Below are 57,073 nucleotides of genomic sequence, written 5' to 3' on the forward strand. Positions count from 1 at the left end.
GTAGAGCTTGGTCAGTTTGGGGTAGGGGTCGTCGTTGAGATCGGGGGGCGGCTCCTTGAGGTCTTTGCTCAGCGATTGATGCAACTGCACCCGATCGAGCAGCAGGTCATCGCTCTGACCGGTCCTTTCATCCCACAGGGCTTCGGCGACGAATAAAAGACGTCCACCGGCCCGGGTCCAGTTAAACACCTGATCCACCTGTCGCGGCGACATGTTCGACCGATCGCCGAGCAACAACAAACTGTGCTGATGAGGCTCGAGGGTCGGCAGGATGTCGAGGTTGTTGGCGTGGCTGACGGTCAGGCCCTGTTTGCGCAAAAAATGTTCAGCAGCGAGATAGGGGTTGGCCTGGGCTTCGGGGGAAGGGCCGTGATCGATTTCTGTCTGATAGGGCGTGGCCTTGAAGTACAGGTAAATACTCAGCGCGCCCAACAGCACGGCGATGAACGCGCCGGCCGCCAGCCACATCCGCCGGCTCAACGGGACGCTCCGGGGCCGAACAGTGCGCGCCAGCCGTCACAGAGTTCCTGCTGCAAATGCGCGGGGGGCAATCGATGCCCATAGGCGATGTTCTGCCAGTGCCCGGTGAGGTTTTTACTGAAGGCCAGCAGGGCAGGTTGTTGCAGTTGTTCAACGCGCTGAAGCACTTCGCCTTCGGTGTCGGCGGGTTTGAGCGTCATGTTGAAATCGTGCAACAAGTGGCTGAGCAGGGCGCGATAGAGCAACCCGAGGGCTTCACGCGGGTGGGTCTGCCAGAGGCTCTCGGCGCTGGTTGCGATGTCGGCGGGCAGGGTTTCGCGGTCGAGGTCCAGGCCGAATGCCTGCTGCGGTAATGGCCGCGCGACGTTGCGGTTTAACACTGGCCGGCGGCTGACGAAGGCCTGCAGCCAGTCGCGGTAACGCCAGATCAACAGGCCTATGGCGCCGATCACCGCGCCCCACAGCAACACTTCGATCAGGCTGGCCAAAACGCCGAAGCGTTGGCTGTCCAGCAAGCTGAACAACGCCTTCAGCCAGGCGGGCGTTTGACCCTGGTCTGCTTCGTTGGCGGCGGGTTTGTCTTCGCCAAAACGATAGCGCGTGACCGTTTCCTTGTTCTTGAACGGTGGTTGTTCGAGGATGGCCTTGATGCTGTCGCGGGATGCCTGGCTGGTCAGTGGCTGGTCCAGCAGACGTGGAGATTCCGGTGAAATGACCGGTTCGGCGGCCCAGACGTTTTGCGCCGTCGGTACCAACAGGATTGCGGCGAGTAGCAGCGTGACGACCGCGCTGGTCAGGCGTTGGCGCAATCGGCGGAACACCAGTTCGATATCCCAGGCTTCCAGCCACGTGCGTCGGTTCAGATAAAGGCTGAAACCACAGGCTACATAGATCGGTTCCCAGACAATGAGCACCAGGGCGTAAAAGGCGTTGGTCAGGTGTTCCAGCCAGCGCCAGTCTTGTGTGGCGGCGGCAATCAAGGTCTGCCAGCCCCAGTCGAGTTCGACCTGTAGTGGCAAGAGCATATAGAACAGCACCATCAAGCCGATCCACAGCGCGGTTTCCAGATGCACGCCGATGATCGTCAGCCACTGGGCGGCACCCGAGTTGCGCTGCAGCAACACGCGCAAACGTTGTTGTCGCGCCTGACCCTCCAGGCCTTCGAGTTGCACCACTGGCATCAGAAAACTGCGGCTCAGGCTCAGGCGCCGCCAGGTCAGGCTGGCCAGCAATTGTGGCTTGAGCAGGCGCGGCCATTGGCGCAGGGCCTGTTGCAGCGTGGGCGTTTCGCCGAACATGGCTTTGGACAGGATGTACAGCGGCAGCCGATCGAACGCCGGTTTGAGCCACCAGAACAGGAACACGGCGAGGGAGGGTGAATCCCACAGCATCAGGGTGAGCAGGGCGAAGATCGGCAAGGTCACGATCGCCCAACTGGTCATCAGCAGGCGTCGATGGCGCTGGCTCAGCAGCACCCCCAGGTCCATGGCTTCCCAGCTCGTGCGCGGGCGAATCACCGCAGTGGCGTCACTCAGGCGCATGGCGGGTCCGTCCGGCAAACAGCAGATAAGTCGCCATCAACAACCAAAGCACCGCGCCGACCAGGTATTTGGTCAGCGGCGCGAGCCCGGTCCGCGACGACCAGTAGGCTTCGATGAACGCCGCAATCAGTAGAAACAGCATGACCCCGCAAATCAGCAGCACGCTCTTGCTCGCCGCCAGTCGCAAGGCCTCGGCGCGGGGCAAACGTCCCGGCGCGATCAAGGCCCAGCCCAATTGCAGGCCAGCGGCACCGGCCAGGGCAATGGCGCTCAGTTCGAAGGCACCATGGCCGATCACGAACGACCAGAAGGTTTGCCCGTAACCGATGTACGTCAGGTGCCCGGCCACCGCGCCGATCATCAAACCGTTGAAGAACAGGAAAAACGCGCTACCCAGGCCAAACAGCAAACCGCTGGCGAAGGTCTGAAAGGCGATGCCGATGTTGTGCATGATGTAGTAACCGAACATCACCCAGTCTTCGCTGGCTGCCCGATCTGCCAAGCGCCCCAGATGACCGGCGTCGGGGTCGTACATGCTTTGCATCTGGCTGACCTGATCGACCGGGATCAGGTTATAGATCAGTTCCGGGAACAGATACACCAGCAATGCAAAGCCCACCAGGCTGCCAAAAAACATCAGGCTGGCGGCGAGCACGAAACGCCATTGCTCGCGCACCAGTCGCGGGAAATCAGCGAGGATGAAACTCACCACGTTGGCACCCAGCCGACTGCGATGCCGATAAAGCTGCTGATGCCCGCGCAACGCTTGTTGCTGCAATGCGTCGATCAGGAAACTGCTGTAACCGCGATCCTGAGCCAAGGCCAGGTGTTGGCAGATCCGTCGATAATCGCCGGGAAAACTGGCGATTCGTGAGGTGTCCTTGCCTCGTTCCAGCCGTTCAAGCATGAGCGCAAATTGCGCCCATTCGGCCTTGTGGCGACTTTCGAAAAGGCTTTGCTTCATGTCGGGCCCAACAAGCCACGGGCGATGCCGTTGAGTTCGGCCACGGCCTGCGGCTTCGATACCTGCAACGGTTGCGCGAGTATCGAAGCGAGTTCCAGGGTTCGCTCCCCGGACAGTTCCCCTTGGCGTTCGGCAAACCCGAGGATGGCGCGCTGCTCGGTCAGCGTCAGCGCGAAAGCTGCCCGCCGTGGCGGTACATCAGGCAGTTGGGGGCGGGTGAGCGGTTGTTCGCGGTAGATCACCAGCGTGCCGGCGGCCAGGTCGCCGAGGCGCTTGAAGGTGGGATGTTGCAGGCAACTGATCGCCCCGAGGAAGTAACCGAACGGCAGCATGTCGACAAATCGCAGCAGGTTGCGCAGCAGCGATGGGGGCCAGCCGATCGGTGTGCCATCGTCCTGCACCACGCGTAATCCCATCCATTGCTTGCCCGGCGTGCGGCCCTGATTGAGCACCTCGAACAGCACCATGTACCACCAGCTCACCACGAACAGCAGAATCGAGCCAAGCCCTGCGCCGATTTTCCCCAGAAACGCCAACACGATAAACAGCAGGCCCAAAATCAAACCGCGCAAGCCCAGGTCGATGGCGAACGCGAGCGCACGAACCATCAACCCGGCCGGACGCAGCGGCAGGTCGATGCCTTCTGGCGTTTCGACGCGATACCGCGTGTCCAGTGGCGGGGCCAGCGTCGCTTTCCCTGGCAGTGCTGTGGTCTCGAGCATGGGCTACCTTGATGTGGCCTGGTCGGGATTCGATGTCCGTCCGATGCTAGCAGCCTCTCGGGGGAAAACGACATAACTATGTATTGCACGGTGCGTGATCAGGAATGACAAGATTACTGGTCGAGGCGACGTATGTGCGCCTAGACTTCGCCGATCTTCAGTTCAGGAACAGCCCGTGACCTCGATCTTCTGGTACGACTATGAAACCACTGGCATCAACCCCCGTTGCGACCGCCCGCTGCAAGTGGCGGGGATTCGCACCGACTTCGATCTCAATGAAATAGACGAGCCGGTCAATCTTTACTGCCAGACCAGCGACGACGTCCTGCCGCATCCGGCAGCGTGTGCGATCACCGGTATTACCCCCGGCTGTCTGGCCGAGCGCGGTTTGAGCGAAGCCGATTTCATGACCCGGGTTCACGCCCAACTCGCGGCGCCCGGCACGTGTGGGGCGGGGTACAACACCCTGCGTTTCGACGACGAGATGACCCGTTACAGTCTGTATCGAAACTTTTTCGACCCTTACGCTCGGGAGTGGCAGGGCGGCAACAGCCGCTGGGACCTGATCGATGTGGTGCGCGCGGCCTATGCCTTGCGTCCCGATGGCCTCGTCTGGCCCAAAGACGATGAAGGGCGAGTCACGCTCAAACTCGAACGTCTGACTGCCGCCAATGGCATCGATCACGGCCATGCACACGAGGCGCTGTCGGATGTTCGCGCCACCATCGCCCTGGCGCGTCTGATCCGAGAAAAGCAGCCGAAGTTGTATGACTGGCTGTTTCAGTTGCGCGGCAAACAAAAGGTGATGGATCAGATTCGACTGTTGCAGCCGATGGTGCATATTTCCGGGCGCTTTTCGGCGGCCCGCAACTATGTCGGTGTGGTGCTGCCGTTGGCCTGGCATCCACGTAATCGCAACGCGCTGATTGTCTGTGATCTGCACCTGGACCCTCAGGGACTGCTCGATCTGGATACCGAGACCTTGCGTCGGCGGCTTTATACCCGCCGCGATGACTTGGCCGAAGGCGAACTGCCGGTGCCGCTCAAGCTGATACACATTAATAAGTGCCCGGTAGTGGCGCCGTTATCGGTACTTCGTCCTGAAGATCAGCAACGCCTGGGGCTGGATATGTCGCTCTATCAGGAACGAGCGCTGCGGCTAAGTGACGCACAACAAGTTTGGAGAGACAAAGTGTCGGGCATTTACGCCAACGATGATTTCTCCCCGAGCCAGGATCCCGAGCAACAGTTATACGATGGTTTTATTGGTGATCGGGATCGGCGTCTATGCGAGCAAGTCAGAGCTGCTGATCCTGCGCATTTAGCACAAGAGCAATGGCCTTTCGATGATGAACGTTTGCCTGAATTATTGTTTCGTTATCGCGCACGCAACTTCCCCGATACGTTGAGTTTCGAAGAGCAAGAGCGCTGGCGAATATTCTGTCAGAAACGTTTGTCTGCACCGGAGTGGGGCGCGCCAAATACGCTGAATAGTTTTCTGGAGGCGGCCGCTCAATTGACGATTAGTGCTACATCGTTTCAGCGAGAGGTGCTGGATGAATGGCAGATTCATGTCCAGACATTACGCAAACGTTTGAGTCTTTGAGAACGAAAATAATTGCCGCTTGAATTCCAGGCATAAAAAAACGCCAGCATTCGCTGGCGTTCCTTTGAGTCGCGATCAGGCTGCGACCCGCTTGGGGCTTAGCCCAGCAGGGTAGCCCAGCCTTCAACCACGTCACCGCCCCACTTGGCTTTCCACTCTTTCAGAGTCTTGTGGTTGCCGCCTTTGGTTTCGATGACTTCGCCGTTGTGCGGGTTTTTGTATTGTTTAACTTTGCGAGCACGCTTGGTGCCGGTAGTTTTTACTGCGCCGCCACGTGGAGCTTTGGTTTTGGATTCTGGATCCAATAGAGCGATGATGTCGCGCAGGGATTTGGAGTATTCGCCCATCAGGGTGCGCAGTTTGCCTTCGAATTCCAGCTCGGTTTGCAGTTTGTCGTCTTGGGACAGGTTCTTCAAACGGGCTTGCAGCTCTTTGATAGCTTCTTCGGTGGCGCGGTATTCGTTGATCAAGGACATGAGGACTACCTTATGTTGGGCGCTGGATGTCAGGTGACAGTGCGACAATAATAGTCAGGGTGTTTCATCAAGTAAACATTTAACCGGAGTTTTATTTAAATTAGTTGCGATGAATACGACGCAAATTGGCGGCATAGTTAAATAGCGTCACAAATGTTCACAGTTGAGCTCTTGAAGACTGGCTACAAACCTCCATTGCACGAGCAACGTGGAGGCTTACAGGACCTGTGCCCGACCTGCGTGCAACGCCATACGTCATCAATACTGCAGTTTTGCTGCGCAATCGCTAGAATGGCGGCCTTTGCGAAGTTCTGGAGTTTCCCCCTCATGCGCACTTTTCGGCTGGTGATTGCTTGCCCGGACCGCGTCGGCATCGTTGCTAAAGTCAGTAACTTTCTGGCGTCACATAACGGTTGGATCACTGAAGCGAGCCATCACTCGGACAATCTCAGTGGCTGGTTCTTCATGCGTCACGAAATTCGTGCCGATTCGCTGCCTTTCGGTATCGAAGCCTTTCGCGAAGCGTTTGCACCGATTGCCGAAGAGTTTTCGATGGACTGGCGCATCACCGATACCGAGCAGAAGAAACGCGTGGTATTGATGGCCAGCCGTGAATCCCACTGCCTGGCCGACTTGCTGCACCGCTGGCACAGCGACGAACTGGACTGCGAAATCGCCTGTGTGATTTCCAACCATGACGATTTGCGCAGCATGGTCGAGTGGCACGGTATTCCTTACTACCATGTACCGGTCAATCCACAAAACAAGGAACCGGCCTTCGCCGAAGTCTCGCGCCTGGTCAAACAGCACGATGCCGAAGTGGTGGTGCTTGCCCGTTACATGCAGATTCTGCCGCCCGAGCTGTGTAGCGAATACGCCCACAAAGTCATCAACATTCACCACAGCTTCTTGCCGTCGTTCGTCGGTGCCAAGCCGTATCATCAGGCGTCCTTGCGTGGTGTGAAGTTGATCGGTGCCACTTGCCACTACGTGACCCAAGAGCTGGATGCCGGCCCGATCATCGAGCAGGACGTGGTGCGCGTCAGCCACAGCGACAGCATCGAAGACATGGTGCGCTTCGGCCGTGACGTCGAGAAAATGGTGCTGGCCCGTGGTCTGCGTTATCACCTGGAAGACCGGGTATTGGTGCACGGCAACAAAACCGTCGTGTTCTGATAGCCACACGGTTGAAATTCGAAGGGCCTGGGCGTTCAATCGCTTCAGGCCCTTCGCCGTTTCTGCACTGAGGACATGACCATGGCCGACCCAATGGACAAAGCGACTTCCAAGGCACCCGCCACGCTGGGGGAGGGGTGTTTGAGTCGCTATGACCCGGATGACCTGAGCCCCGAAGATGGCACGGAGTTTCCCGGTGCCGCCGAGTTGTGGGAGCAGATGAAGGACGATTCCGGCGATGAATCCGGGGGCGCCTGAAAAGATCGCAGCCTTCGGCAGCTCCTACAAGGGCTTGGCGTACACCCTGTTAGGCGCTGCCGAAGGCTGCGATCTTTCAAGCTTGATTGAACTTCATCAATTTCTTGAGCAATGGTCGCCCCAACATCAGCAAAAATACCGGGCCACCGACCACCAGATAGAAGTAATAAGTCACTGCCCGCCAGATCAGAATCGCCGCCGCCGCGGTGGATTTCCCCACCATGGGCGCCAGCAGCGCCGCCGACGTCAATTCCGCCGCTCCGGCACCGCCCGGCAACAGGCTGAACTGCCCCGCACTCAGTGACAGCATCTGGATCAGAAAGCACCAGGCCCACTGCAAATCCACGCCCAGCCCGCGCAACGCCAGATACAACACGCTATAACGCAAGACCCAATGCAGGCAGGTCAGGGCAAATACCGTGAACAGCGTCTGAAGGGGCAGCTTCAATGTGTCAGTGAATGCCGCCAGAAAGTGCAGGAGTTTTCGCGCCCAGCGCACGCGGGTGGTGCCTTTGACGTTGAGTCGGGCGAGTAACCGGCCACTCAGACGAATCAGCGAGCGGTGATAGCGAGCCATCAGCACGCAACTGAACAGCCCGCCAAACAACGAGATGGCGCTGACGGTGAGCAGCCATTCCAGGCGCTGACTGAGGTGCTGGAACACTGCATAAATCAGAATCCCGCTCAGCGCGCAGAGAAAAAACAGCAGATCGCTCAACTGGTCCATGGCGAACACGGCGCTACCCCTGGCCGGCCGCACGCCATGGCGCGCCAACAGCGCCATGATGGTCAGCGGGCCACCACTGCCGCCAGGGGTGGCGCAGTAGGCAAACTCGGCGGACATCACCACCCCGAGGCTTTTCAGGCGGCTCACCTTGTCGCGCTGATCGCCCATGAGCAGGCGCAAACGCAGGCTGTTGATGATCCAGCACAGCAGGATCATGCCGAACATGATCAGCAGCCATTTCAACGGAAAGCCCAGCAATCTTGACCAGGTCTCGTCACCACCCAGCAGCAACGGGATCAGCACCGCAGCGAGCAGCGCGACGCCTGGCAGAATTCCCCGGCTCATGCGGCGCGACCGACGAGGTCGCGTTGCAGTTTCAGCCAGTTGGCTTTGGTCATGGGTATACGGCCCTCGTCGAGCAAACGTTTGAGGGTTTGCAGCCAATACTGACGCGAGAACTCATGGCGCATGTCCACCGGGTGCAGGCCGAGACGAATGACCGGCGCTTGCCGCCAGCGTTGTTCGCGCTGATCGCTGACGATTTTCGACAAGCCGCGGCGCCAGGCACTGCGCGCGCTCCAGACCAGGCCGGGAGCATCGATCGCGGTGAAATCCGGCAAACGATACAGATGCTGCGAGTCGCTGGTATAGCTCAGCGGTAACTGGCGCAACGCCTGGCGGGTGCCTTCGCTCATCAGCCAGCCCGGGGCGACGAACCCTGCCAGTGGCCAGTTATAACGGTGAAACACTTCGATTCCGGCGCGCAGGCGGGTGAGGGCGGCTTCCAGCGACAGGTCGTAGAACTCGGCTTCATGGGTATAGATCCGGCGCATGAACCAGTCTCGGGGCGTGCTGGGGATCGGTCCTTCATCGCAATGAAAGTAACCGTGCAGTGCCAGTTCATCGCCACGAGCGACGCGTCTGGTCAGCAAGCGTCGAAACGCCGGATACGCGTCCAGATCGTTGTGTTTGTGCAAGTCCGGCACCACCAGCCAGGTGATCGGCACCTCACCCAGCGCGTCGACGGCTTCGACGAAGGCCTGGTAATCAGGCCAGGTTTGCGGCGCAACGTCGTGCAACACCAGTAACAGGCTGGGCGTGTTCATGGGCTCAACCATTGGCGGTCAGCGGCCAGTGGCTGCCCAGTACGGCGTGATAGTGGCCCAACAGGCTGTCGACCACGGTGTCCCAGGCGTAATGCCGTTCGACATGGCTGCGGGCTTGTTTGCCCAGCGCGGCGCTGCCCTGGTTGAAGAGTTCGCGTACGGCATTGGCCATCGCCACTGGATTGTTCGGTGCGCAGAGCAAGCCACATTGGTCGGTAACAATTTCCAGAAAGGCCCCGGCCGCCACGGCCACCACCGGAATACCGCTGGCCATGGCTTCGAGAATCACCAGCCCGAAGGTTTCCTGATCGCCGGCATGCACGAGCGCATCGGCGCTGGCCATCAATCGCGCGACTTGCGCCGCCGGGCAAAACTCATCAATGACGGTGACATTGCGCGGCACCAGCGCCGGCATTGACGAGCCCACCAGCAGCAGGTGATAGCGACGACCCAGGCGTTTCATGCAATTGAGCAGTACCGGCAGATTTTTTTCCTTGGAGCCACGGCCGGCGAAAATCAGCAGGTGAGTGTTTTCATCGATACCCAATTCGGCCCGCAGGCCTGGATCCCGTGCATCGGGGGTGAACGTTTGCAGGTCGACGCCCAAGGGCTGCACGAAAACATTCTTCACACCCAGCGCAATCAGTTTGTCGGCCATGACCTGGCTGGGCGCCAGCACCCGGTCGAAGTTGCCATAAAGCTTGCTGACATAGGCTTCGATATTGGGTGTAACCCAGTTGCCCATACGGTTGCTGACCAGCAGCGGCAGGTCCGAGTGATAAAAGCCGATGACCGGTACATCAAGTTGCCGCTTGGCATCCAAGGCAGCCCAAGCGGTCAGGTAAGGATCACCGACTTCGATCAGGTCGGGCTGCAAATCCTGCAGAACATTGCGCCAGGGCGCGAGACGGAGAGGAAAACGATACCCCTTGCCAAAGGGAAGGGCAGGGGCCGGAACCGTGTAAACACCGTCTTGTTCGCTGAAATAAGCCCCGGGAATCAACAGGCTGTGCCGAATGCCCGGTTTGATGCCCAGGCGACGGTGTTTGGCATCCAGATAAGTGCGCACGCCACCGCTGGCAGGGGCGTAGAACATGGTTATGTCAGCGATATGCACGGTGTACATTCCTCCAGTCCGTTGTTCTCCCTAGGTTGACCTTTATGAAGGATAGATGTTCGGTTGAGGTTTTGTGGCGGGGGGCAGCAGAGGTTTGTGGGGTTTTACAAATCGCTATCGCGAGCAGGCTCGCTCCCACATTTGATCTTTGTTGTTCACAAATAATGTGCTCACAGAAGATCCAGTGTGGGAGCGAGCCTGCTCGCGATGGGGGCCTATCAGACGCTAGATGCGGAAACTGCCTACCAGTTGCTTCAGTCGCGAAGCCTGTTGCTCAAGGTCCGAGCACGCCCGCAAGGTCGATTGCAGGTTTTCCACGCCTTCCTGGTTCAGCGTGTTGATCTCGGTGATATCCACGTTGATCGACTCAACCACAGCCGTCTGTTCCTCGGTCGCCGTGGCCACCGACTGGTTCATGCCGTCGATTTCGCCGATGCGCAGCGTCACGCTGTTCAAGCGTTCGCCCGCCAGGTTGGCGATTTCCACGCTGTCCTGACTGTGGCGCTGGCTGTCGCTCATGGTGCTGACCGATTCGCGGGCGCCGACTTGCAGCTCCTCGATCATGGTTTGCACCTGTTGCGCCGATTCCTGTGTGCGGTGCGCCAGGTTGCGCACCTCGTCAGCCACCACGGCAAAACCACGACCGGCTTCACCCGCGCGGGCCGCTTCGATGGCGGCGTTGAGCGCCAGCAGGTTGGTTTGTTGGGAAATGCTGGTGATGACTTCGAGAATCTGCCCGATGTTCACGGTTTTGCTGTTCAGCGATTCAATGTTGGTGCTTGAGGCGCTGAGCATGCTCGACAGCTGATTCATTGCGGCAATGCTGCGATCCACCACATGCTGGCCGTCTTCGGCCAGGCTGCGCGCGTCGCTGGCCTGGCTCGATGCTTGCGCTGCGTTACGGGCGATTTCCTGGGCGGCGGCACCGAGCTGGTTGATGGCCGCGGCGACGCTGCTGGTGCGCGAGGCTTGCTGGTCGGAGTTGAACATCGACGAATTCGAGGCCGCCACCACACGCAAGGCCACTTCGTTGACTTGCCCGGTGGCCGAGGACACTTCGCGGATCGATGTATGAATCCGTTCCACGAAACGGTTGAACGCCGTGCCAAGGATGCCGAATTCGTCATGGTTCTGGATGGTCAGGCGCTTGGTCAGGTCGCCTTCACCGTCGGCGATGTCTTCCATGGCGCGGGTCATGACGTGCAGCGGCTGGATCAGGATGCGGATCAGCATACCCAGCAGGGCGATGATGATGGCCACGGCAATGACTGTTGCGATGACCGCCGAGGCGCGGAATTCGCTGAGCTTGGCGAAAGCTTTGCCCTTGTCCACCGACAGACCGATGTACCAATTGACCGAGGACAGGCCTTTGATTGGGGTGAATGTGACGATGCGGGTCTTGCCATCGACGTCGATTTCACTGAGTTCGCTGCTGATGCGCGGGGTGTTTTTCGGGTACGCCTCACTCAGGGGCTTCATCACCAGGGCTTTGTCCGGGTGTACCAGGATCTTGCCGTCGGCGCTGACCAGGAACGCATAACCCATGCCGTCGAAGTCCAGCGCGTTGAGGCTGTCAGCGATCACCTGCAAGCTCAGGTCACCCCCGACCACGCCGATGTTTTGACCGTCCTTGAGCACACTGTCAACGATGGAAATGACCAGTTGGCCAGTCGCCAGATCGATATACGGTTCGGTCAGCGCCGAACCGCTGGTGCTTTGGGCGCTCTTGTACCAAGGGCGAACGCGAGGGTCATAGCCATCAGGCATTTTGCTGTCAGGGCGGATGATGAAAGTGCCATCCTTGTTGCCCAGATAGGTGCCCATGAAGGTCGCCGTCAGCGCCTTCTGCTCAAGGACCTTGGAGACATTGCCGGGATCGGTGTTCAGTGCGACGTTCTGTGACAGGTTTTCGACCAGCAGGCTGCGTCCGGTCAGCCAGGTCTGGATATTGTTGGCCGTCACACTGCCCATTTCTTGTAGATAGTTTTTTAGATCACTGCGTATCGCGTTGCGCTGCAGATAGTCGTTGTACAGCGTGAACGAGGCAAAGGCAGCAATAACGATAAGGGCGGCGGCAAGCAGGATTTTATGGCTGAAGCGCAGATTTTTGTTCATGGCTTGGGGTTCCGCTAAGGTCTTAATGTCCTGGGCGTGCTGTTAAAAAGGCGCGCAAAATGGGCAGTGTTGAAAGTAAGCTGATATTTCCGTCTCTCCTTAGGGAATTACCGACGCTATTTTCAGTCTGGTCTCTGGTTTGTTATCGGCCATGAAGGATCAAAGATTAACCATGGGTGACAAAATGCCTGACTCATTGCAACTCGTTATCGGCGCCGACCTTGCGGGCCAATCAGTCACCCAGGCCATGCGCCTGGCCAACCGTCACGGCCTGGTAGCGGGCGCTACCGGGACCGGTAAAACCGTCACCTTGCAGCGCCTGGCCGAAGCCTTCAGCGATGCTGGCGTGGCGGTGTTCGCGGCGGACATCAAGGGCGACCTGTGCGGCCTGGGCGCCGCCGGCAATCCCCAAGGCAAAGTCGCCGAGCGGATCGCCGGCATGCCCTGGCTGAACCATAAGCCTCAGGCATATCCGGTGACCCTGTGGGACATTCACGGTCAGTCCGGTCATCCATTGCGCACCACCTTGAGTGAAATGGGGCCGTTGCTGCTCGGCAGCCTGTTGGAACTGACCGACAGTCAGCAATCGGCGTTGTATGCCGCATTCAAAGTGGCTGACCGCGAAGGGTTGTTGCTGCTGGACTTGAAGGACTTGAAGGCGCTGCTCAATCACCTGCGCGACAACCCCGAATTGCTGGGTGATGACGCCGCGTTGATGACCACCGGCTCCAGTCAGGCTCTGTTGCGCCGTCTGGCGACGCTGGAACAGCAGGGCGCCGAAGCGTTGTTCGGCGAACCGGCGCTGCAACTGGAAGACATGTTGCAACCGGCCGTGGATGGTCGCGGACGCATTCACTTGCTCGACGCCAGTCGTCTGGTGCATGAAGCGCCAAAGGTCTATGCGACGTTCCTGTTGTGGTTGCTGGCCGAACTGTTCGAGCAATTGCCGGAGCGCGGCGATGCCGAGAAACCGCTGCTGGCGCTGTTTTTCGACGAAGCGCATTTGTTGTTCGCCGGCACGCCCAAGGCGTTGCAGGAGCGTCTGGAACAAGTGGTGCGACTGATTCGCTCGAAAGGCGTGGGGGTGTATTTCGTCACCCAATCGCCGGGCGACTTGCCGGATGATGTGCTGGCTCAGTTGGGCCTGCGTATTCAGCATGGTTTGCGTGCGTTCACCGCCAAAGAGCAGAAATCCCTGCGGGCGGTGGCCGACGGTTTCCGGCCGAACCCGGCGTTCGATGCCTTGTCGGTGTTGACTGAGTTGGGGATTGGCGAAGCGCTGGTTGGCACCTTGCAGGACAAGGGCACACCGGGGATGGTCCAGCGGGTATTGGTCGCGCCGCCGCAATCGCGGATCGGGCCGCTGACCGAGACTGAGCGCACGGTGCTGATCGCCGGTTCGCCGTTCAAGGGCCGTTACGACAAACCGATCGACCGTGAATCGGCTTATGAAGTGCTGATGGGGCGCAAAGGACTGGCGCCGGAGCCTGAAGCAGCGCCGGGCAAACCTGCACCTGAAGAGCCGAGTTTCACCGAACAGGCCGGGGAATTCCTCGGCACGGCGGCAGGCCAGGCGTTGAAATCAGCGATGCGACAGGCGGCGAATCAATTGGGCCGACAATTGGTACGTGGGTTGATGGGGTCTTTGCTGGGGGGCAGCAAACGCCGCTGAAAATCTTTGATGGAACACAACCCCTGTAGGAGCGAGGCTTGCCCGCGAAGCTTTTGGCGGCCTCAAGGGCCTCTTCGCGGGCAAGCCTCGCTCCTACAGGGTATGTGTCAATTTCAGGTTTTGGGTTTGGCGTGCGCCGCCAACCGCTCCAGCGCCGCCCTTAGGTTCGGGTCGGTAATGCCATCAGCCGTCGCCTGAATGGTCGCCGCCGCATCCGTCGACAAATCCATCGTATGCCCCGCCGCCCCTTGCTGAACGGTAGGCGGCTGAACCTTGAACAGAATGCGCGTCAGGCTGGCGAACTCGTCGAACAGCTGTAACTGCCGTTGCAGACGCTTTTGCTGATAACGCAGGCGGGTGGCCCAGTGACCGTCGGTGACTATCAGCAATAAACTGCCTTCGCGCCACGACGCTACATGGCAGTGCTCGCGGGCAGCCGGCTGCAACTGACTTTCCACCAGACGTTGTAAATGACCCAGGCGTTGAGCGTGGCCGAAGATGGCTTTCAGCGGTTTGGCTTCGCGAAGCAGAACGGCGGGTGCTCTGGCCGTGAGAGGGCGAAATGCCATGATCAGACACCTGAAGTAACAGAGCGGCTATGGTAACAGAAAGCCCCCGTTGCCCCCGACCCATTGCTTTGTGAACGTTTTACTCATTAAATCAACGGATAACTTGTGCCCGGAACGGGTTGAAGTTCAGTAAAACGCCCTTATTTTAGGTGAGCCCCGTCACAGCGCAGTGCATGCATCGTGGAATAACGCCACTTTCCTCACCATCGTTTCCGGGTAGAATGCTCGTTCGCATGCGGCCATAGGGCTGCACGGGCGACTCACGGGGCCGCCCTCCATCCCTTTAGTGTGGAAGATCCTGCCGATATGTTTGCGCCTTTGTTAAAGAAACTTTTTGGAAGCAAGAACGAGCGTGAAGTCAAACGCATGCTCAAGACGGTGCAGCTCGTCAATGCCTTCGAAGAGCAAATGGTGGCCCTTTCGGACGATCAATTGCGTGCCAAGACAGACGAGTTCAAGGCCCGCCTCGCCAAAGGGGAAACCCTCGACAAACTGCTGCCAGAAGCCTTTGCGGTCGCCCGCGAAGCCGGTAAGCGCATCATGGGTATGCGCCACTTTGATGTCCAGCTGATCGGCGGCATGACCTTGCATGAAGGCATGATCGCGGAAATGCGTACCGGTGAAGGCAAGACCCTGGTGGCAACACTGGGCGTTTACCTCAACGCGCTGTCCGGCAAGGGCGTGCACGTTGTGACGGTGAACGACTACCTGGCCCGCCGTGACGCCAACTGGATGCGTCCGCTCTACGAATTCCTCGGCATGACGGTGGGCGTGGTCACGCCATTCCAGCCGCCGGAAGAGAAGCGCGCCGCTTACGCCGCCGACATCACTTACGGCACCAACAACGAATTTGGTTTCGACTACCTGCGCGACAACATGGCGTTCAGCATGGAAGAAAAATTCCAGCGCGAACTCAATTTTGCCGTGATCGACGAAGTCGACTCCATCCTCATCGACGAAGCCCGTACCCCGCTGATCATCTCCGGTCAGGCCGAGGACAGCTCCAAGCTGTACATCGAGATCAACAAACTGATCCCGCAGCTGCAATTGCACATCGAAGAAGTCGAAGGCGAAGTCACCAAGGCTGGCCACTACACCGTGGACGAGAAGACCCGTCAGGTCGAACTCAACGAAGCCGGTCACCAGTTCATCGAAGACATGCTGACCCGCGTTGGCCTGCTGGCTGAAGGCGAGAGCCTGTATTCGGCGCACAACCTCGGTCTGCTGACCCACGTTTATGCCGGCCTGCGCGCGCACAAACTGTTCAACCGCAACGTTGAATACATCGTGCAGGACGGTCAGGTGGTACTGGTCGACGAACACACCGGCCGTACCATGCCGGGTCGCCGTTTGTCCGAAGGCCTGCACCAGGCCATCGAAGCCAAGGAAAACCTGAACATCCAGGCCGAGAGCCAGACCCTGGCATCGACCACCTTCCAGAACTACTTCCGTCTGTACAACAAGCTGTCCGGCATGACCGGTACCGCGGACACCGAAGCGTTCGAGTTCCATCAGATCTATGGCCTGCAGGTCATGGTGATTCCGCCGAACAAGCCATTGGCGCGTAAAGACTACAACGACCTGGTGTTCCTGACCGCCGAAGAGAAATACGCGGCGATCATCAATGACATCAAGGAATGCATGACCCAGGGCCGTCCGGTGCTGGTGGGTACTGCTACCATCGAAACGTCCGAGCACATGTCCAGCCTGCTCGTGAAGGAAGGCATCGAACACAAGGTTCTGAACGCCAAGTTCCACGAAAAAGAAGCCGAAATCATCGCTCAGGCCGGTCGTCCGGGCGCGCTGACCATCGCCACCAACATGGCCGGTCGTGGTACCGACATTCTGTTGGGCGGCAACTGGGAAGTGGAAGTGGCTTCGCTGGAAGACCCGACCCCTGAGCAGATTGCCCAGATCAAGGCCGACTGGCAGAAACGTCACCAGCAAGTGCTGGAGTCGGGCGGTTTGCAGGTGATCGCTTCCGAGCGTCACGAGTCGCGCCGTATCGACAACCAGCTGCGTGGTCGCGCCGGTCGTCAGGGCGACGCCGGTTCCAGCCGTTTCTACCTGTCGCTGGAAGACAGCCTGATGCGTATCTTTGCCTCTGACCGGGTGAAGAACTTCATGAAGGCACTGGGCATGCAGTCCGGTGAAGCGATCGAGCACCGCATGGTGACCAACGCCATCGAGAAGGCTCAGCGCAAGGTTGAAGGTCGCAACTTCGACATCCGTAAACAACTGCTCGAGTTCGACGACGTCAACAACGAACAACGTAAAGTGATCTATCACATGCGTAACAGTTTGTTGGCCGCCGACAACATTGGCGAAACCATCGCCGATTTCCGTCAGGACGTGCTCAACGCCACTGTCAGCGCGCACATTCCACCGCAATCGCTGCCTGAGCAGTGGGACGTGGCCGGTCTGGAAGCGGCATTGCAGAGCGACTTCGGTGTGGCGCTGCCGATCCAGCAATGGCTCGACGAAGACGATCACCTGTATGAAGAAACCCTGCGCGAGAAACTGCTCAGCGAACTGATCGCGGCGTACAACGAGAAAGAAGACCAGGCCGGTGCCGAAGCACTGCGCTCCTTCGAGAAGCAAATCGTTCTGCGTGTACTGGACGACCTGTGGAAGGACCACCTGTCGACCATGGATCACCTGCGTCACGGCATCCACCTGCGTGGCTACGCCCAGAAGAACCCGAAGCAGGAATACAAGCGCGAGTCCTTCACCTTGTTCTCCGAGTTGCTGGATTCGATCAAGCGCGATTCGATTCGTGTGCTGTCGCACGTTCAGGTTCGCCGCGAAGATCCGATCGAAGAAGAAGCACGCCTGCGCCAGGAAGCCGAAGCACTGGCTGCGCGCATGCAGTTCCAGCACGACGAAGCGCCTGGTCTCGAGCAGCCGGAAGTGTTGGGTGAAGAGGTCGATGTAGCCCTCGCCACCGCGCCGGTACGCAACGAGCAGAAGCTGGGTCGTAACGAGCTGTGCTACTGCGGTTCGGGCAAGAAGTACAAGCATTGCCACGGGCAGATCCAGTAAACCCCGTTTCATACGCTGAAATACCCGCGCCGCGACCGGCTTATGCCGTCGCGGCGTTTTGCCATTTAAACCACCGTCTATCGCAATGACGGTGCAGACACTACTTTTTAAGGAGCGCATTCATGGCTGTTGGTCTTGGTCCTTTGCCAACGTTGCACCCGGTTGCCGGTTTTGAACTCGGTATCGCCTCGGCCGGTATCAAGCGCCCGGGGCGCAAGGATGTCGTGGTCATGCGCTGTGCCGAAGGCTCCACGGTGGCGGGCGTGTTCACCCTGAACGCCTTTTGCGCCGCCCCTGTGATTCTGGCCAAGCAACGCGTGCAAGGCCCGGTGCGTTACCTGCTGACCAACACCGGCAATGCCAACGCCGGCACCGGCGAACCAGGCCTGGCTGCCGCCGAGCGCACCTGCGCCAAACTGGCTGAGCTGACTGGCGTCGATGCCAGCCTGGTGCTGCCGTACTCCACCGGTGTGATCGGCGAGCCATTGCCGGTCGAGAAAATCGAAGGCGCGCTGCAAGCGGCCCTCGATGATCTGTCGGTCAACAACTGGGAAGCCGCTGCCACCGGCATCATGACCACCGACACCCTGCCCAAGGGGGCCAGCCGCCAGTTCCAGCATGATGGCGTGACCATCACCGTCACCGGTATCAGCAAAGGCGCAGGCATGATCCGCCCGAACATGGCGACCATGCTCGGCTACATCGCCACCGACGCCAAAGTCTCCCGCGACGTGCTGCAAAACCTGCTGCTGGACGGCGCCAACAAGTCGTTCAACCGCATCACCATCGACGGCGATACCTCGACCAACGACTGCTGCATGCTGATCGCCACCGGTCAGGCGGCGTTGCCGGAAATCACCGAAGCGAGCGGTCCGCTGTTTGCCAAACTGAAACAAGCGGTGTTCGAAGTCTGCATGGACGTGGCCCAGGCGATCGTGCGTGACGGCGAAGGCGCGACCAAGTTCGTTACCGTTGAAGTCAACGGCGGCGGCAATCACCAGGAGTGCCTGGACGTCGGTTACACCGTGGCTCACTCGCCGCTGATCAAGACCGCGCTGTTCGCCTCCGACCCGAACTGGGGCCGCATTCTGGCCGCCGTGGGCCGTGCCGGCGTACCGAACCTGGACGTGAGCAAGATCGACGTGTTCCTCGGCGACGTGTGCATCGCCAGCCGTGGCGCTCGCTCCGCCACCTACACCGAAGCCCAGGGCGCTGCGGTGATGCAGCAGGAAGAGATCACCATCCGCATCGAGCTGGGTCGCGGCGATTGCAGCGAAACCATCTGGACGACCGACCTGTCCCACGAATACGTGAAGATCAACGCTGAGTATCGTACGTAAACCCATTGGGATCGTGTCGCGCCCATCGCGAGCAGGCTCGCTCCCACAGGAGATCTTCAGTGAACACAATAGGTGTGAACTGCAGGATCAAATGTGGGAGCGAGCCTGCTCGCGATGACGGTCTGTCAGTCACCACATAGACTGGTCTGTATTTCCTTCATAAAGGTCCCGAACATGAGCCTGCACCTGATCATCGGCGACAAACTGCATTCCTCCTGGTCCCTGCGCGCCGCACTGGCCCTCGACCTGACTGGCGCTTCCTACACCGAAGAATTGATCAAGCTGAACCAGCCGGACACCCGCGAGCGTCTGCTCAAGCATTCGCCGACCGGGAAAGTCCCGTTGCTGAAAACCGAGCACGGCACCATCGCCGATTCCCTGGCAATTGCCGAGTACCTGGCCGAACAATTCCCCGGTGCCGGCCTCTGGCCCAAAGACACCGCCGCCCGTGCCCAGGCGCGTTCGGCGTGCGCGCAGATGCACAGCGGTTTTTTCGCCATGCGCGGCAACATGCCGTTCGACCTGAGCCACAATGCGCCGTTGTCGCCGACCTCGCCTGAGGTTCAGGCTGAAATCGAGCGCATGCTGGCGTTGTGGGCTGAGTGTCGTGCTGTCGCGACTGAAACCGGCCCGTTCCTGTTTGGGGGCGCGACCCTGGCCGATGCGTTTTTTGCACCGATCGCCGTACGCCTGCGCACCTATCAGGTGAAGTTACCCGAGGTCGACGCGGCCTATGTCGAAACCATCTACCAATGGCCAGCCTTCAAGGGCTGGCAGAAGGCGGGTCTGGAGGAAATAGAGCGGTGAAACGAGTCCATGTAGCAGCTGCGGTTATCCGCGATAACAACGGCAAAATCCTCATCGCGCGCCGTGCCGATACCCAGCATCAGGGCGGCTTGTGGGAGTTCCCCGGCGGCAAGGTCGAGGATGACGAATCCGTCGAAACCGCCCTGGCCCGCGAGCTTCACGAAGAGTTGGGTATTGTGGTCAGCGCGGCGCGCCCACTGATCAAGGTCCGCCACGATTACCCGGACAAACAGGTGTTGCTGGATGTCTGGGAGGTCTCGGCGTTTACCGGCGAACCCCACGGCGCCGAAGGTCAGCCTTTGGCCTGGGTGACCGCGCGGGAGCTGGTGGACTATGAGTTCCCGGCCGCCAACCAGCCGATCGTCGCCGCTGCGCGCTTGCCCGGCGACTACCTGATCACCCCGGACGGCCTGGAAACCCCGGCCTTGCTGCGCGGTATTCAGAAGGCCATCGCTGGCGGCATCAAGTTGATTCAGTTGCGCGCGCCCAACGGCTACGACCCGCAATACCGCGATCTGGCGGTGGACGCGGCAGGGCTGTGTGCCGGCAAGGCGCAGTTGATGATCAAGGGGCCGTTTGAATGGCTAGGGGATTTCCCGTCCGCCGGTTGGCACATCACGTCGGCGCAGTTGCGCAAGTATGCGGCCGCGGGTCGCCCGCTGCCGGCGTCGCGCTGGTTGGCGGCGTCCTGCCACAACGCTGAAGAGCTGGCACTGGCCGAGCAGATGGGCGTGGACTTTGTGACGCTGTCGCCGGTGCAACCGACCCAGACGCACCCGGATGCTCAGCCATTGGGCTGGGAGCAGGCGTCGAGCTTGATCGAGGGCTTCAGCAAACCGGTGTTCTTGCTGGGTGGGGTTGGCCCGGCGGAGCGGCAGAAAGCCTGGGAAGCGGGCGCGCAGGGCGTGGCGGGGATTCGGGCGTTCTGGCCCGAGGTTTGATTCTGCTGTGTAGCCACTGGCCTCATCGCGAGCAGGCTCGCTCCCACATTGGATTTGTGTACACCTCGATCCACTGTGGGAGCGAGCCTGCTCGCGATGGCATCTTCGGACGCGCCGACTAAACCTCAGGTTTCGCCGCCGGCTGCCACAAAATCTCTGCAACCCCCTGACGCTTGGCAATCAACCGTGCCGCCACAAACAACAAATCCGACAACCGATTGATATACGCCAGGCCAACCCCGGCCAGCGGCTCGATCGCATTCAACTGCTGACAGCGCCGCTCGGCACTGCGCGCCAGGCAGCGGCATACGTGAGCCTGGGCAATCAATGCCGAACCGCCGGGCAGAATGAAGTTCTCCAGCGGTCCCAATTCTTCATTCCACACATCAATCGCCGCTTCCAGCCGTTCGATTTCTGCCGTGTTGAGGGCCTGATACACCGGCATCGCCAGCTCGCCACCCAGGTCGAACAACCGATGTTGGCAAGGCGCCAACACCTCGATCACTTCGTTCAACCCCGGATAGGCATTACTTTCCGTCGCCAAACCGGCCAGCAGCACCCCCACCTGGCTGTTCAGCGTATCGACTTCGCCAATGGCCTCGATGCGCGGATGGTCCTTGGGCACCCGGCGGCCATCACCGAGCCCGGTTTCGCCTTTGTCGCCAGTGCGGGTGTAAATCTTCGACAAGCGAAAGCCCATGGTTACCTCGACAGCTGATTGAGTTCTTGAGAGACCACCGGAGTGCCCGCCAACGGCAGGCGCAAGGTGAAACAGGTGCCTTGGCCCGGCGTCGATTGCACTTCCATCTGGCCCTTGTGATTGTTGGTGATGATGAAATACGAGACTGAAAGCCCAAGGCCGGTGCCCTGGCCGATTTCCTTGGTGGTGAAGAACGGTTCGAACGTGCGTTTGCGCACGCTCTCGCTCATGCCGATGCCGTTGTCTTCAACCTGAATTTCCGCCCAGGGCGGGTTCAGTTTTGTGCGCAGAATGATCCGCCCCGGTTCGCGGTCGTCGGTTCGTTGATGAATGGCTTGGGCGGCGTTTTTCAGCAGGTTGAGCAGCACCTGTTCCAGTTCGTTGGCGGTGCCGGGTACCGGGCCCAGCGCCGGATCGAACTGCCGAATGATCGCCTGGCCCTTGAAGTCGAAGCCGATGGCCAGGTCGAAGTCGTTGCCGGCGATTTCCACCGCTTGATCGATCAGCGCCGGCAAGTCGCACGGGGCCATTTGCCGGGTACTGCGGCGGCTGAAACTGAGCATGTGCGTCACGATTTTTGCTGCCCGGGCGCCGGCTTGTTGAATGCCATCGAGCAGCTTCGGCACTTCACGAGCTTGCAGGTACTGGTTGACCGTTTCCAGCTTGATGCCAAGTTGTTCGGCCTGTTCGAGGTTTTTCGGCAGCTCGGGTGACAGGCGTCGACGAATGTTCTGCACGTTGTGCAGGATCGCGCCCAGCGGATTGTTGATCTCGTGAGCCATACCGGCAGCGAGGCCGCCGACCGAGAGCATTTTTTCCGACTGCACCATCATTTCTTCCAGGGACAGACGCTGGGTGATGTCGTCGATCCGGATCACCACGCCGCGCCCGGCACCGCCCATTAACGGGTAGAACGTCAGGGCGTAATGTTTGGGTTCATCGTCCTTGAGCCAGGTAACGCGTTCGATCTTGGCCACCGTGTGCTGCTCGACGGTTTGTCTGAGCTGCGGCAGGAACGGTTTGAGCGGTTCGAAGGCAAGGAAGATCGGCTGGTTCAAGGCTTCGTCGAGGCGCGTGCCGGACAGGGCGCTGGCCTCCTGATTCCACTGAGTCACGTAGAGTTGCTCGTCGAGGGCGATCAGTGCCGACGGCATGGAGTCGATGATGCTGTTGAGGTAGTTCTGGAAACCGGTGAGTTTTTTCTCGATCTTGCTGCGCACCTGAACTTCCAGTTCCAGCTTGCGGTTGGTGTGACGGGTTTCTTCGGCCAGCCCCTGGGCCTGATCGTAAGCGGCCTGGGAATCGTCGCGGGCGCGCTTGAGTTGCTGTTCCCGGGCCTCGATGCGCGAGAGCATGGTGTTGAAGGCTTCGGCGAGGCTGCCGATTTCGTCATGGTTGCCGCGAGAGGCGCGCAGGGCGTAGTTCTCTTCCCGGGTGACTTGCCGGGACAGCTCTTCGAGCTGATGGATGGGCCGGGTAATCAGCCGTTTGATCTGCCGGGCAATCACCAGCCACAAGAGCACGCTGAAGATCAGAATCCCCAGGCTGGCGGTCAGGGTCCCGGTGTAGAACGCCATCGGCAATTCGCTGCTGGCCACCAGCAGCAAATGCCCTGGCGCGGTGCCGGGGCGGGGCAGGGTGATCACTTGATTGCTGCGAAATTCCGTGGCTTGCCAGGCGTCAAGGTGCCGGAATTGCTCCGGCAGGTTCAGTTTGTCGCCATGCTGCAACTGCGCCAGACGCACACCCTTGCCGTCATAGAGGGCCGCCGCACGCAGCGGCGTATAGCTGTTGAGTTCGTTGAGCAGGCGTTCGGCGGTTTGCGGCGACTTCAGGGCTTCGGAGACCAGGCTCGGGTTGGACACCAGTCGGCCGATGGTCTGCAGCGCTTGGGGCGCCATGCTTTCCTGGGAGATGTAATAGGCGGCGCTGATAAAGGTCAGGTTGGCGACCAGCAAAACGGTGGTCAACAGCACCAGCAGGGCGGCCAGCAATTTCTGGCCGACTGGAAGGTTTTCAAGGCGCTGGCGCAATGGCATCAGGTTCATCGCTGAAAAGGAACAAGTGGCCAGCGTAGCCGCTGCTCAGTCGCTGGGCAATCCAAGGCTGCGCAGATGGGCGATCAAGCGCTGCTGCAATTGAATGAGATGGGGCAGGTGCAACTGATGCCGCGACGCGACTTTACAGGCATGGCCCAACAGGTAACTGATTTCGGTGCGGCGTTGATTCGCGACGTCCTGGTACATCGAGGAGAAGTTGGCCGCGGTGGCCTGGATCACCCGCTCGACTTCCTCCCGGAGGTTTTCCGCCGCTGCGGGCTGGCCGCAACGCTCCAGCAGGTCGGTGAGCTCGGCGCACAGGGTGGCGACTTCGCAATGATGCTGCTGCAAACCGCCGTTGCGGCATTGGTGCAGCACGGTCAGCGGGTTGATCGCACAATTGAGCGCCAGCTTTCGCCACAACCTCGTGAGGATATCGGTGCTCCACTCATGGGGAATTGCGGCGGCGCTCAAGTCCTCCAGCCAGATCGGCGCCACCGGGTGGCCAGCATCCCCCAGCCAGGTGTAGCCATGGCCGGCGAACACCACACGCCAGTCGCCATCGCGAAACGCGCCTTCGGTGCTGGAAGCGAAGATGCAGCGCGCCTGAGGCACCAGCGCAGCAACCGCGTCCTGGCTGCCAAGGCCATTCTGCAAAAGAATCAGTTCGGCGTCAGGTGTCAGACGATGGGCGATCCGGGCCACGGCCGTTTCGGCGTCGTAGGCTTTGCAGGCCACCAGCAGGCGGCGGATCGGCTCATCGCAGTCGGCGGTTTCGCCGGGCACCGGATATCGCTGCGCTTCGCCGTGTTCGACCAGCGTCAACCCGCCCGCCGCCTGATAGGCCTGCAAGCGCACAGCATCGCGCAGGATCAGCCTGACCGGCACATCGGCCCGCGCCAGACGTGTGGCCCAAAGAGTGCCGAGGCTCCCGGCGCCCAAGACATGCCAAGGGGTGGACATCAGCTTTTTGCTCGGTTTGACGCAGGCATGTGAGGCTCGCAGTGTCGGTTGGAAAAGACCCGTTATAATGAGCCCGATTTTAACCGCAAGCCAAGCGCGCTCCATCGTTATCGAGCGTGCCTTTTTATTGGAGAGATTACATGCCGTCGTTCGACGTGGTATCCGAACTGGACAAACACGAAGTCACCAACGCGGTCGAGAACGCCGTCAAGGAACTCGATCGTCGTTATGACCTGAAAGGCAAAGGCACCTTCGAGTTCAAGGAAAAGGACTTGACCGTCAACCTGACCGCCGAAGCCGATTTCCAGCTCGAAGCGATGATCGAGATCCTCAAGCTGGCCCTGGTCAAGCGCAAGATCGACGTGCAGTGCCTTGAAGTCAAGGATGCCTACGCGTCGGGCAAGTTGATGAAGCAGGAAGCGGTCCTCAAGGAAGGCATCGACAAAGAGCTGGCGAAGAAAATCGTCGCTCACGTCAAAGACGCCAAGCTCAAGGTCCAGGCCGCCATCCAGGGCGAGCAGGTGCGTATCACCGGCAAAAAACGTGATGACTTGCAAGAAGCGATTGCTGCCCTGCGCGCCAAGACGTTCGACATGCCGCTGCAGTTCAACAACTTCCGCGACTGACTTTTCTAGCGGGAACCTCTCGGCGTTTTCGACGTCCGAGCCCCAAGCAACGGCAGAAATGATTGAACCTTATGGGTTCGGTCTTTCTGCCGCTCATTTTTCGCGTGCCGGGTAGCCGGAAATCAGGAGAAAGAAGATGGATTTGAATGCTGAAGTGGACAACCTGGTCAAGGCATCCCAAGCCTGGGTTCCGATGATCATGGAATACGGCAGCCGCGTGCTACTGGCGGTGATTACCCTGGCCATCGGTTGGTGGCTGATCAGCAAGGTCGCGCAAAAACTTGGCGGCCTGCTGGCATTGCGTAATGCCGACCTTGCGCTGCAAGGTTTCATCAGCAGTCTGGCCAACATCATTCTCAAGGTTTTGCTGATCGTCAGCGTAGCGTCGATGATCGGTGTGGAAACCACCTCCTTCGTCGCGGCCATCGGTGCCGCCGGCCTGGCGATCGGTTTGGCTTTGCAGGGCAGCCTGGCGAACTTCGCCGGCGGCGTGCTGATTCTGTTGTTCCGCCCGTTCCGTATTGGTGACTGGATCGAAGCCCAAGGTGTCGCCGGCACTGTCGACAGCATTCAGATCTTCCACACCGTGCTGCGTACCGGCGATAACAAAACCATCATCGTGCCCAACGGTAACTTGTCGAACGGCATCATCACCAATACCAACCGTCAACCCACCCGCAAAGTAGTGTTCGATGTGGGTGTGGATTACGAAGCGGACTTGCAGAAGGCTCGTGAAGTGTTGTTGGAACTGGCCAAAGATTCGCGCGTATTGGCAGATCCGGCACCTCAGGCAGTGGTTTCTATGCTGGGTGACAGTTCGATCACTCTTTCGCTTCGGGTCTGGGTAAAGACGGCGGATTACTGGGATGTGATGTTCATGTTTAACGAACAGTCCCGTGATCGTTTGAAGACTGCCGGCATCGATATTCCGTTTCCGCAGCGGGTTATCCGAGTGGTTCAGGAATCTGCGGTGCAGTGATTGTTTTTTGATCATGTCTGACTCTTTGGTCAGGCATGTTTCTCACGGATTTGATCGCTTTAACGCATTGTTCGTAGCCAACGAAAAAGGCCCATCCGAAGATGGGCCTTTTTTTATTACCGCGAACTAACTTTCTGCAATTACAGAATGTTGAGCGGGTAGTCGGTGATCAGGCGGAACTCAGAGATATCGCCTTCGCCTTCGTCAGCATTGGCGGTGTGCCATGCCTGACGGATGCGGAACGACAGATCTTTAGCCGGGCCGGATTGAACTACGTATTTAACTTCCACGTTGGTTTCGTGGTGTTTGCCGTCTGCACCGTACAGACCAGCGTAAGGGCTGCCTGCTGGAGTGTTGGTGCCATCGATGTCCCAACCTTTCACGTAACGGGTCATGAAGCTCAGACCAGGTACGCCGTATTCGGCCATTTTCAGGTCATAACGGGCTTGTACCGATTTCTCGCCAGGGGCGTTGAAGTCGGAGTACTGGATGGAGTTGGCGAGGAAGATCGAGTCGCCACCGCGGTTGTTTTTACCCACACCGATGTAGTCGAACGGGGTATCGCCGTTCACTTTCTGGAAGCCCAGGGTGAAGGTGTGCGCTTTCAGGAACGAGAAAGCAGCGGCCAGGGAGTAGGCGGTGTTGCTGATTTCGCCTGCTTTAGCGTTACCGGTGTCCTTGGTGTTGTAGATGTTACCGTCGAAGTTGATCGACTGATCGCCGCCCAGTGCGAGGGTGTAGTTCGCGTTGGCGTAGTACTGGTTCCAGACGTCTTCGAGCTTGGCACCGTAGAGCGAAACGCTCAGGTCTGGGGTAATGCCATACTTGCCGCCGAAGTAGTCGATGGAGTTGGCTTTCACGCCAGCGTAAGTAGCCCACAGGTCGCCGTCACGGGCGTTGCTGTCCTGGCTGGTTGCCGAGTAGAAGTGACCGCCTTCGAGGTCAAGGTCTTTGACTTCGCTGCTCTGCAGTTGGATACCGCTGGCAGTTTGGTGAAGGATACGGGAACCGCCAACAGCGAACACCGGAGAGGTGCTTGGCTGCATGTCGCCGATTTTCAGCTCGGTCTTGGAGATGCGGAACTTGGCGGCAGCGCCGGCTTTGCCCTGGCTATTGTTGACTTCGCCATCATTATCCACGGACATGTTACCGGTGCCGGCATATTTGTCGGAACCGTCCAGCTTAATGGCCAGTTGGCCCCAAGCTTCAACGCCAACACCGATCAGACCTTGGGTGTAGCCAGAGCTGAACATGCCCTGGATGCCCTGGGTCCAGTCTTTGTCGTCGGTTGCACCGTTTTTCTTGTTACGGTTGTAGTAGTAGTTGCGAACCAGCAAGTCGAGCTTGCTGTCTTCAACAAAACCTTTGGCTTCTGCCTGGTCACTTACGAAAGGTGCGGCTACTGCCAACTGAGTACTGGCTGCTGCTGCAACTGCCAGTGCGATCATGCTCCACTTCATCACGCGCATCGTGATTTGCTCCTTTGGTTTTAGAAGAGTACTGCCGTCCCACCTGTTTTATTATCTGGGCGGCTCTTTCTTTTTGTGTCGGCGCAAACTTATATCACGCCGACCCTATTGGCGATACTTGCGCATCTAACCTTTCAGCTTCTTTACGACCCTGTCGCAAATGGCTGGGTAGATGTCGCAAATTCACAGTCCCAATGCAACCGGATTGACAACTTCGGCGCTGTTTTCCAGGGCTTGAGCATCGGAAAAAAGAGTCCCTGGTGAAACGTTTGAATCTCCATTGGGCAACCCTGCCACTGTTTTTATTGGCCTTAAGGCTTCCACTTCCAGCGGACGCCTTATAGACGATGTGAGTGTGAATGCAACAAGCGTGCACAAACCAGAATTCTGTTGCTGTTTTTTTCTGTGGGCCTGCCTGTCGCTGTAAAAACCTCATGAAACCGGGGGGTTCAACCTCGTTTTGTTAAGACTTGACGCCACGTCTGGCATCGTGGTTATCACATCGAACCAGCGGGACGACAACCCAAAACGTTACCGGTTCACCCTGCAAGTGAGTAGTTAGCGGATGCTGACGCACTCAGCGTAGACGCGTTGTGCGGTTTTGGTGCAAAAAATTTTATTTGCTGTACCGAATTCACACAATGTCGTTCTGTAGCGGCTTCGAGCAGCGCGTTGTTTGTGGGTGGTTTCAGCATTTTTTGTGGGTCGTCGATACCAATTGGTGCGTCCTGGATCAAAATGTCCCATGCAGGGGCGCGGCCAAGAGGGCGGAGCCTGCGGTTCGCCGTGAAGCGCGTGGCGTTCGCAGGTATGCTGCCGTCCTGTCGCTTGGCGCTCCATCTTTGCGGATGAGCGCTAAGCTGAAAATGATGACCAGGCGGGAGTGCGCGCAGTGTTCGTTTTAGATTCACGACTTCAACAAGACACGTTACCGATCGGCGATTTCCCGCTCTGTCGGTTGCTGTTATCCAATGATTCGAACTACCCGTGGTTCATCCTTGTGCCACGCCGCGAGGATATCAGTGAGATATTTCAGTTGGATGTCCCAGATCAACAGCAGCTGTGGCAGGAAACGACCGCGCTGGCGGAAATGCTCAAGGACTCGTTCGACGCAGACAAATTGAACGTTGCGGCCCTGGGCAATGTCGTCAGTCAGTTGCACATGCATGTGATTGTGCGCAAGCGTGAGGACGCTGCCTGGCCAGCCCCGGTCTGGGGCAAATGTCCGGCCAAGCCATACAGCCCGGAGCAGATCGCGACGATTCGCGAACGGTTGCGTCTGGTATTGACCGATGATTTCACGTTTCTGGAGGGTTGAGTCATGAGCCTGGAAGAGCGGGTTACCGATCTGGAAAGTCAGTTGGCGTTTCAGGATGACACCATCCAGGCATTGAGTGATGTGCTGGCGACGCAGCAGCGCGCAGTGGAGCGCCTGCAACTGCAAATGGCGGCGCTGCTCAAGCGTCAGGAGGAAATGGTCGGCCAGTTCGAATCTTTCGAAGAGGAAGCGCCACCGCCGCATTACTGAGCCACATTAGTGAAGAGCAGGCCATAAAAAAACCGCGAGCAGCCTGGGCTGTTCGCGGTTTTTTTATGGCCTTGGAATCAGCGACGCGGCAGCGCGGCGATCACATCCTCGGCTTGCAGGCCCTTGTCACGATTCATGACAGAGAATTCCACACGCTGGCCTTCGACCAGAACACGGTGGCCTTCGCCGCGAATCGCCCGGAAGTGCACGAAAATATCATCACCGGAATCACGGGAAATAAAGCCGAAGCCTTTGGAAGTGTTGAACCACTTGACGGTGCCGGTATCGCGGTTGCTCATGTCATAGCTTGGCGAGGCGGCGGCCGGTGAAGATTTGTAGAAGCTGATGGCCAGGTGCAAAAGAACGGCGATCAGGGCAGCGACCAGACTGAACAGAACGGCAGGTTGACCGGCGATGACAGGCATCGGCGCGATCAGCGTCAGGGTTTGCAGGACGACAGCCAGAACCAGCAACGCGCTGACCAGGTTCTGCAGTTGATGACGCGGGCCTTTGTTCCAGTAAGGGATAACAGGAGCGAGGGTGAGGTTGAGCAGGCCGAAAAAGGCCAGGTACAGCGCATCGGGTTGTTGCAGGTAAGGTGCCGCTTCGGATCGCAGGCTAGGGATGAAGGACAGCAGCAAAGCTGCTGCGCCCATTAGCAGGTGGACGATTTTCAACATTTTGATTAACTCACGTTAAGACGGATCACAAGGAAGAGCTGATGGAGCACGGTTCGCTTCAGAACAATAAGAGGCGTTGGACACGTACCTGCTATCAGCCTATGCGCGGCCCCCGGAAAATAGGCGGCAGCGACACACTGCCTATTTAACAGCAAAGCCTGCGCCTACTCAAATCAGGCAGTCCGGCGGTGCTTCCTCCGACAGGTAGACGGATGACGCTTTGCTGAGTGTTGTTCGCGAGCTGTGTTTCTCGGATCTTTTGACTTCTCATTGAGGGACGCTGCATCAGTGTGCGTAGGAAAACGTCCGGTCTAGGACGTGCTCCATGATCGCTCCTCCGTTGTTGGCTTATCCTACGTTGATGGTCATAAAGTCATCTGGATATGCCGATGCGCCTGCGGTTTTATAAGGAAACGGAATATGACTCTTATAAGCAGCAAGGATGGCAAAGGAGTGTCAACGGTATGGTTCATGAAGACAGGAGAGGCGAGGGGAGGGTCGACCCACTCAAGGAGGTAAGGATTGATTCATTTGTCAGCGAATTCGATATGGGCCTGGCCCAACCCTTATCCCGATCAGTACGCTTGAATGGTTTTTCGACCTGTTTGCGGCTCGAGCAAATCTACTGGGATATTTTGGGTGACATGGCCAAGGTCAATTGCTGCTCGGTCAGTGCGCTGTTGTCCCATGTGGATCGCGAAGTGCATTTGCGTCATGGCGGGGTGAAGAACTTCACCGGGCTGGTGCGGGTTGTCTGCGTCGTGCACAGCCTGAAGGAGGGGAACTGCCTCGTCATGACTTAGCGATGGCGATGGATCGGGTAGCGTGTCGGTCTGTGCAGTCTTACGGCTGCACAGGCTGCATTTAATGGATATAATCCCGCTCTTTGCCGCAAAGCCCAGCATGCGCGGTAGCAATCTGATCGCCGAGACAACCCCCATGCCGATGTACGACTATCAATGTGCTTCCTGTGGTCATCAGTTGGAAGCCATTCAAAAGATCAGCGCAGCACCGCTGGTCGACTGCCCTGCCTGCCAGGCGCCAGAGCTTAAAAAGATGCTGTCCATGCCGGGTTTTCGCCTCAGCGGCACCGGTTGGTACGAAACCGACTTCAAGACCGGTTCCAAGAAAAATCTGGCCGGTGGCGACAAAGCTGACTAGGGCCTGGCGCCCGTATTGAACGACACGCGCGAGCTCTTGCATCATCTGACGCCTTTTAAGTGCGGTGGTGCGGCAAGGCCTCCAACCGAATTTCGAATTACGAGAAGTGAAACCACTACCATGATGCGCAGCCATTATTGCGGCCAACTGAACGAAAGCCTGGAAGGTCAGGAAGTTACCCTTTGCGGATGGGTCCACCGTCGCCGCGACCATGGCGGGGTGATTTTCCTCGATATCCGTGATCGTGATGGTCTGGCCCAGGTGGTGTTCGACCCGGACCGCGCTGAATCCTTCGCCGCCGCCGATCGCGTGCGCAGCGAATACGTGGTCAAGATCACCGGCAAGGTTCGCCTGCGTCCGGCCGGTGCCACCAACGCCAACATGGCGTCGGGCATGATCGAAGTGCTGGGCTACGAGCTTGAAGTGCTGAACGAAGCGGAAACCCCGCCGTTCCCGCTCAACGAGTTCTCCGACGTCGGCGAAGAAACCCGCCTGCGTTATCGCTTCCTCGACCTGCGTCGCCCTGAAATGCTCGAGAAGCTGCGTCTGCGTTCGCGCATGACCACCAGCATCCGTCGCTTCCTGGACGAGAACGGCTTCCTCGATGTCGAGACGCCGATTCTGACCCGCGCCACGCCAGAAGGCGCTCGCGACTACCTGGTGCCGAGCCGTACTCACGCCGGTAGCTTCTTCGCCTTGCCGCAATCGCCACAGCTGTTCAAGCAGCTGCTGATGGTTGCCGGCTTCGACCGTTACTACCAGATCGCCAAGTGCTTCCGCGACGAAGATCTTCGCGCTGACCGTCAGCCGGAATTCACCCAGATCGACATCGAGACCAGCTTCCTCGATGAAAAAGAGATCATGGGCATCACCGAACAAATGATCCGCAACCTGTTCAAGGAAGTGCTGGACCTGGAGTTCGGCGACTTCCCGCACATGACCTTCGAAGAGGCCATGCGTCGTTACGGTTCCGACAAGCCGGACCTGCGTAACCCGCTGGAACTGGTTGACGTTGCCGATCAGCTGAAAGAAGTCGATTTCAAGGTGTTCAGCGGCCCGGCCAACGACCCGAAATGCCGCGTTGCAGCTCTGCGCGTTCCAGGTGCGGCAAGCATGCCGCGCAAGCAGATCGACGACTACACCAAGTTCGTCGGCATCTACGGTGCCAAGGGCCTGGCGTACATCAAGGTCAACGAGCGCGCCAAAGGCGTCGAAGGCCTGCAGTCGCCAATCGTCAAGAACATCCCTGAAGCCAACCTCAACGTGATCCTCGATCGCGTCGGCGCTGTTGATGGTGACATCGTGTTCTTCGGTGCCGACAAAGCCAAGATCGTCAGCGAAGCCCTGGGCGCGCTGCGGATCAAGGTCGGTCACGATCTGAACCTGCTGACTTGCGAGTGGGCCCCGATGTGGGTCGTCGACTTCCCGATGTTCGAAGAGAACGACGACGGCAGCTTCACCGCGTTGCACCACCCGTTCACCGCGCCGAAGTGCACCCCGCAAGAACTGGAAGCCAACCCGGCGACCGCGCTGTCCCGTGCCTACGACATGGTATTGAACGGTACCGAGCTGGGTGGCGGTTCGATCCGTATCCACCGCAAGGAAATGCAACAGTCGGTGTTCCGTCTGCTGGGTATCAGCGAAGCGGAACAGGAAGAGAAATTCGGCTTCCTGCTCGACGCCCTGAAATACGGCGCGCCGCCGCACGGTGGCCTGGCCTTCGGTCTGGACCGTCTGGTGATGCTGATGACCGGCGCCCAGTCGATCCGTGAAGTGATCGCTTTCCCGAAAACCCAGAGCGCTGCCTGCGTCATGACTCAGGCACCGGGGCTGGTGGATGCCAAGGCATTGCGCGAACTGCACATTCGTCTGCGCGAAACGCCTAAAGCTGAGTAAGGCTGACCTTGCGGGCGCATCTTCGGATGCGCCCTTTCTTTATAGACAGGGTCGAGTTTTTTATTTGCCGGCTGGCGCATCATGGCGTAGCGGGCAATGTGTCAAAGATAATTCGGAGCGAGTTATGGCGGGTCATTCCAAGTGGGCGAACATCAAGCACCGCAAAGAACGTCAGGATGCCAAGAAGGGCAAGATTTTCACCAAGTGGATTCGTGAACTCACGGTTGCTGCCCGTCAGGGTGGCGGTGATCCAGGCTCCAACCCGCGTTTGCGTCTGGCGCTGGATAAAGCGCTGGGTGCGAACATGAGCCGCGACATCATCGACCGCGCAGTTGCCCGTGGTGCCGGTGCCGCGGACACCGACGACATGGTCGAGCTGACCTACGAAGGTTACGGCCCGGGCGGTGTGGCGGTGATGGTCGAATGCATGACCGACAACCGCAACCGCACCGCAGCGGCGGTTCGCCATGCGTTCAGCAAGTGCGGCGGCAACCTTGGTACCGACGGTTCGGTGGCCTACCTGTTCGAACGCAAGGGGCAGATTTCCTTTGCGCCAGGCATTGATGAAGATGCATTGATGGAGGCGGCCATGGAAGCCGACGCCGATGACGTGGTGACCCACGAAGACGGCTCCATCGACGTGTTCACTTCGTTCGCCGGCTTCTATTCCGTACGCAACGCTTTGGAGGCAGCAGGCTTCAAGGGCGATGACGCGGAAATCGTCATGCTGCCGACCACCAGTGCCGAACTGGACCTGGAAGGCGCCGAGAAGGTTCTGAAGTTGATCGACATGCTCGAAGACCTGGACGATGTGCAGAACGTGTATTCCAACGCCGACATTCCAGAGGCGGTGGCCGCACAGCTCGGTTGATGCATTGATAAAGATCGCAGCCTTTACCTGGCCCCTGTAGGAGCTGGCGAAGCCTGCGATCTTTTGATTTTGGCTTTTTATTTAAAAGATCGCAGCCTTCGGCAGCTCCTACACAGTTATCCTCAAGCCACCGCGATCTCTTTCTGCAGGCGTTATGACTTTAATTCTTGGTATCGACCCCGGTTCGCGTATCACCGGTTATGGCGTGGTACGTGATACCGGGCGTGGCTGCGTGTACGTGGCGTCGGGCTGCATTCGCACGGGCTCCGGCGAGCTGCATGAGCGCCTGCAAATCGTCTATCGGGGCGTGCGTGAAGTGATCCAGACCTACGGCCCGGTGACCATGGGCATCGAAAAAGTCTTCATGGCCCGCAATGCCGACTCCGCCCTCAAACTTGGTCAGGCCCGCGGCGCAGCCATCGTTGCCGGGGCGGAAGAAAGCCTGGAAATCGCCGAATACACCGCAACCCAGGTCAAGCAGGCGGTGACCGGGACCGGCGCGGCGAATAAAGAACAGGTGCAAATGATGGTCATGCACATGCTGAAATTGACCAGCAAGCCGCAAATCGATGCCTCGGACGCCCTCGCCATCGCGATTTGCCACGCTCACACCCGTTCCAGCCTGTTGCCTCATGGTCTGGGCACGGCACGCAGTCGTGGCGGGCGCCTGCGTCTCTGATAGCATCAGCAATCATTTTTTATGGAATGAGGGTTTTGCGCCTGTGTTGTCGGCGCAACACCCTTGTTCTGTCAGTCGCCAGCACTGATCTGGCCAAGGCTCAAGGATCTGAAACGTGATTGGACGCTTGCGCGGCACACTGGCTGAGAAACAGCCGCCGCACCTGATTCTGGATGTAAACGGTCTGGGGTATGAGCTGGAAGTGCCCATGACCACGCTTTATCGCTTGCCGTCGGTCGGTGAACCGCTGACCTTGCACACCCATTTGGTCGTACGCGAAGACGCCCAGTTACTCTATGGCTTCTTCGGCAAGCGTGAGCGAGACTTTTTTCGCGAGCTGATCCGTCTCAATGGGGTAGGGCCGAAACTGGCGCTGGCCTTGATGTCGAGTCTGGAGGTCGACGAGCTGGTTCGTTGCGTGCAGTCTCAGGACACTTCGGCGCTGACCAAGGTGCCGGGCGTGGGCAAGAAGACGGCCGAGCGTTTGCTGGTGGAACTCAAGGATCGCTTCAAGGCCTGGGAAACTGTGCCGGCGATGTTCGCGTTGGTGCCAAACCAGCCGGGTGGGCCAGATGCGCCAGCTCCGGTGGCCACCGCCGAAAATGACGCGGTCAGCGCGCTGATTTCCCTGGGCTACAAGCCGCAGGAAGCCAGCAAGGCGATTTCCGCGATCAAGGAGAAAGGTTTGAGCAGTGAAGACATGATTCGTCGTGCCCTGAAGGGAATGATCTAAGTGATTGAAGCTGATCGTCTGATCGCTGCCACGGGTGGTCCCCGTGATCGCGAGGAAGTCCAGGACCGGGCGATTCGTCCCGTCAGCCTGGCCGAATACATTGGCCAGCCGACCGTTCGCGAGCAAATGGAGTTGTTCATCCAGGCCGCGCGCGGACGCAATGAATCTCTGGATCACACCCTGATTTTCGGCCCGCCGGGCCTGGGTAAAACCACCCTCGCCAACATCATTGCCCAGGAAATGGGCGTGTCGATCAAAAGCACCTCGGGGCCGGTCCTTGAGCGTCCGGGTGATCTGGCCGCGCTGTTGACCAATCTTGAGCCTCACGATGTGCTGTTCATCGACGAAATCCATCGGTTGTCGCCGATCGTCGAAGAAGTGCTGTACCCGGCCATGGAAGATTTCCAGCTCGACATCATGATCGGCGAAGGGCCGGCCGCGCGCTCGATCAAACTCGACCTGCCGCCATTTACCCTGGTCGGCGCAACCACCCGGGCCGGCATGCTGACCAACCCGTTACGCGACCGTTTCGGGATTGTCCAGCGCCTGGAGTTCTACAGCACCGCCGATCTGGCGACGATCGTCAGCCGTTCGGCGAACATTCTCGGTTTGCCGCTGGACCCGGAAGGCGCCTTTGAAATCGCCCGCCGTGCCCGTGGCACGCCGCGAATCGCCAACCGCTTGCTGCGCCGGGTCCGGGATTTTGCCGAGGTTCGTGCCAAGGGCCACATCACCAAACCGATCGCCGACCTGGCCTTGAACCTGCTGGATGTCGACGAGCGTGGTTTCGACCATCAGGACCGACGCTTGCTGTTGACCATGATCGAGAAGTTCGATGGTGGGCCGGTGGGGGTGGACAGTTTGGCGGCCGCCATCAGCGAAGAGCGTCACACCATTGAAGACGTGCTGGAGCCGTACCTGATCCAGCAGGGCTACATCATGCGCACTCCGCGGGGGCGGGTGGTCACTCGGCATGCGTATCTGCATTTCGGTTTAAACATCCCGTCACGATTGGGTGATATGCCCGTGGTAGACGAGTTCCTCGATGCCGTGGACGATTAATCAACTTTTGCGTGCTGATTTATTTGGGGTTTGTGCTGTCCCAGGACCGTACTTTCGCCAGAAAGCCGCGAATCAATGAAAAACAGTTGCCTGGCCGGATTGGCAACCTGAGGAGTAAGCACTAGAGTATGCGCGCGCAAAACGGGCTTGAGCCGTTCGCACATCGTTGTCGCGTTTATTACGAGGACACCGATGCGGGCGGCATCGTGTATTACGTCAATTACCTCAAGTTTATGGAACGGGCTCGAACCGAGCGGCTCCGGGAGCTGGGCTTTGCCCAGTCGGCGCTGGCAGGGGAGGACCTGTTGTTCGTCGTGCATTCCAGCGAAGCGCGTTACCACGCGCCGGCGCGACTGGACGACGAACTGCTGGTAAGCGCTGAAGTAATTGAATTGAACCGGGTCAGCCTGCGCTTCAAACAGCAGGTCAGGCGGGCTACGGATAATGTGCTGCTCTGCGAAGGGCAGTTTCTGGTGGCCTGTGTGCGCACTAACAGTTTGAAACCCCGGGCCATTCCCGAAACTCTACGTGCGGCCTTTGCCGACGTGAGCGGCGCGGGTACACACTCAAAGCAGGAGATAAAGCGTGGAAGCTAACGTCGTCGACCATTCCTCCATGTGGAGCCTGGTCAGCAATGCCAGTATCGTGGTGCAACTGGTAATGCTGATCCTGGTAGCCGCATCGGTGACCTCATGGATCATGATCTTTCAGCGCAGCAACTTGCTGCGCGCCGGTCGACGTGCCCTGGAGAGCTTTGAAGAGCGCTTCTGGTCCGGTATCGACCTGTCCAAACTCTACCGTCAGGCCGGCAGCAACCCTGATCCGGATTCGGGTGTCGAGCAGATCTTCCGTGCCGGTTTCAAGGAATTCTCCCGTCTGCGTCAGCAGCCAGGCGTTGACCCGGAAGCGGTCATGGAAGGCGTGGCCCGTGCCATGCGCGTCGCCATTTCCCGTGAAGAAGAAAAGCTCGAGCAGAGCCTGCCGTTCCTCGCCACCGTCGGTTCCGTCAGCCCGTACATCGGTCTGTTCGGTACGGTCTGGGGCATCATGAACTCCTTCCGTGGTCTGGCAACTGCCCAGCAAGCGACCCTGGCCACTGTGGCTCCCGGCATCGCCGAAGCACTGATTGCTACCGCAATCGGTCTGTTCGCCGCCATCCCGGCCGTTATCGCTTACAACCGTTTTGCTGCTCGCAGCGAAACCCTGCTGGGCCGTTACTACACCTTCGCCGACGAATTCCAGGCGATCCTGCACCGCAAAGTGCACACCAGCGAAGAATAAGCAGGTAATTTCCAATGGCTTTAATCGCTCGAGCTCGCAAAAAGCGCAAGCCGGTTGCCGAGATGAACGTGGTGCCTTACATCGACGTGATGCTGGTACTGCTGGTCATCTTCATGGTGACCGCGCCAATGCTCAATCAGGGCGTGAAAGTTGATCTGCCCAAGGTTTCCAGCGAAGCCTTGCCGCAGGACAACAACACCCAGGTCCTGACCATTTCGATCAAGGCTGACAAGACCTATTACTGGAACCTTGGCAGCGAAGTCGACACCGAAAAGCAGCAGGACAAGGCCATGACCTTGCCGCAGATGACTGACGCGGTGACCAAGATCATTCGCGCCGGTACTGAAGGCGGCAAGCGTACCCAGGTGTTCATCCGTGGCGACAAGACTGTCGATTACGGCTCCGTCATGGGCGCCATGGGCGGGTTGCAGAAAGCCGGGGTCGGTAATGTTGGCTTGATTACCGAGGCACCCTGATGCAGCCAATGCGAGAGCCGTCCGCCTCGGAAAGCTACTTCTGGCCTAGTGTCTGGGCGATTGTCTTGCACGTGCTGGTGTTCGGCATGCTGTTTGTCAGTTTCGCCTTCACACCGGAACTGCCGCCGGCCAAGCCGATCGTCCAGGCGACCCTGTACCAGTTGAAATCGAAAAGTCGGGCGACCACCCAGACCAATCAGAAGATTGCGGGTGAGGCGCAGAAATCCGCTGCGCGCCAGACCGAAGTCGAACAGATGGAACAGAAAAAGATCGAGCAGGAAGCGATCAAGGCCGCGGAACAAAAGAAGGAAGATGCGGCTCAAAAAGCCGAAGAATCCAAGAAGGCCGACGAGACGAAGAAAGCGGAAGAGGCAAAAAAGGCTGATGAAGCCAAGAAAGCCGATGAAGCCAAGAAGACCGCCGAAGCCAAAAAGGCCGAAGAGAAACAATTGGCTGATATAGCCAAGAAGAAAGCTGAAGAAGAAGCCAAAAAAGCTGCTGAAGAAGAGGCCAAGAAAGCGGCCGCTGAAGAAGCGAAGAAAAAAATCGTCGAAGACGCGAAGAAGAAAGCCGCGGAAGACGCCAAGAAGAAATCTGAAGCTGAAGAGGCGAAGAAGAAAGTCGCCGAAGATGCGAAGAAGAAAGCTGCTGCCGATGCCGCGAAGAAAAAATCGCAGGAAGCGGCACGTAAATCCGTCGAAGACAAAAAGGCCCAGGCCTTGGCAGATTTGCTTTCCGACAAGCCGCAGCGTCAGCAGGCCTTGGCCGATGAGCAGGGTGACGAAGTCGCCGGCAACTTCGATGATCTGATTCGCTCGCGTGCTTCTGAAGGTTGGGCGCAGCCACCGTCGGCCCGCAAGGGCATGAAAGTGATCCTGCAAATCAACATGCTGCCTGACGGAACGATCTCCGGCGTATCGGTTGCCCGTTCCAGTGGTGATGTGCCGTTCGACAGTTCAGCGGTAGCAGCGGTAAAAAATATTGGTCGTTTGACCGAAATGCAGGGTTTGAAGCCAGCTGATTTCGCACCCTATCGTTCATTCAAGATGACATTCACACCTGAGGATCTAGCCTTGTGAGAAACCTTCTTCGAGGACTGCTTGTAGTCATGTTCTGCTTTGCAGGACTGGCCACGGCAGATGAAAAAAATATCCTGGTCAGCAGTGGTAGCTCCCAGGCAACTCCTATTGCCGTAGTGCCATTCGGTTTCCAGGGTGGCACCGTGCTGCCGGATGACATGGCCGAAATCATCGGTAACGACCTGCGTAACTCGGGTTACTACGCCCCGATTCCAAAGCAGAACATGATCAGCCAGCCAAGCCAGGCGAGCGAAATCATTTTCCGTGACTGGAAGGCTGTTGGCGCCCAGTACATTATGGTCGGCAGTATCGTTCCAGCGGGCGGTCGCCTGCAGGTGCAATACGCACTGTTCAACGTTGCGACCGAGCAGCAAGTGCTGACCGGCAGCGTGTCGGGCAGCGTCGATCAACTGCGCGACATGGCGCACTACATCTCGGACCAGTCGTTCGAAAAACTTACCGGTATCAAAGGTGCGTTCTCGACTCGCCTGCTGTACGTAACGGCTGAGCGTTTCTCCGAGAACAACACTCGCTATACGCTGCAACGTTCGGACTATGACGGTGCCCGCGCCGTGACTCTGCTGCAATCGCGCGAGCCAATCCTGTCGCCGCGTTTTGCACCCGATGGCAAGCGCATTGCCTATGTGTCGTTCGAGCAGAAGCGTCCGCGTATTTTCATGCAGAACATCGACACCGGTCGCCGTGAGCAGATCACCAACTTCGAAGGCCTGAACGGCGCGCCAGCATGGTCGCCGGATGGCAGTCGTCTGGCGTTCGTGCTGTCCAAGGACGGTAACCCGGATATCTACGTGATGAATCTGGGGTCGCGTCAGATCACCCGTGTCACCAACGGCCCAGGCATCAACACCGAACCGTTCTGGGGTAAGGATGGTTCGACCATCTACTTCACCTCCGACCGTGGCGGCAAGCCTCAGATCTACAAAACCAGCGTAGGCGGTGGTGGTGCGGAGCGTGTGACCTTCATCGGTAACTACAACGCCAACCCTAAACTGTCGGCCGATGAAAAGACCCTGGTGATGATTCACCGCCAGGATGGCTTCACTAATTTCAAGGTGGCGGCCCAGGATTTGCAGCGAGGTAGTGTAAAGATCCTCACTGATAGCACTCTGGACGAGTCACCTACTGTTGCGCCCAACGGCACCATGGTAATCTACGCCACCCGCCAGCAGGGCCGGGGAGTCTTGATGCTCGTGTCCATTAATGGACGCGTAAGGCTCCCGCTTCCTACCGCACAAGGCGAAGTCAGAGAACCTTCCTGGTCCCCTTACCTGAACTGACGCGGCGCTACACGTTTTACTTAACACACTGGGGTTCATTAGGAGTTTCACGATGGAAATGCTGAAGTTTGGTAAATTTGCTGCGCTGGCTCTGGCCATGGCTGTAGCTGTAGGTTGCTCGTCCAAAGGCGGCGACAATGCCGGTGAAGGCGCTGTCGATCCAAACGCTGGTTACGGCGCTAACACTGGTGCTGTTGACGGTTCCCTGAGCGAAGAAGCTGCTCTGCGCGCAATCACCACCTTCTACTTCGAATACGACAGCTCGGACCTGAAGCCAGAAGCCATGCGCGCTCTGGACGTTCACGCCAAAGACCTGAAATCGAACGGCGCTCGCGTTGTTCTGGAAGGCAACACCGACGAACGTGGTACTCGTGAGTACAACATGGCACTGGGCGAGCGTCGTGCGAAAGCCGTTCAGCGCTACCTGGTACTGCAAGGTGTTTCCCCAGCTCAGCTGGAACTGGTTTCCTACGGCGAAGAGCGTCCAGTTGCTACCGGCAACGACGAGCAGTCCTGGGCTCAAAACCGTCGCGTCGAACTGCGTAAGTAATTCGTCATGCGAACGTGCCGTCGTGCTGTAACTGTTTTGGCTCTCAGCCTCGCACCGCTTGCGGTGTGGGCTGCGGTTCCTGTGGTCGAGGACAACTCCGGCTATAACAATAGCGGGAGTAGTTATCCGCCTGCGGGTTACGGTACGAACGGCGCCTATGCCGGGGGAGGGGTTTCGGCCCCTGTCTCGGCACAGGGCGAGCTGTTCAACCAACTGCAATCCATGCAGGAGCAGATCTCACGCCAACAAGGTGTGATCGAAGTTCTGCAAAATGATGTAGCGCGCATGAAGCAAGAGAACCTGGAGCGATATCAGGATCTTGATCGGCGTATAGGAACCGGCGTTGCACCAGCCGCGACTCCTGATAATTCTTCCACCGGTGGCAATTTGAATGCCCCCGGTGCAGCAGCCGGCGCAGGTGCGGGAGCCGCAGCCGCAGCCGCAGCCGCAGCCGCTCAAGCCCCTGCCGCGGGGAGCGAACCGGCTGATCCGGCGAAGGAAAAACTGTATTACGATGCAGCCTTCGACCTGATCAAGGCCAAGGATTTCGACAAGGCCAGCCAGGCTTTTGCCGCATTCCTGCGCAAATACCCGAACAGTCAATACGCGGGCAACGCCCAGTATTGGTTGGGTGAAGTGAACCTGGCCAAAGGCGATCTGCAAGGTGCGGGTCAGGCATTCGCCAAGGTTTCGCAGCTGTACCCCAAGCACCCGAAAGTGCCTGATTCGCTGTACAAGCTCGCTGACGTAGAACGCCGCCTCGGTCATACCGACAGGGTCAAAGGTATTCTGCAGCAGGTTGTGTCCCAATATCCGGGCACTTCCGCCGCTCAGCTGGCGCAACGTGACCTGCAGCGCATGTAAGCCTGTAGAAATAGCTCCGTTTTGAAGAAACCCGCGCCTATCGCGGGTTTTTTCGTTAGAATTCACGCCCTTTTTATGAAACACGCTTTTTGGGATCTGCGCGTTGGCGGGGTTCCTTGAAGTGCCTGACGGAGGCGGACAGCCTGTTTAGCTGTTATGCCCGTGGCGACTATGCAAGACACATTGAGAATCACCGAAGTTTTCTACTCGTTGCAGGGTGAAACGCGGACTGCCGGGCTGCCCACTGTTTTTGTGCGCCTGACCGGTTGCCCATTGCGTTGCCAATACTGCGACAGCGCCTACGCGTTCACTGGCGGCACCCTTCGCACGCTCGACGACATCCTCGAGCAAGTGGCCGGTTTTCGCCCGCGTTATGTTTGTGTCACGGGCGGCGAGCCCCTGGCGCAACCGAATGCCATTCCCTTGCTCAAGCAGTTATGTGACGCCGGCTACGAAGTGTCGCTGGAAACCAGTGGCGCGCTGGATATCTCGGCGGTCGATCCACGGGTCAGTCGCGTCGTCGATCTGAAAACCCCGGGTTCGAAAGAAGCACATCGCAACCGCTACGAGAACATCGAACTGCTCACGCCTAACGATCAGGTGAAGTTTGTCATCTGCTCGCGGGAAGACTACGACTGGGCCGTGTCCAAGCTGATTCAGTACGGTCTGGATCAGCGTGCCGGCGAAGTCCTGTTCTCGCCGAGTCACCATGACCTGAATGCGCGTGATCTGGCGGACTGGGTGGTGGCGGACAATCTGCCTGTGCGCCTGCAATTGCAGCTGCATAAATATCTTTGGAATGACGAGCCGGGGCGCTGAAATGACTGAACAACTGAACACAGCTGAAAAACGTGCGGTGATCCTGCTGTCCGGCGGCCTCGACTCGGCGACGGTCGTGGCCATGGCTCGGGCCGAAGGCTACAGCTGCTACACCATGAGCTTCGATTACGGTCAGCGCCACCGTGCCGAACTGCATGCCGCCGAGCGTGTTGCCCGTGACCTGGGCGTGATCGAGCACAAAGTGATCGGCCTGAACCTGAATGGCATCGGCGGCTCGGCCCTGACCGACAGTTCCATCGACGTGCCGGAAACACCGAGTGAAGGCATCCCGGTGACTTACGTACCGGCGCGCAACACCGTGTTTCTGTCCCTGGCACTGGGGTGGGCCGAAGTGCTGGGCGCGCGTGACATCTTTATCGGTGTCAACGCGGTGGATTATTCCGGTTACCCGGATTGCCGTCCCGAGTTCATCGAAGCCTTCGAACGCATGGCCAATCTGGCGACCAAGGCCGGAGTAGAAGGGCAGGGCTTTCGTATTCAGGCGCCACTGCAGAACCTGAGCAAGGCGCAGATCGTTCAGGCTGGCGTGAAGCTTGGCGTCGATTACGGGCTGACCGTTTCCTGCTATCAAGCGGACGATAACGGCCGTGCCTGCGGTAAATGCGACAGCTGCCGTCTGCGTGCAGAAGGCTTCGCGGCGGCCGGCGTGACCGACCCAACACCTTATTTTTGATTTATTTCAAATTAGGTGTTGAATAACCGTTAAAAATCAGTATTATACGCGCCACCACACAGCGGGTCGTTAGCTCAGTTGGTAGAGCAGTTGGCTTTTAACCAATTGGTCGTAGGTTCGAATCCCACACGACCCACCATTTTTGTAGCAGTTTTAAAAGTCTGGAAGGCCCACGCAAGTGAGGATTTCCGGATTTTTTTTTGCCCGCGATTTGACGTTGTCTCCGTCCGGGATCGCACTGCGTGACGCAGGTCAGAATCATCTTTTGCATCCACGGGATATTCTGTAGCCTTGCGCAGCTTCAACGCTGTCCATGCCTGATGAATACTCACTCTCCCGGCGGTACCCTGAAGGGTCCGGAGCCGGGTGTATACTCGACTTTCGCGCGAAAGCGCCTGCAGGTCTTGCGAACATGACGCAGATTTCCGAACGCCTTCTGGTTCAAGCTCACCTCGACGCCAAGCAGCCCAAGCCGCTGACCGCCGATGAAGAGGCTTATTACCGCGCTGCCATCGCTGCCGAGCTCAAGGCTCAGGACGCGGTGCTGGTTGCCCACTTCTATTGCGATCCCGTCATTCAGGCTCTGGCCGAAGAAACGGGCGGCTGCGTCTCCGACTCTCTGGAGATGGCCCGCTTCGGCAATGCTCACCCGGCCAAGACCGTGGTGGTCGCCGGTGTGAAGTTCATGGGTGAAACCGCGAAAATCCTCAACCCTGAAAAACGTGTGCTGATGCCAACCCTGGAAGCGACTTGCTCGCTGGACCTGGGTTGCCCGGTGGACGAGTTCTCGGCGTTCTGCGATCAGCACCCGGAACGCACGGTGGTGGTGTATGCCAATACTTCGGCGGCGGTCAAAGCCCGGGCGGATTGGGTGGTGACTTCCAGTTGTGCGCTGGAAATCGTCGAAAGCCTGATGGATAACGGCGAAACCATTATCTGGGGCCCGGACAAGCACCTGGGCACTTACATCCAGCGCCAGACCGGCGCCGACATGCTGCTATGGGACGGTGCCTGCATCGTTCACGAAGAGTTCAAGGCCAAGCAGCTCGAAGACATGAAAGCGCTGTACCCGGATGCGGCCATTCTGGTGCACCCGGAGTCGCCGACCGCAGTGATCGAATTGGCCGATGCGGTGGGTTCCACCAGTCAGCTGATCGCGGCGGCGCAAAGTCTGCCGAACAAGACCCTGATCGTCGCGACCGACCGCGGCATCTTCTACAAGATGCAGCAGCTGTGCCCGGACAAGGTCTTCATTGAGGCGCCAACGGCCGGTAACGGCGCAGCGTGCCGCAGTTGCGCACATTGCCCATGGATGGCGATGAATACCCTTGAGCGCACGCTGAAGAGCTTGCGTGAAGGCACCAACGAGATCTTCGTCGACCCGGCGTTGATTCCGCAGGCGATTCGGCCGTTGAAGCGGATGCTTGATTTCACTCAGGCGGCGCGGATGAAGTTGGCGGGGAACGCTTAAGGGAAGAATCGAAGGGCAAGATCAAAAGATCGCAGCCTTCGGCAGCTCCTACGCGCCTGTGGGCGCTGCCGAAGGCTGCGATCTTTTTTATGGGCGCTACTTTTGTTTCTTTGGAATGCGTACGAGCTGGGTGTTGGAATACATGTCATGCCAGCTGCGCTTCTGCTTGTCGAACAGCGACCAGAAGAACCCCAGCCCGATACATAGCCAAGACGCGATCGACACCACAAAGCGCAGCAGCGCCTGCCACAGGCTGATGGATGATCCGTCGGCGTTTTGCACGCGGATGCCCCAGACCTGCATCCCCAGAGTCTGCCCCGACCAGGTCCAGAACTTGGCGAAGAAGCCGAACAGCACAAACAGCAGCACCGTCGACAGCAATGGATCACCATCCAGCGCGCCGGCTTCGGTCAGGGTGCGCATTTTTTCTTCGCCGATGATCGCCATCTGGATCATCTTGTAAATGCCGCTGGTGACGATCAGCAGAGCGGTGCACAGCAGAAAGTCATAGAACATCGCTGCCATGCGACGCCCCAGGCCGACGGCGGGAAAGTCGCCCTGTGGGTTGAGCAGGTGTTTCGACATGGCAGCCTCTGAACGGAAAAAGAAGCCATTTTACGGATTTACGCGCACAAAAAAGCCCCTGATATCAGTATCAGGGGCTTTTTCGTTACAGAAGATCAGGCTTCTGCTTGTACTTCGTCAGCCTGCATGCCTTTCTGGCCTTGCACAGCAACGAAAGTCACTTTCTGGCCTTCTTTCAGGCTCTTGAAGCCGTTGCCCTGAATAGCGCGGAAATGTACGAACAGATCCGGACCGCTTTCTGGAGTGATAAAACCAAAACCTTTCTCGTCGTTAAACCACTTGACGGTACCGCTCTGACGTTGGGACATTTCTTATTTCCTTTGACGCAAAAATGAATGACAGTCTCCTTCTCGTGAAAGAGTACTGGGGCTGGTTGCAGGAGAGTAAGAAGACGTCGAACGGGATGTAGCTAACTTGTAGGCTACTGCCCAGGTCACGATTCCAAGCGACCCATGCAAACACAGTGAACAAACTCTACGCCAACTACGTGAGAAAAAACAAGCCCTGCGAAGGCCCGGATTTCCTCAGGTTGGTGGCAGTCTGGGGGCCACTAGTGCAGGCTTATTCGATAACATGGTTCAATTGTTTTCGATCGTTATAAGTAACGTTCATAAACGAAACGTACGCACTGTTTTATGGCGGCTGCGTTACAGATTAGTGCACTGTTAACGCAGCCGCGTTACTTATAGAAACAGTCAATCAACCGCGATAGTAGCGTTGTGCAACAAATGGCATTTTGCTTACAAGCAAAGGCACCTTTTTCCCACGAACAATTGCCCAAACCGGCGTATCCAGTCCGATGTAAGCGCTGTCGAGGTAACCCATGGCCAAAGGACCGCCAAGGGTCGGACCGAAGCCGCCGCTGCACACGCTGCCGATGATTTCGCCGGCTTCGTTGACGATTTCCGCACCTTCACGCACTGGCGTACGTTCCTGCGGCAGCAGCCCAACGCGCTTGCGGCTGACACCCGCTTGCTGCTGGGCGAACACGGTTTCCGCGCCTGGGAAGCCGCCGGCTCGCGCGCCATCGGCACGACGAGGCTTGGAGATGGCCCACAACAGGCTCGCTTCGATCGGCGTGGTGTCGGTGTTCATGTCGTGGCCATAGAGGCACAGGCCGGCTTCCAGGCGCAGGGAGTCGCGAGCGCCGAGGCCGATAGCCTCAACTTCCGGTTCGGCCAGCAGGGCGCGAGCCAGGGTTTCGGCATTGGCGGCCGGTACGGAGATTTCGAAACCGTCTTCACCGGTGTAGCCCGAACGGCTGACAAAGCAGTCCACACCCAACAGCTTCACGCGGGTGAATTGCATGAAGGTCATCTTCGCAACTTCAGGCGCCAGGCGTGCGAGCACGGTGACGGCGGCCGGACCTTGCAACGCCAGCAGCGCGCGTTCTTCGAACAGCGGCTCGATGGTGCACTGGTCGCCGATGTGCTTGCGCAAGTGCGCCAGGTCCTGATCCTTGCAGGCGGCGTTGACCACCAGGAACAGCTCATCATTACCCAGATTGGCGACCATCAGGTCGTCGAGGATGCCGCCAGTCTCGTTGGTGAACATCGCGTAGCGCTGCATACCCACTGGCAGGTCGATGATGTCCACCGGCACCAGGGTTTCCAGGGCTTTGGCCGCGTTGGCACCGGTCAGGCGGATCTGGCCCATGTGCGAGACATCGAACAGCCCGGCCTGATCACGGGTGTGCTGGTGTTCTTTCATTACGCCCAGCGGGTATTGCACCGGCATGTCGTAGCCGGCAAAGGGCACCATGCGGGCGCCGAGTTCCAGGTGCAGTGCGTGCAACGGGGTTTTCAACAGTTGTTCGGTGGACATATCCAGCTCCTGAAAATGGTGCAGATGCGCGCATCAGCACTCGATAATGTTGACCGCCAAACCGCCACGGGCGGTTTCCTTGTATTTGCTTTTCATGTCGGCGCCGGTCTGGCGCATGGTGCGGATGACCTTGTCGAGGGAGACGAAGTGTTGACCGTCGCCGCGCAGGGCCATGCGCACCGCATTGATGGCCTTGACCGAACCCATGGCATTGCGCTCAATGCAAGGCACTTGCACCAGCCCGCCAATCGGGTCGCAGGTCAGGCCGAGGTTGTGTTCCATGCCGATTTCGGCTGCGTTTTCCACCTGTTGCACCGTGCCGCCCAGCACTTCGCACAAGGCGCCGGCCGCCATGGAACAAGCGACGCCGACCTCGCCCTGACAGCCGACTTCGGCGCCGGAGATCGAGGCGTTTTCCTTGTACAGAATGCCGATTGCAGCGGCCGTCAGTAGAAACCGTACGACGCCGTCTTCGTTGGCGCCGGGAATGAAGCGCATGTAGTAATGCAGCACCGCCGGGATGATTCCGGCTGCACCATTGGTGGGCGCCGTGACCACGCGTCCGCCGTTTGCGTTTTCTTCGTTGACCGCCAAGGCGTACAGGTTGACCCAGTCCAGCACCGACAGCGGATCGCGTAGCGACGATTCCGGGTTGTTGCACAGTTGTCGATGCAGCGCCGCAGCCCGACGTTTGACCTTCAGCCCACCGGGCAGGATGCCTTCGTTGCGGCAACCGGCGGCGACGCAGTCTTGCATCACTTGCCAGATCTTCAACAAACCGGCACGAGTCTCCGCTTCCGCACGCCAGGCACTTTCATTGGTCAGCATCACTTGGCTGATGGACAAGCCATAGGTGGTGCAATGACCGAGCAGGTCCTTGGCGCTTTTGAACGGGAAGGTCAGCGGCGTGGCGTCTTCTACGATGCGGTCGGCGCCGGCAGCATCTTCATCGACCACGAACCCGCCACCGACCGAGTAATACTCGCGGCTGCGCACTTGCAGGCCCGCCGCGTCGAACGCGCGAAAGATCATGCCATTGGGGTGATAGGCCAATGGTTTGCGGATCATCGCCAGGTGTTCTTTCTCGTTGAACGCAATGCTGTGTTCGCCGAGCAGGTTCAGGCGACCATTGCCGCGAATCTCTTGCAGGCGAGCGGCGATGGTTTCGGTGTCCACGGTGTCCGGGTGTTCGCCTTCCAGGCCCAGCAACACAGCCTTGTCGCTGCCGTGGCCTTTGCCGGTGGCGCCGAGTGAGCCGTAGAGCTCGACTTTGACGCAGGTGGTTGCTGCCAGCAGCCCTTCACGGCGCAGACCTTCGGCGAAACGCGCAGCAGCACGCATCGGGCCGACGGTGTGGGAACTGGAGGGGCCGATGCCAATCTTGAACAGGTCGAACACGCTTAACGACATGGTTGTTCTCCGGTTTCTTGTTATAGGCGTAAATATCACGAGGCATGCACCCTGTAGGAGCTGCCGCAGGCTGCGATCTTTTGATCTTGCTCTTGATACTCAAGCGCACTCGAGAAAGATCAAAAGATCGCAGCCTGCGGCAGCTCCTACAGGGGAATGTGGTGTTCTTGAAAATGGGGCGAGCGAACTCGCCCCTATAGATCAAGCGTAGCTTTCGATCGACGGGCAGGCGCAGACCAGGTTGCGATCGCCGAAGACGTTGTCGACGCGACCGACCGGTGGCCAGTACTTGCCTTCGATCAGCGACGCTACCGGGTAAACCGCTTGCTCACGGCTATACGGATGCGTCCACTCGCCAACGATTTCCGCGGCGGTGTGCGGCGCGTTTTTCAGCGGGTTGTCGTCCTTGTCCAGCGTGCCGTTTTCCACCGCGCGGATTTCTTCGCGGATGCGGATCATGGCGTCGCAGAAGCGGTCCAGTTCTTCCTTGGATTCGCTTTCGGTCGGTTCGATCATCAACGTGCCGGCCACCGGGAACGACATGGTCGGGGCGTGGAAGCCGAAGTCGATCAGGCGCTTGGCGACGTCATCGACGCTGATGCCGCTGCTGTCTTTCAACGGACGCAGGTCGAGGATGCATTCGTGCGCCACCAGGCCGTTGCTGCCGGTGTACAGCACGGGGTAGTGCTCTTCGAGGCGACGGGAAATGTAGTTGGCATTGAGGATCGCCAGTTGCGAAGCACGCTTGAGGCCCGCGCCACCCATCATCCGAATGTACATCCAGGTGATCGGCAGAATGCTCGCGCTGCCGAACGGTGCGGCACAGACCGCGCCTTGCTTGCGTTCCATCTGGGCGTGGCCCGGCAGGAACGGCGTCAGGTGCGACTTGACGCCAATCGGGCCGACGCCCGGGCCGCCACCGCCGTGGGGAATGCAGAAGGTTTTGTGCAGGTTCAGGTGCGAAACGTCGCCGCCGAACTTGCCCGGCGCGCAGAGGCCGACCATCGCGTTCATGTTGGCGCCGTCGATGTACACCTGGCCGCCGTTGTCGTGAATGATGCCGCAGATTTCGCGGATGCCTTCTTCGAACACGCCGTGGGTCGACGGGTAGGTGATCATCAGCGCGGCGAGGTGTTCGCGGTGCTCGATGGCCTTGGCGCGCAGGTCTTCGATGTCGACGTTGCCGCGGGCATCGCACGCGGTCACGACCACACGCATGCCGGCCATGTTGGCGGTGGCCGGGTTGGTGCCGTGGGCGGACGAGGGGATCAGGCAGATGTCGCGACGGTCTTCGCCACGGCTCTGGTGGTACGCGCGAATCGCCAGCAGGCCAGCGTATTCACCCTGGGAACCGGCGTTCGGTTGCAGGGAGATCGCGTCGTAACCGGTGGCGGCGCAGAGCATCGCTTCCAGTTCATCGGTCAGCTGCTGATAGCCGGCGCTTTGCTCGGCCGGGGCGAACGGGTGCAGGGCACCGAATTCAGCCCAGGTCACCGGGATCATTTCGCTGGCGGCGTTGAGTTTCATGGTGCACGAACCCAGCGGGATCATGGTGCGATCCAGGGCCAGGTCCTTGTCGGCGAGCTTGCGCAGGTAGCGCATCAGCTCGGTTTCCGAATGATAACGGTTGAACACCGGGTGGCTGAGGATCGGCGATTGACGCACCAGCGCGGCCGGGAGAGTGCTGTCGACCGAGGCGGCGAGGGCGGCGAAGTCCGGCAGTGCCTTGCCTTCAGCCAGCACGCGCCACAGGGTTTCAACGTCGGCCTGGCTGGTGGTTTCGTCGAGGGACAGGCCCAGACGCTCGCCATCGACGACACGCAGGTTGATGCGCTGGGCGCGCGCCTGATCGTGCAGCTTAGCGGTGTTGCCGCCGGTTTTAATTGTCAGCGTATCGAAGAAGCTGGCTTGCTCGACAGTCAGACCGAGTGCGCTCAAGCCTTGGGCCAGGATCGCGGTCAGGTGATGAATGCGCTGGGCGATCTGCCTCAGGCCTTTCGGGCCGTGGTACACGGCGTACATGCTGGCGATGTTGGCCAGCAGCACCTGGGCGGTGCAGATGTTGCTGGTGGCTTTCTCGCGACGGATATGTTGCTCGCGGGTCTGCATGGCCAGGCGCAAGGCCGGCTTGCCGAAACGGTCCACGGACACGCCGACCAGACGGCCCGGCATGTCGCGCTTGAACGCATCCTTGGTGGAGAAGTAGGCCGCGTGTGGGCCACCGAAGCCCAGCGGCACGCCGAAGCGTTGCGCGCTGCCGATGGCCACGTCGGCACCGAATTCGCCCGGTGGCGTCAGGATGGTCAGGGCCAGCAGGTCCGCGGCCACCGCGACCAGCGCGTTGGCGGCGTGGAACCGTTCGGTCAGTTCACGGTAGTCGAACACGTCACCGTTGCTGGCCGGGTATTGCAGCAGGGCGCCGAAGAATGGCGTCACGTCGCTCAGTTCGCGCTCGTCGCCGACCACCACGTCGATGCCCAACGGCTCGGCACGGGTGCGCAGCACGTCAAGGGTTTGCGGGTGGCAATGAACCGAGGCGAAAAAGGCGTGGCTGCCTTTGTTCTTGCTCAGGCGTTTGCAGAAGGTCATGGCTTCGGCGGCGGCGGTGGCTTCGTCGAGCAGCGAGGCGTTGGCGATCGGCAGGCCGGTCAGGTCGCTGATCAGGGTCTGGAAGTTCAGCAGCGCTTCGAGACGGCCCTGGGAAATTTCTGGCTGGTACGGGGTGTAAGCGGTGTACCAGGCCGGGTTTTCCAGCAGGTTTCGCAGGATCGGCGACGGGGTATGGCAGTTGTAGTAGCCCTGGCCGATGTAGGTCTTGAACAGTTGGTTCTTGCCGGCAATGGCCTTGATCGACGCCAGGGCGTCGGCTTCGCTCAGGCCGTCTTCCAGGCCGAGGACGCTGGTGCCCTTGATGCTGTCGGGGATGACGCTGGCGCTCAGGGCTTCCAGGGAGTCAAAGCCCAGGCTGTTGAGCATGGCTTGCTCATCGCCGGTACGCGGGCCGATGTGGCGTGCGATGAATTCGTTGGCGGTCGTCAAATTGACTTGAGTCATGTCGGCGCTCCTCAGGCTTGGGCTTTGAGCAGACGGTCGTAAGCGTCTTGATCCAGCAGTTGGTCGACAGCCGAGGCGTCGGTTGGTTGGAAGCGGAAGAACCAGCCTTCGCCCAGCGGATCTTCGTTGACCAGTTCAGGGCTGCTATCGAGGGCCGGGTTGGTCTCGACCACTTCACCGTCCAAAGGCATGTAAACGCCGCTGGCAGCTTTTACCGATTCCACGGTGGCGGCTTCTGCGCCTTTGTCGTAGGACTGCAGCTCAGGCAGTTGTACGAAAACCACGTCGCCCAATGCATTCTGCGCGAAAGCGGTGATGCCGACTGTGACGGTACCGTCAGCTTCGGTGCGCAGCCATTCGTGATCTTCAGTAAAACGCAACTCGCTCATGGAAACTCCTAAGGGGGCCAGACTCGTCTGGTGGACGCATTGAATGCTCGGGCAAAAGCCCTGCTTTATGGGTGGTTACTAAGCAAAAACGCGGCCAATGTTGTTTATCCCTTATAAATCAACTAGTTACTGGTTTATGTGGATAACTGGAATGGATTGGCTGTAGCGAAATCGCTACAGCAGGGACTGAAGAAAAAAGCTGAGGTGGATCAAAGCCTTGCACAGAGGCGATCAGAAGAGGGTGTAGCGATATCGTTCCACTGTAGCGCTTTCAGTACAGATGGAGGTCGTTTTTGAGGAGATTTTCAGGCCGCGCACAAACCTGTGGGAGCGAGCCTGCTCGCGAAGAGGGTATGTCAGTCGACATCCATAGTGAATGTCAGTCCCCCTTCGCGAGCAGGCTCGCTCCCACAGTGGTTTTGTGTCGGTAACGAGATCGTATTCTCAGCCTTACGGCTTGTTGGGAATCCCGTACTTACGCAATCGATGGGCGATCGCGGTGTGGGAGGTTTGCAGGCGGCTGGCCAGTTGGCGGGTCGAGGGGTAGCTGACGTAGAGCTTTTCCAGCAGGGTTTTCTCGAACTCTTCCATGGCCTGCTCGAGGCTGTCGACCTCGCTGTCGCTTTGGCGTGCTACCGATGTGCCCGCAATATCGAGGTCGCCGATGTCCACCAGGCTGCTTTCGCAAATCGCCGCGGCGCGGAAGATCACGTTTTGCAATTGCCGCACGTTGCCCGGCCAGCGGTTGCCCAGCAGCGCCGGGTAAGTGCCCGGCGCCAGGCGACAGACCGGGCGCTGGATCTGCGCGCAGGCCTGCTGCATGAAATAACGGGCCAGCAGCAGAATGTCCTGGCCGCGCTCGCGCAACGGCGGGACTTCGACATTCAGCACGTTGAGGCGATAGAACAGGTCTTCGCGGAAGGTGCCTTCGCTGACCATTTTTTCCAGATCGCGGTGGGTCGCGCTGAGGATCCGCACGTTGACCTTCACTTCGCGATCGCCACCGACCCGACGAAAGCTGCCGTCGTTGAGAAAACGCAGCAATTTCGCCTGCAAGTACGGCGACATTTCACCGATCTCGTCGAGAAATACCGTGCCCTGGTTGGCCAGTTCCATCAGCCCCGGTTTACCGCCCCGTTGTGCGCCGGTGAAGGCGCCGGGGGCGTAGCCGAACAGTTCGCTCTCAGCGAGGTTTTCCGGCAGTGCCGCGCAGTTCAAGGCCAGGAACGGCGAACTGTGACGGGCGCTGATCGCGTGGCAGGCGCGAGCCACCAGTTCTTTGCCAGTGCCGGTTTCACCCTGGATCAGCAACGGTGCATCGAGGGCCGCGACTCGCTGGGCGCGTGCCTTGAGCGTACGAATGGCCGGGGATTCGCCGAGCAAGGCATCGAAACCTTCAGCGTGGTCGTGGTGCAGCGCCGAGAGACGTTCACCGATGCGGTTCGGTTGATACAGGGTCAGCAGGGCGCCGGCATCGGTGATCGGCGTGGCGTCCAGCAGCAAAGTCTGACCGTTGACGGTGATTTCGCGCAGCGGCAGGCGGAAGCCGTTTTCCAGCAAGGCATCGAGCAGCGCCGGGTCGGCAAACAGCTCGCTGATGCTTTCACCCGCCGGTTCGCGACCGTACAGGGCTATCAGTGCCGGGTTGGCCAGCAGTACTTTGCCGGCACTGTCCAGAGCCAGCACCGGGTCGGTCATGGCGGCGAGTAATGCATCGAGCTGCAAGTGACGGCGCTGGCCGGGAAGAATGTCGACCACCGTCACCGCTTGCACTCCGTGTACGCTGAACAGCGCGTCACGCAGCTCTTCAAGCACTTGCGGGCTCAAGGTCGGGGCGTCGATGTAGACGTTCGGCGGCACCATTTCCACCGCATCCAGATTGAGATTGCGCCCACCGAGCAGGGCCAGGACTTCCTGGGTAATACCGACGCGGTCGATGAAACTGACGTGGATGCGCATGGGGCAGCTTGGTTCTGGAGTGCGGAGGGTGGCAAGTATGCCTTGGGGCGGGGTAATGGTGAAATCCTGCGCAGGACTTCACGTCACCACGGAACCAAAAGTGGGAGCGGGCTTGCCCGCGATAGCGGTGTGTCAGACAACATAGACGTTGAATGTTAAACCGCAATCGCGGGCAAGCCCGCTCCCACAGGTTCAGCGTTTACCAAGGGAACGGGTTATGCCAGGTGTTCGGGTTTGACCGGGTCGCCAGACTTCATGTCCAGTTGCACCCGCACATCTTCGAACATCAAATCGTAGTCCTTGTGGATCGAGCCGATGCTGCTGTACGCCTTGGGAATCCCGTACTTCTCGGCAATTTTCGTCACGTTGCTGGCGAAGTTGTAGGCCTGATCCTTGGGCAGGAAGAATGTTTCTTTCAGCTCCTTGCCCTGAATGCTGCCATGCATCGTGAACTGCATCCCTTTTTCCCCTTTGGGATCCTTGCTGACTTCATAGTCGATGCACACGTTATAGCTGACATCGTCCTTGTTCAGCGCGTGGCGCTCGATATGCAGGTGACCGGGTTCGAACGTGGCCATTGACGTCTCTCCTTATAAATAAGTAATACCAGGCGTCGCCGTACTGATGCGGGTGCCGGCCTTGCCCTGGACGATCGCTTCGATGTCCGAGAGTGAACCGATCACCGCGGTTTTTCCAGTATGGCGGGCGAACTCGCAGGCCGCCTGGACCTTGGGTCCCATGGAGCCAGCGGCGAAGCCGAGTTTTTCCATTTCATCCGGGTGCGCCTGGGCGATGGCTTTCTGGGTGGGTTTGCCGAAATCGATGAACGCCGCGCTGACGTCGGTGGCGATCACTAATAAATCGCTTTCAAGCTGTTCGGCCAGCAGCGCCGAGCACAGGTCTTTGTCGATCACGGCTTCCACGCCTTGCAATTTGCCGCTGGCGTCGTACATCGTCGGGATGCCGCCACCGCCGGCGCAAATCACGATGCTGCCTTTTTCCAGCAACCACTTGATCGGGCGGATTTCGAAGATGCGTTTGGGTTTCGGGCTGGCGACCACACGACGAAACTTGTCGCCGTCCGGGGCGATGGCCCAGCCTTTTTCGGCGGCGAGTTTCTCCGCTTCAGCCTTGGTATAGACCGGGCCGATGGGTTTGCTGGGCTTCTGGAACGCCGGGTCGTTGGGGTCGACTTCGACTTGGGTCAGCAGGGTGGCGAACGGGACTTCGAAGTCCAGCAGGTTGCCCAGTTCCTGTTCAATGATGTAGCCGATCATGCCTTCGGTTTCAGCGCCCAGCACGTCCAGCGGATAAGGGCTGACTGAGGTGTAGGCCGCCGCTTGCAGCGACAGCAGGCCGACCTGCGGACCATTGCCGTGAGCGATCACCAGTTGGTTGCCGGGATGGACCTTGGCGATCTGTTCGGTGGCGGTCCGGATGTTGGTGCGCTGGTTGTCCGCGGTCATGGGTTCACCCCGGCGGAGCAGGGCGTTACCGCCCAAAGCGACGACGATACGCATAATGCAGTCCTTTCAAAGTTCGTTGATCCCCGTAGGAGCTGCCGAAGGCTGCGATCTTTTGATCTTGGTCCTTTGATCTTGATCTTGCCTGATCATTGAAGATCAACATCAAGATCAAAAGATCGCAGCCTTCGGCAGCTCCTATGGGGTCAGGTCATGAACAAATGTTCAGCCTCAGAGATCCGCCAGCGCCGACACCAGAATCGCCTTGATGGTGTGCATGCGGTTTTCCGCTTGCTCGAAGGCGATGTTGGCCGGCGATTCGAAGACTTCTTCAGTCACTTCAACCCCGTTGGCCAGATGCGGATACCGCGCGGCGATGTCCTTTCCGACCTTGGTTTCACTGTTATGGAACGCCGGCAAACAGTGCATGAATTTCACGCGCGGGTTGCCCGAGGCCTTCATCATGTCGGCGTTGACCTGGTACGGCAGCAGTTGCTCGATGCGCTCGTCCCACGCTTCCACCGGCTCGCCCATCGACACCCAGATGTCGGTATGGATGAAGTCCACGCCCTTGACCGCCTCGACAGGGTCTTCGGTGATGGTGATGCGTGCGCCACTCTCTTCGGCGAAGGCTTTGCACTGGGCAATGAAGTCGGCATGTGGCCACAGCGCTTTCGGTGCGCCAATGCGCACGTCCATGCCGAGTTTGGCGCCAATCATCAGCAGCGAATTGCCCATGTTGTAGCGGGCATCGCCGAGGTAGGCGTAGCTGATTTCATGGATCGGTTTGTCGCTGTGTTCACGCATGGTCAGCACGTCGGCGATCATTTGCGTCGGGTGGAATTCGGCGGTCAGACCGTTGAACACCGGCACGCCGGCGAACTTGGCCAGCTCTTCGACGATTTCCTGTTCGAAGCCGCGGTACTCGATGGCGTCGAACATCCGCCCCAGCACGCGAGCGGTGTCTTTCATGCTTTCCTTGTGGCCGATCTGCGATGACACCGGGTCGATGTAGGTAACGTGGGCACCCTGGTCATGGGCCGCGACTTCGAAGGCGCAACGGGTGCGGGTCGAGGTTTTTTCGAAGATCAGCGCGATGTTGTTGCCTTTGAGGTGCTGTTGCTCGGTGCCGGTGTATTTGGCGCGCTTGAGGTCGCGGGACAGGTCCAGCAGGTAGTGCAGCTCGCGAGTGGTGTGGTGCATCAAGCTCAGCAGGCTGCGGTTACGCATATTAAAAGCCATGGTTGGATCTCCTTGGGTATCGGTTATCCCCCGGGCCGCGCTGGATAAGCGGCGGCCAGGGTTTGAAATTAATAGTCGATGGGGTCGCGAATGATCGGGCAGGTCATGCAGTGGCCGCCGCCACGCCCGCGACCGAGTTCGCCGGCACTGATGGTGATGACCTCCACGCCGGCCTTGCGCAGCAAGGTGTTGGTGTAGGTGTTGCGGTCGTAACCGATCACCACGCCCGGCTCCACGGCCACCACGTTGTTGCCGTCGTCCCATTGCTCGCGCTCGGCGGCGAAGCTGTTGCCGCCGGTTTCCACCACACGCAACGCTTTCAGGTTGAGGGCTTTGGCCACGGTGTCGAGGAAGTTGGTTTCTTCGCGACGGACGTCGATGCCGCCTGGTTTGCTGTCGTCAGGGCGCAGGCTGAAGGCGACGATCTGTTTCACCACTTCGGGGAAGATCGTGACCAGGTCGCGGTCGCAGAAACTGAACACGGTGTCCAGGTGCATCGCCGCGCGGGATTTCGGCATGCCGGCGACGATCACACGTTCCACCGCTTTGTTCTTGAACAGGTTGACCGCT

At 59.0% G+C, this 57,073-nt stretch carries 55 protein-coding genes and 1 tRNA gene (2 of these 56 only partly in view); 30 read left to right on the top strand and 26 right to left on the bottom strand.

What is annotated here, in order from left to right; genetic code table 11:
* The 4 genes in view from KGB14_RS27685 to KGB14_RS27700 are tightly spaced (each overlapping or abutting the next) and all read right to left on the bottom strand, a layout consistent with a single transcriptional unit that may run on beyond the window.
* Positions 1-480: the start of a DUF4350 domain-containing protein gene (locus KGB14_RS27685; RefSeq protein ID WP_223490715.1), read on the bottom strand. It extends 684 nt beyond the left edge of the window; the window shows 480 of its 1,164 coding nt (coding positions 1-480); it begins with the start codon at positions 478-480; the stop codon falls past the left edge of the window.
* Positions 477-2,021 carry a DUF4129 domain-containing protein gene (locus KGB14_RS27690; RefSeq protein WP_223490718.1) on the bottom strand — a complete coding sequence of 515 codons (1,545 nt, stop codon included), beginning with the start codon at positions 2,019-2,021 and terminating at the stop codon, positions 477-479. The genes KGB14_RS27685 and KGB14_RS27690 overlap by 4 nt, the downstream gene beginning before the upstream one ends.
* Positions 2,008-2,985 carry a stage II sporulation protein M gene (locus tag KGB14_RS27695; protein WP_223490720.1) on the bottom strand — a complete coding sequence of 326 codons (978 nt, stop codon included), beginning with the start codon at positions 2,983-2,985 and terminating at the stop codon, positions 2,008-2,010. The genes KGB14_RS27690 and KGB14_RS27695 overlap by 14 nt, the downstream gene beginning before the upstream one ends.
* Positions 2,982-3,707: an RDD family protein gene (locus KGB14_RS27700; protein WP_223490722.1), complete on the bottom strand. Its 726-nt coding sequence runs from the start codon at positions 3,705-3,707 to the stop codon at positions 2,982-2,984. The genes KGB14_RS27695 and KGB14_RS27700 overlap by 4 nt, the downstream gene beginning before the upstream one ends.
* 175 nt (positions 3,708-3,882) lie before the next feature.
* Here KGB14_RS27700 and sbcB point away from each other — a divergent pair, with 175 nt between their 5' ends.
* Positions 3,883-5,313, top strand: coding sequence for an exodeoxyribonuclease I (sbcB, locus tag KGB14_RS27705; RefSeq protein ID WP_223490724.1), 1,431 nt, complete (start codon positions 3,883-3,885; stop codon positions 5,311-5,313).
* 98 nt (positions 5,314-5,411) lie between these two features.
* Here the strand turns inward: sbcB and mvaT are convergent, their stop codons facing one another.
* Positions 5,412-5,789 (bottom strand): histone-like nucleoid-structuring protein MvaT, encoded by a 378-nt coding sequence (mvaT, locus tag KGB14_RS27710; RefSeq protein WP_007933316.1) that lies wholly within the window; start codon positions 5,787-5,789, stop codon positions 5,412-5,414.
* Between the two features lie 327 nt (positions 5,790-6,116).
* Here mvaT and purU point away from each other — a divergent pair, with 327 nt between their 5' ends.
* Positions 6,117-6,965: a formyltetrahydrofolate deformylase gene (gene purU / locus KGB14_RS27715; RefSeq protein WP_223490727.1), complete on the top strand. Its 849-nt coding sequence runs from the start codon at positions 6,117-6,119 to the stop codon at positions 6,963-6,965.
* Between the two features lie 81 nt (positions 6,966-7,046).
* Entirely contained in the window at positions 7,047-7,223 is a 177-nt protein-coding gene (locus KGB14_RS27720; protein WP_223490729.1) for a hypothetical protein, read from the top strand.
* Positions 7,224-7,299: 76 nt separating this feature from the next.
* Here KGB14_RS27720 and KGB14_RS27725 read toward each other — a convergent pair whose 3' ends face one another.
* The 4 genes from KGB14_RS27725 to KGB14_RS27740 form a co-directional block, all read right to left on the bottom strand.
* The gene (locus KGB14_RS27725) at positions 7,300-8,295 is read right to left on the bottom strand and encodes a YbhN family protein (RefSeq protein WP_223490732.1); all 996 of its coding nucleotides are present in this window, start codon (positions 8,293-8,295) and stop codon (positions 7,300-7,302) included.
* Entirely contained in the window at positions 8,292-9,068 is a 777-nt protein-coding gene (locus KGB14_RS27730; RefSeq protein ID WP_223490734.1) for a DUF2334 domain-containing protein, read from the bottom strand. Before KGB14_RS27730 ends, KGB14_RS27725 begins: the two co-directional genes overlap by 4 nt.
* A complete protein-coding gene (locus tag KGB14_RS27735) occupies positions 9,061-10,182 on the bottom strand; it encodes a glycosyltransferase family 4 protein (protein ID WP_223490736.1) in 1,122 nt (373 codons plus the stop codon). Before KGB14_RS27735 ends, KGB14_RS27730 begins: the two co-directional genes overlap by 8 nt.
* Before the next feature lie 216 nt (positions 10,183-10,398).
* On the bottom strand, positions 10,399-12,288 hold the full coding sequence (locus KGB14_RS27740) for a methyl-accepting chemotaxis protein (RefSeq protein WP_223490738.1): 1,890 nt from the start codon (positions 12,286-12,288) through the stop codon (positions 10,399-10,401).
* Between the two features lie 184 nt (positions 12,289-12,472).
* Here KGB14_RS27740 and KGB14_RS27745 point away from each other — a divergent pair, with 184 nt between their 5' ends.
* A complete protein-coding gene (locus KGB14_RS27745; protein ID WP_223490740.1) occupies positions 12,473-13,960 on the top strand; it encodes a helicase HerA-like domain-containing protein in 1,488 nt (495 codons plus the stop codon).
* A gap of 113 nt (positions 13,961-14,073) precedes the next feature.
* Here KGB14_RS27745 and KGB14_RS27750 read toward each other — a convergent pair whose 3' ends face one another.
* Positions 14,074-14,529 carry a DUF721 domain-containing protein gene (locus KGB14_RS27750; protein ID WP_223490742.1) on the bottom strand — a complete coding sequence of 152 codons (456 nt, stop codon included), beginning with the start codon at positions 14,527-14,529 and terminating at the stop codon, positions 14,074-14,076.
* Positions 14,530-14,835: 306 nt separating this feature from the next.
* Here KGB14_RS27750 and secA point away from each other — a divergent pair, with 306 nt between their 5' ends.
* The 4 genes from secA to KGB14_RS27770 all read left to right on the top strand — a co-directional run bounded on the left by secA (position 14,836) and on the right by KGB14_RS27770 (position 20,659).
* Positions 14,836-17,571, top strand: a complete 2,736-nt coding sequence (gene secA, locus KGB14_RS27755) for a preprotein translocase subunit SecA (protein ID WP_223490753.1) — start codon at positions 14,836-14,838, stop codon at positions 17,569-17,571.
* Between the two features lie 122 nt (positions 17,572-17,693).
* Positions 17,694-18,911 (top strand): bifunctional glutamate N-acetyltransferase/amino-acid acetyltransferase ArgJ, encoded by a 1,218-nt coding sequence (gene argJ, locus KGB14_RS27760; RefSeq protein WP_223490755.1) that lies wholly within the window; start codon positions 17,694-17,696, stop codon positions 18,909-18,911.
* Between the two features lie 174 nt (positions 18,912-19,085).
* A complete protein-coding gene (locus tag KGB14_RS27765) occupies positions 19,086-19,718 on the top strand; it encodes a glutathione S-transferase family protein (protein ID WP_223490757.1) in 633 nt (210 codons plus the stop codon).
* Positions 19,715-20,659 carry a Nudix family hydrolase gene (locus tag KGB14_RS27770; protein WP_223490759.1) on the top strand — a complete coding sequence of 315 codons (945 nt, stop codon included), beginning with the start codon at positions 19,715-19,717 and terminating at the stop codon, positions 20,657-20,659. Before KGB14_RS27765 ends, KGB14_RS27770 begins: the two co-directional genes overlap by 4 nt.
* A gap of 118 nt (positions 20,660-20,777) precedes the next feature.
* On the opposite strand, the gene KGB14_RS27775 is transcribed toward KGB14_RS27770, so the two are convergent.
* The 3 genes from KGB14_RS27775 to KGB14_RS27785 are packed head-to-tail and all read right to left on the bottom strand — an operon-like array spanning position 20,778 to position 24,361.
* Entirely contained in the window at positions 20,778-21,359 is a 582-nt protein-coding gene (locus KGB14_RS27775; protein WP_223490770.1) for a cob(I)yrinic acid a,c-diamide adenosyltransferase, read from the bottom strand.
* Between the two features lie 2 nt (positions 21,360-21,361).
* Complete coding sequence (locus KGB14_RS27780) at positions 21,362-23,398, bottom strand: HAMP domain-containing sensor histidine kinase (RefSeq protein ID WP_223490778.1); 2,037 nt, start codon at positions 23,396-23,398, stop codon at positions 21,362-21,364.
* Between the two features lie 45 nt (positions 23,399-23,443).
* Entirely contained in the window at positions 23,444-24,361 is a 918-nt protein-coding gene (locus KGB14_RS27785) for a putative 2-dehydropantoate 2-reductase (RefSeq protein ID WP_223490779.1), read from the bottom strand.
* A 140-nt stretch (positions 24,362-24,501) separates the two neighbouring features.
* Between KGB14_RS27785 and KGB14_RS27790 the strand changes: the two genes are divergently transcribed.
* Both KGB14_RS27790 and KGB14_RS27795 read left to right on the top strand, forming a co-directional pair.
* Positions 24,502-24,987 (top strand): YajQ family cyclic di-GMP-binding protein, encoded by a 486-nt coding sequence (locus KGB14_RS27790; protein ID WP_007906601.1) that lies wholly within the window; start codon positions 24,502-24,504, stop codon positions 24,985-24,987.
* 136 nt (positions 24,988-25,123) lie between these two features.
* On the top strand, positions 25,124-25,966 hold the full coding sequence (locus KGB14_RS27795) for a mechanosensitive ion channel family protein (RefSeq protein ID WP_223490780.1): 843 nt from the start codon (positions 25,124-25,126) through the stop codon (positions 25,964-25,966).
* 140 nt (positions 25,967-26,106) lie between these two features.
* On the opposite strand, the gene KGB14_RS27800 is transcribed toward KGB14_RS27795, so the two are convergent.
* Positions 26,107-27,435 (bottom strand): OprD family porin, encoded by a 1,329-nt coding sequence (locus tag KGB14_RS27800; protein WP_223490781.1) that lies wholly within the window; start codon positions 27,433-27,435, stop codon positions 26,107-26,109.
* Between the two features lie 892 nt (positions 27,436-28,327).
* Here KGB14_RS27800 and KGB14_RS27805 point away from each other — a divergent pair.
* A complete protein-coding gene (locus KGB14_RS27805; RefSeq protein WP_223490782.1) occupies positions 28,328-28,753 on the top strand; it encodes an HIT domain-containing protein in 426 nt (141 codons plus the stop codon).
* 3 nt (positions 28,754-28,756) lie between these two features.
* Positions 28,757-28,963 carry a SlyX family protein gene (locus tag KGB14_RS27810; protein WP_007897047.1) on the top strand — a complete coding sequence of 69 codons (207 nt, stop codon included), beginning with the start codon at positions 28,757-28,759 and terminating at the stop codon, positions 28,961-28,963.
* A 77-nt stretch (positions 28,964-29,040) separates the two neighbouring features.
* Here the strand turns inward: KGB14_RS27810 and KGB14_RS28585 are convergent, their stop codons facing one another.
* Positions 29,041-29,643, bottom strand: a complete 603-nt coding sequence (locus KGB14_RS28585; RefSeq protein ID WP_317851058.1) for a cold-shock protein — start codon at positions 29,641-29,643, stop codon at positions 29,041-29,043.
* 464 nt (positions 29,644-30,107) lie between these two features.
* On the opposite strand from KGB14_RS28585, the gene KGB14_RS27820 reads away from it, so the two are divergent.
* The 18 genes from KGB14_RS27820 (at position 30,108) to nadA (ending at position 44,577) form a co-directional block, all read left to right on the top strand.
* Positions 30,108-30,446 carry a ribbon-helix-helix domain-containing protein gene (locus tag KGB14_RS27820; protein WP_223491070.1) on the top strand — a complete coding sequence of 113 codons (339 nt, stop codon included), beginning with the start codon at positions 30,108-30,110 and terminating at the stop codon, positions 30,444-30,446.
* 136 nt (positions 30,447-30,582) lie between these two features.
* Positions 30,583-30,804 carry an FmdB family zinc ribbon protein gene (locus KGB14_RS27825; protein ID WP_010457489.1) on the top strand — a complete coding sequence of 74 codons (222 nt, stop codon included), beginning with the start codon at positions 30,583-30,585 and terminating at the stop codon, positions 30,802-30,804.
* Positions 30,805-30,924: 120 nt separating this feature from the next.
* On the top strand, positions 30,925-32,700 hold the full coding sequence (gene aspS, locus KGB14_RS27830) for an aspartate--tRNA ligase (protein ID WP_223490783.1): 1,776 nt from the start codon (positions 30,925-30,927) through the stop codon (positions 32,698-32,700).
* 124 nt (positions 32,701-32,824) lie between these two features.
* On the top strand, positions 32,825-33,571 hold the full coding sequence (locus KGB14_RS27835; RefSeq protein ID WP_223490784.1) for a YebC/PmpR family DNA-binding transcriptional regulator: 747 nt from the start codon (positions 32,825-32,827) through the stop codon (positions 33,569-33,571).
* Between the two features lie 154 nt (positions 33,572-33,725).
* Positions 33,726-34,250 carry a crossover junction endodeoxyribonuclease RuvC gene (gene ruvC, locus KGB14_RS27840; RefSeq protein ID WP_008147379.1) on the top strand — a complete coding sequence of 175 codons (525 nt, stop codon included), beginning with the start codon at positions 33,726-33,728 and terminating at the stop codon, positions 34,248-34,250.
* A 115-nt stretch (positions 34,251-34,365) separates the two neighbouring features.
* Positions 34,366-34,983 carry a Holliday junction branch migration protein RuvA gene (ruvA, locus tag KGB14_RS27845; protein WP_007897033.1) on the top strand — a complete coding sequence of 206 codons (618 nt, stop codon included), beginning with the start codon at positions 34,366-34,368 and terminating at the stop codon, positions 34,981-34,983.
* A complete protein-coding gene (ruvB, locus tag KGB14_RS27850; protein WP_223490785.1) occupies positions 34,984-36,045 on the top strand; it encodes a Holliday junction branch migration DNA helicase RuvB in 1,062 nt (353 codons plus the stop codon). It begins immediately after the preceding gene.
* Between the two features lie 128 nt (positions 36,046-36,173).
* Positions 36,174-36,641 (top strand): tol-pal system-associated acyl-CoA thioesterase, encoded by a 468-nt coding sequence (gene ybgC / locus KGB14_RS27855; protein ID WP_063341317.1) that lies wholly within the window; start codon positions 36,174-36,176, stop codon positions 36,639-36,641.
* A complete protein-coding gene (gene tolQ / locus KGB14_RS27860; protein WP_008147369.1) occupies positions 36,631-37,326 on the top strand; it encodes a protein TolQ in 696 nt (231 codons plus the stop codon). The genes ybgC and tolQ overlap by 11 nt, the downstream gene beginning before the upstream one ends.
* 23 nt (positions 37,327-37,349) lie before the next feature.
* A complete protein-coding gene (tolR, locus tag KGB14_RS27865; RefSeq protein WP_161807482.1) occupies positions 37,350-37,802 on the top strand; it encodes a protein TolR in 453 nt (150 codons plus the stop codon).
* The gene (gene tolA, locus KGB14_RS27870; protein WP_223490786.1) at positions 37,802-38,881 is read left to right on the top strand and encodes a cell envelope integrity protein TolA; all 1,080 of its coding nucleotides are present in this window, start codon (positions 37,802-37,804) and stop codon (positions 38,879-38,881) included. The genes tolR and tolA overlap by 1 nt, the downstream gene beginning before the upstream one ends.
* 29 nt (positions 38,882-38,910) lie before the next feature.
* On the top strand, positions 38,911-40,179 hold the full coding sequence (gene tolB, locus KGB14_RS27875; RefSeq protein ID WP_223490787.1) for a Tol-Pal system beta propeller repeat protein TolB: 1,269 nt from the start codon (positions 38,911-38,913) through the stop codon (positions 40,177-40,179).
* A 52-nt stretch (positions 40,180-40,231) separates the two neighbouring features.
* Complete coding sequence (gene pal, locus KGB14_RS27880) at positions 40,232-40,729, top strand: peptidoglycan-associated lipoprotein Pal (protein ID WP_003205029.1); 498 nt, start codon at positions 40,232-40,234, stop codon at positions 40,727-40,729.
* Between the two features lie 6 nt (positions 40,730-40,735).
* Positions 40,736-41,593: a tol-pal system protein YbgF gene (gene ybgF / locus KGB14_RS27885; RefSeq protein WP_223490788.1), complete on the top strand. Its 858-nt coding sequence runs from the start codon at positions 40,736-40,738 to the stop codon at positions 41,591-41,593.
* 171 nt (positions 41,594-41,764) lie between these two features.
* Positions 41,765-42,412 (top strand): 7-carboxy-7-deazaguanine synthase QueE, encoded by a 648-nt coding sequence (gene queE / locus KGB14_RS27890; protein ID WP_095632171.1) that lies wholly within the window; start codon positions 41,765-41,767, stop codon positions 42,410-42,412.
* Between the two features lies 1 nt (position 42,413).
* Positions 42,414-43,106, top strand: a complete 693-nt coding sequence (gene queC, locus KGB14_RS27895) for a 7-cyano-7-deazaguanine synthase QueC (protein WP_223490791.1) — start codon at positions 42,414-42,416, stop codon at positions 43,104-43,106.
* A 63-nt stretch (positions 43,107-43,169) separates the two neighbouring features.
* Positions 43,170-43,245: transfer RNA gene (locus tag KGB14_RS27900), tRNA-Lys, on the top strand.
* 273 nt (positions 43,246-43,518) lie between these two features.
* Complete coding sequence (gene nadA, locus KGB14_RS27905; protein ID WP_223490793.1) at positions 43,519-44,577, top strand: quinolinate synthase NadA; 1,059 nt, start codon at positions 43,519-43,521, stop codon at positions 44,575-44,577.
* Positions 44,578-44,673: 96 nt separating this feature from the next.
* Here the strand turns inward: nadA and KGB14_RS27910 are convergent, their stop codons facing one another.
* The 11 genes from KGB14_RS27910 to arcA form a co-directional block, all read right to left on the bottom strand.
* Positions 44,674-45,162, bottom strand: coding sequence for an RDD family protein (locus KGB14_RS27910; protein WP_223490795.1), 489 nt, complete (start codon positions 45,160-45,162; stop codon positions 44,674-44,676).
* A 95-nt stretch (positions 45,163-45,257) separates the two neighbouring features.
* A complete protein-coding gene (locus KGB14_RS27915; protein WP_003175786.1) occupies positions 45,258-45,470 on the bottom strand; it encodes a cold-shock protein in 213 nt (70 codons plus the stop codon).
* A 391-nt stretch (positions 45,471-45,861) separates the two neighbouring features.
* Positions 45,862-46,986, bottom strand: a complete 1,125-nt coding sequence (gcvT, locus tag KGB14_RS27920; protein WP_223490797.1) for a glycine cleavage system aminomethyltransferase GcvT — start codon at positions 46,984-46,986, stop codon at positions 45,862-45,864.
* A gap of 33 nt (positions 46,987-47,019) precedes the next feature.
* The gene (locus KGB14_RS27925) at positions 47,020-48,396 is read right to left on the bottom strand and encodes an L-serine ammonia-lyase (protein WP_223490799.1); all 1,377 of its coding nucleotides are present in this window, start codon (positions 48,394-48,396) and stop codon (positions 47,020-47,022) included.
* Positions 48,397-48,597: 201 nt separating this feature from the next.
* Entirely contained in the window at positions 48,598-51,450 is a 2,853-nt protein-coding gene (gene gcvP / locus KGB14_RS27930) for an aminomethyl-transferring glycine dehydrogenase (protein WP_223490801.1), read from the bottom strand.
* 11 nt (positions 51,451-51,461) lie between these two features.
* A complete protein-coding gene (gene gcvH / locus KGB14_RS27935; protein ID WP_223490803.1) occupies positions 51,462-51,839 on the bottom strand; it encodes a glycine cleavage system protein GcvH in 378 nt (125 codons plus the stop codon).
* Between the two features lie 450 nt (positions 51,840-52,289).
* The gene (locus KGB14_RS27940; protein ID WP_223490805.1) at positions 52,290-53,798 is read right to left on the bottom strand and encodes a sigma-54-dependent transcriptional regulator; all 1,509 of its coding nucleotides are present in this window, start codon (positions 53,796-53,798) and stop codon (positions 52,290-52,292) included.
* A gap of 215 nt (positions 53,799-54,013) precedes the next feature.
* Entirely contained in the window at positions 54,014-54,376 is a 363-nt protein-coding gene (locus tag KGB14_RS27945; RefSeq protein WP_223490807.1) for a DUF5064 family protein, read from the bottom strand.
* Positions 54,377-54,388: 12 nt separating this feature from the next.
* Positions 54,389-55,318, bottom strand: a complete 930-nt coding sequence (gene arcC / locus KGB14_RS27950; protein ID WP_223490816.1) for a carbamate kinase — start codon at positions 55,316-55,318, stop codon at positions 54,389-54,391.
* 174 nt (positions 55,319-55,492) lie between these two features.
* Positions 55,493-56,503, bottom strand: a complete 1,011-nt coding sequence (locus tag KGB14_RS27955) for an ornithine carbamoyltransferase (RefSeq protein ID WP_223490818.1) — start codon at positions 56,501-56,503, stop codon at positions 55,493-55,495.
* Between the two features lie 68 nt (positions 56,504-56,571).
* A protein-coding gene (arcA, locus tag KGB14_RS27960; RefSeq protein WP_223490820.1) for an arginine deiminase crosses the window boundary here: on the bottom strand, positions 56,572-57,073 show its final stretch. The gene runs 755 nt beyond the window's last position; the window shows 502 of its 1,257 coding nt (coding positions 756-1,257); the start codon falls outside the window, past its right edge; the stop codon is at positions 56,572-56,574.

It is taken from the genome of Pseudomonas sp. A-RE-19, from assembly GCF_019956555.1.
In the GTDB taxonomy this organism is placed as follows: Bacteria; Pseudomonadota; Gammaproteobacteria; order Pseudomonadales; family Pseudomonadaceae; genus Aquipseudomonas.

Coding starts and splice junctions, on each gene's coding strand:
- KGB14_RS27690 (WP_223490718.1), bottom strand. CDS start 2,021: ATGCGCCTGAGTGACGCCACTGCGGTGATTCGCCCGCGCACGAGCTGG.
- KGB14_RS27695 (WP_223490720.1), bottom strand. CDS start 2,985: ATGAAGCAAAGCCTTTTCGAAAGTCGCCACAAGGCCGAATGGGCGCAA.
- KGB14_RS27700 (WP_223490722.1), bottom strand. CDS start 3,707: ATGCTCGAGACCACAGCACTGCCAGGGAAAGCGACGCTGGCCCCGCCA.
- mvaT (WP_007933316.1), bottom strand. CDS start 5,789: ATGTCCTTGATCAACGAATACCGCGCCACCGAAGAAGCTATCAAAGAG.
- purU (WP_223490727.1), top strand. CDS start 6,117: ATGCGCACTTTTCGGCTGGTGATTGCTTGCCCGGACCGCGTCGGCATC.
- KGB14_RS27720 (WP_223490729.1), top strand. CDS start 7,047: ATGGCCGACCCAATGGACAAAGCGACTTCCAAGGCACCCGCCACGCTG.
- KGB14_RS27725 (WP_223490732.1), bottom strand. CDS start 8,295: ATGAGCCGGGGAATTCTGCCAGGCGTCGCGCTGCTCGCTGCGGTGCTG.
- KGB14_RS27730 (WP_223490734.1), bottom strand. CDS start 9,068: ATGGTTGAGCCCATGAACACGCCCAGCCTGTTACTGGTGTTGCACGAC.
- KGB14_RS27735 (WP_223490736.1), bottom strand. CDS start 10,182: ATGTACACCGTGCATATCGCTGACATAACCATGTTCTACGCCCCTGCC.
- KGB14_RS27740 (WP_223490738.1), bottom strand. CDS start 12,288: ATGAACAAAAATCTGCGCTTCAGCCATAAAATCCTGCTTGCCGCCGCC.
- KGB14_RS27745 (WP_223490740.1), top strand. CDS start 12,473: ATGCCTGACTCATTGCAACTCGTTATCGGCGCCGACCTTGCGGGCCAA.
- KGB14_RS27750 (WP_223490742.1), bottom strand. CDS start 14,529: ATGGCATTTCGCCCTCTCACGGCCAGAGCACCCGCCGTTCTGCTTCGC.
- secA (WP_223490753.1), top strand. CDS start 14,836: ATGTTTGCGCCTTTGTTAAAGAAACTTTTTGGAAGCAAGAACGAGCGT.
- argJ (WP_223490755.1), top strand. CDS start 17,694: ATGGCTGTTGGTCTTGGTCCTTTGCCAACGTTGCACCCGGTTGCCGGT.
- KGB14_RS27765 (WP_223490757.1), top strand. CDS start 19,086: ATGAGCCTGCACCTGATCATCGGCGACAAACTGCATTCCTCCTGGTCC.
- KGB14_RS27775 (WP_223490770.1), bottom strand. CDS start 21,359: ATGGGCTTTCGCTTGTCGAAGATTTACACCCGCACTGGCGACAAAGGC.
- KGB14_RS27780 (WP_223490778.1), bottom strand. CDS start 23,398: ATGCCATTGCGCCAGCGCCTTGAAAACCTTCCAGTCGGCCAGAAATTG.
- KGB14_RS27785 (WP_223490779.1), bottom strand. CDS start 24,361: ATGTCCACCCCTTGGCATGTCTTGGGCGCCGGGAGCCTCGGCACTCTT.
- KGB14_RS27790 (WP_007906601.1), top strand. CDS start 24,502: ATGCCGTCGTTCGACGTGGTATCCGAACTGGACAAACACGAAGTCACC.
- KGB14_RS27795 (WP_223490780.1), top strand. CDS start 25,124: ATGGATTTGAATGCTGAAGTGGACAACCTGGTCAAGGCATCCCAAGCC.
- KGB14_RS27800 (WP_223490781.1), bottom strand. CDS start 27,435: ATGCGCGTGATGAAGTGGAGCATGATCGCACTGGCAGTTGCAGCAGCA.
- KGB14_RS27810 (WP_007897047.1), top strand. CDS start 28,757: ATGAGCCTGGAAGAGCGGGTTACCGATCTGGAAAGTCAGTTGGCGTTT.
- KGB14_RS28585 (WP_317851058.1), bottom strand. CDS start 29,643: ATGTTGAAAATCGTCCACCTGCTAATGGGCGCAGCAGCTTTGCTGCTG.
- KGB14_RS27820 (WP_223491070.1), top strand. CDS start 30,108: ATGGTTCATGAAGACAGGAGAGGCGAGGGGAGGGTCGACCCACTCAAG.
- KGB14_RS27825 (WP_010457489.1), top strand. CDS start 30,583: ATGCCGATGTACGACTATCAATGTGCTTCCTGTGGTCATCAGTTGGAA.
- aspS (WP_223490783.1), top strand. CDS start 30,925: ATGATGCGCAGCCATTATTGCGGCCAACTGAACGAAAGCCTGGAAGGT.
- KGB14_RS27835 (WP_223490784.1), top strand. CDS start 32,825: ATGGCGGGTCATTCCAAGTGGGCGAACATCAAGCACCGCAAAGAACGT.
- ruvC (WP_008147379.1), top strand. CDS start 33,726: ATGACTTTAATTCTTGGTATCGACCCCGGTTCGCGTATCACCGGTTAT.
- ybgC (WP_063341317.1), top strand. CDS start 36,174: ATGCGCGCGCAAAACGGGCTTGAGCCGTTCGCACATCGTTGTCGCGTT.
- tolA (WP_223490786.1), top strand. CDS start 37,802: ATGCAGCCAATGCGAGAGCCGTCCGCCTCGGAAAGCTACTTCTGGCCT.
- tolB (WP_223490787.1), top strand. CDS start 38,911: ATGTTCTGCTTTGCAGGACTGGCCACGGCAGATGAAAAAAATATCCTG.
- pal (WP_003205029.1), top strand. CDS start 40,232: ATGGAAATGCTGAAGTTTGGTAAATTTGCTGCGCTGGCTCTGGCCATG.
- ybgF (WP_223490788.1), top strand. CDS start 40,736: ATGCGAACGTGCCGTCGTGCTGTAACTGTTTTGGCTCTCAGCCTCGCA.
- queE (WP_095632171.1), top strand. CDS start 41,765: ATGCAAGACACATTGAGAATCACCGAAGTTTTCTACTCGTTGCAGGGT.
- queC (WP_223490791.1), top strand. CDS start 42,414: ATGACTGAACAACTGAACACAGCTGAAAAACGTGCGGTGATCCTGCTG.
- nadA (WP_223490793.1), top strand. CDS start 43,519: ATGACGCAGATTTCCGAACGCCTTCTGGTTCAAGCTCACCTCGACGCC.
- KGB14_RS27910 (WP_223490795.1), bottom strand. CDS start 45,162: ATGTCGAAACACCTGCTCAACCCACAGGGCGACTTTCCCGCCGTCGGC.
- KGB14_RS27915 (WP_003175786.1), bottom strand. CDS start 45,470: ATGTCCCAACGTCAGAGCGGTACCGTCAAGTGGTTTAACGACGAGAAA.
- gcvT (WP_223490797.1), bottom strand. CDS start 46,986: ATGTCCACCGAACAACTGTTGAAAACCCCGTTGCACGCACTGCACCTG.
- KGB14_RS27925 (WP_223490799.1), bottom strand. CDS start 48,396: ATGTCGTTAAGCGTGTTCGACCTGTTCAAGATTGGCATCGGCCCCTCC.
- gcvP (WP_223490801.1), bottom strand. CDS start 51,450: ATGACTCAAGTCAATTTGACGACCGCCAACGAATTCATCGCACGCCAC.
- gcvH (WP_223490803.1), bottom strand. CDS start 51,839: ATGAGCGAGTTGCGTTTTACTGAAGATCACGAATGGCTGCGCACCGAA.
- KGB14_RS27940 (WP_223490805.1), bottom strand. CDS start 53,798: ATGCGCATCCACGTCAGTTTCATCGACCGCGTCGGTATTACCCAGGAA.
- KGB14_RS27945 (WP_223490807.1), bottom strand. CDS start 54,376: ATGGCCACGTTCGAACCCGGTCACCTGCATATCGAGCGCCACGCGCTG.
- arcC (WP_223490816.1), bottom strand. CDS start 55,318: ATGCGTATCGTCGTCGCTTTGGGCGGTAACGCCCTGCTCCGCCGGGGT.
- KGB14_RS27955 (WP_223490818.1), bottom strand. CDS start 56,503: ATGGCTTTTAATATGCGTAACCGCAGCCTGCTGAGCTTGATGCACCAC.